This is a genomic window from Janthinobacterium sp. SUN128 (genome assembly GCF_030587275.1).
GTDB lineage: Bacteria > Pseudomonadota > Gammaproteobacteria > Burkholderiales > Burkholderiaceae_D > Janthinobacterium > Janthinobacterium lividum.
This window is the reverse complement of the sequence record NZ_JAPWHY010000001.1, coordinates 2,411,641-2,468,749: the sequence shown is the minus strand read 5'-3', so window position 1 is coordinate 2,468,749 and position 57,109 is coordinate 2,411,641. Positions and strand designations below refer to the sequence as shown.

General features: G+C 65.9%; 47 protein-coding genes (2 of these 47 running past the window's edge). 23 read left to right on the top strand and 24 right to left on the bottom strand.

All coding sequences use genetic code 11. The features are described from left to right. On the top strand, window positions 1-1,395 hold the 3' portion of the coding sequence (locus O3297_RS11115) for a CHASE3 domain-containing protein (protein WP_034783186.1). It extends 21 nt beyond the left edge of the window; 1,395 of the gene's 1,416 nt are visible here — the last part of the coding sequence; its start codon lies off the left edge, out of view; its stop codon occupies window positions 1,393-1,395. Window positions 1,396-1,461: 66 nt separating this feature from the next. On the opposite strand, the gene O3297_RS11110 is transcribed toward O3297_RS11115, so the two are convergent. Together O3297_RS11110 and O3297_RS11105 are read right to left on the bottom strand one after the other, a co-directional pair. Then, entirely contained in the window at window positions 1,462-2,271 is an 810-nt protein-coding gene (locus O3297_RS11110; protein WP_034783188.1) for a Crp/Fnr family transcriptional regulator, read from the bottom strand. 226 nt (window positions 2,272-2,497) lie between these two features. Beyond that, on the bottom strand, window positions 2,498-4,555 hold the full coding sequence (locus tag O3297_RS11105) for a methyl-accepting chemotaxis protein (RefSeq protein WP_305048699.1): 2,058 nt from the start codon (window positions 4,553-4,555) through the stop codon (window positions 2,498-2,500). Between the two features lie 174 nt (window positions 4,556-4,729). Between O3297_RS11105 and O3297_RS11100 the strand changes: the two genes are divergently transcribed. Next, the gene (locus O3297_RS11100) at window positions 4,730-6,406 is read left to right on the top strand and encodes a peptide chain release factor 3 (protein WP_070258162.1); all 1,677 of its coding nucleotides are present in this window, start codon (window positions 4,730-4,732) and stop codon (window positions 6,404-6,406) included. Window positions 6,407-6,524: 118 nt separating this feature from the next. Here O3297_RS11100 and O3297_RS11095 read toward each other — a convergent pair whose 3' ends face one another. After that, window positions 6,525-8,417, bottom strand: coding sequence for a bifunctional diguanylate cyclase/phosphodiesterase (locus O3297_RS11095; protein ID WP_305048698.1), 1,893 nt, complete (start codon window positions 8,415-8,417; stop codon window positions 6,525-6,527). Window positions 8,418-9,157: 740 nt separating this feature from the next. Here O3297_RS11095 and rnk point away from each other — a divergent pair. Beyond that, a complete protein-coding gene (rnk, locus tag O3297_RS11090; protein ID WP_162835757.1) occupies window positions 9,158-9,565 on the top strand; it encodes a nucleoside diphosphate kinase regulator in 408 nt (135 codons plus the stop codon). Between the two features lie 64 nt (window positions 9,566-9,629). On the opposite strand, the gene O3297_RS11085 is transcribed toward rnk, so the two are convergent. The 3 genes from O3297_RS11085 to O3297_RS11070 all read right to left on the bottom strand — a co-directional run bounded on the left by O3297_RS11085 (window position 9,630) and on the right by O3297_RS11070 (window position 11,919). Next, window positions 9,630-10,658, bottom strand: coding sequence for a transporter (locus tag O3297_RS11085; protein WP_170846295.1), 1,029 nt, complete (start codon window positions 10,656-10,658; stop codon window positions 9,630-9,632). A 126-nt stretch (window positions 10,659-10,784) separates the two neighbouring features. Beyond that, complete coding sequence (locus O3297_RS28765) at window positions 10,785-11,483, bottom strand: YXWGXW repeat-containing protein (RefSeq protein ID WP_346267571.1); 699 nt, start codon at window positions 11,481-11,483, stop codon at window positions 10,785-10,787. A 199-nt stretch (window positions 11,484-11,682) separates the two neighbouring features. Then, the gene (locus O3297_RS11070; RefSeq protein ID WP_305048697.1) at window positions 11,683-11,919 is read right to left on the bottom strand and encodes a hypothetical protein; all 237 of its coding nucleotides are present in this window, start codon (window positions 11,917-11,919) and stop codon (window positions 11,683-11,685) included. A 322-nt stretch (window positions 11,920-12,241) separates the two neighbouring features. On the opposite strand from O3297_RS11070, the gene O3297_RS11065 reads away from it, so the two are divergent. The 5 genes from O3297_RS11065 (at window position 12,242) to O3297_RS11045 (ending at window position 19,056) form a co-directional block, all read left to right on the top strand. Beyond that, window positions 12,242-14,563, top strand: a complete 2,322-nt coding sequence (locus O3297_RS11065; RefSeq protein WP_305048696.1) for a hypothetical protein — start codon at window positions 12,242-12,244, stop codon at window positions 14,561-14,563. Between the two features lie 19 nt (window positions 14,564-14,582). Next, window positions 14,583-16,901, top strand: a complete 2,319-nt coding sequence (locus O3297_RS11060; RefSeq protein WP_305048695.1) for a bifunctional serine/threonine-protein kinase/formylglycine-generating enzyme family protein — start codon at window positions 14,583-14,585, stop codon at window positions 16,899-16,901. A 47-nt stretch (window positions 16,902-16,948) separates the two neighbouring features. After that, window positions 16,949-17,695 (top strand): SIMPL domain-containing protein, encoded by a 747-nt coding sequence (locus tag O3297_RS11055; protein ID WP_092605711.1) that lies wholly within the window; start codon window positions 16,949-16,951, stop codon window positions 17,693-17,695. A gap of 78 nt (window positions 17,696-17,773) precedes the next feature. After that, entirely contained in the window at window positions 17,774-18,172 is a 399-nt protein-coding gene (locus O3297_RS11050) for an OsmC family protein (RefSeq protein ID WP_092605709.1), read from the top strand. Further along, window positions 18,169-19,056, top strand: a complete 888-nt coding sequence (locus O3297_RS11045) for a pirin family protein (RefSeq protein WP_305048694.1) — start codon at window positions 18,169-18,171, stop codon at window positions 19,054-19,056. Before O3297_RS11050 ends, O3297_RS11045 begins: the two co-directional genes overlap by 4 nt. A gap of 7 nt (window positions 19,057-19,063) precedes the next feature. Here O3297_RS11045 and O3297_RS11040 read toward each other — a convergent pair whose 3' ends face one another. From O3297_RS11040 to O3297_RS11015, 6 genes are all read right to left on the bottom strand, one after another. Further along, the gene (locus O3297_RS11040; protein WP_370385395.1) at window positions 19,064-21,286 is read right to left on the bottom strand and encodes a TonB-dependent siderophore receptor; all 2,223 of its coding nucleotides are present in this window, start codon (window positions 21,284-21,286) and stop codon (window positions 19,064-19,066) included. 374 nt (window positions 21,287-21,660) lie between these two features. Next, window positions 21,661-22,623, bottom strand: a complete 963-nt coding sequence (locus O3297_RS11035) for a FecR domain-containing protein (RefSeq protein ID WP_305048692.1) — start codon at window positions 22,621-22,623, stop codon at window positions 21,661-21,663. Continuing rightward, window positions 22,623-23,141 carry a sigma-70 family RNA polymerase sigma factor gene (locus tag O3297_RS11030; RefSeq protein ID WP_305048691.1) on the bottom strand — a complete coding sequence of 173 codons (519 nt, stop codon included), beginning with the start codon at window positions 23,139-23,141 and terminating at the stop codon, window positions 22,623-22,625. Before O3297_RS11030 ends, O3297_RS11035 begins: the two co-directional genes overlap by 1 nt. Window positions 23,142-23,246: 105 nt before the next feature. Beyond that, a complete protein-coding gene (locus O3297_RS11025; RefSeq protein ID WP_305048690.1) occupies window positions 23,247-23,849 on the bottom strand; it encodes a metal-dependent hydrolase in 603 nt (200 codons plus the stop codon). A gap of 523 nt (window positions 23,850-24,372) precedes the next feature. Further along, window positions 24,373-25,752, bottom strand: a complete 1,380-nt coding sequence (locus tag O3297_RS11020) for an FHA domain-containing protein (RefSeq protein ID WP_370385394.1) — start codon at window positions 25,750-25,752, stop codon at window positions 24,373-24,375. Between the two features lie 338 nt (window positions 25,753-26,090). Next, window positions 26,091-26,303 (bottom strand): hypothetical protein, encoded by a 213-nt coding sequence (locus O3297_RS11015; RefSeq protein WP_305048688.1) that lies wholly within the window; start codon window positions 26,301-26,303, stop codon window positions 26,091-26,093. A gap of 96 nt (window positions 26,304-26,399) precedes the next feature. Here O3297_RS11015 and O3297_RS11010 point away from each other — a divergent pair, with 96 nt between their 5' ends. After that, window positions 26,400-26,819: a DUF2177 family protein gene (locus O3297_RS11010; RefSeq protein WP_034783974.1), complete on the top strand. Its 420-nt coding sequence runs from the start codon at window positions 26,400-26,402 to the stop codon at window positions 26,817-26,819. Here the strand turns inward: O3297_RS11010 and O3297_RS11005 are convergent. From O3297_RS11005 to O3297_RS10985, 5 genes are all read right to left on the bottom strand, one after another. After that, a complete protein-coding gene (locus O3297_RS11005; protein WP_305048687.1) occupies window positions 26,800-27,750 on the bottom strand; it encodes a PP2C family serine/threonine-protein phosphatase in 951 nt (316 codons plus the stop codon). The two genes, O3297_RS11010 and O3297_RS11005, sit on opposite strands and share 20 nt — an antisense overlap. A 232-nt stretch (window positions 27,751-27,982) precedes the next feature. Beyond that, window positions 27,983-29,332: a hypothetical protein gene (locus O3297_RS11000; protein ID WP_305048686.1), complete on the bottom strand. Its 1,350-nt coding sequence runs from the start codon at window positions 29,330-29,332 to the stop codon at window positions 27,983-27,985. 99 nt (window positions 29,333-29,431) lie between these two features. Continuing rightward, window positions 29,432-29,620 carry a hypothetical protein gene (locus tag O3297_RS10995; RefSeq protein ID WP_305048685.1) on the bottom strand — a complete coding sequence of 63 codons (189 nt, stop codon included), beginning with the start codon at window positions 29,618-29,620 and terminating at the stop codon, window positions 29,432-29,434. A 21-nt stretch (window positions 29,621-29,641) separates the two neighbouring features. Then, window positions 29,642-30,088, bottom strand: a complete 447-nt coding sequence (locus O3297_RS10990) for a glycine zipper domain-containing protein (protein WP_034751896.1) — start codon at window positions 30,086-30,088, stop codon at window positions 29,642-29,644. 121 nt (window positions 30,089-30,209) lie between these two features. Beyond that, window positions 30,210-30,752, bottom strand: coding sequence for a GNAT family N-acetyltransferase (locus O3297_RS10985; RefSeq protein WP_070258128.1), 543 nt, complete (start codon window positions 30,750-30,752; stop codon window positions 30,210-30,212). Window positions 30,753-30,926: 174 nt separating this feature from the next. On the opposite strand from O3297_RS10985, the gene O3297_RS10980 reads away from it, so the two are divergent. The 5 genes from O3297_RS10980 to O3297_RS10960 all read left to right on the top strand — a co-directional run bounded on the left by O3297_RS10980 (window position 30,927) and on the right by O3297_RS10960 (window position 37,582). After that, window positions 30,927-32,375 (top strand): M20/M25/M40 family metallo-hydrolase, encoded by a 1,449-nt coding sequence (locus O3297_RS10980; RefSeq protein ID WP_305048684.1) that lies wholly within the window; start codon window positions 30,927-30,929, stop codon window positions 32,373-32,375. Window positions 32,376-32,630: 255 nt separating this feature from the next. Continuing rightward, complete coding sequence (locus O3297_RS10975) at window positions 32,631-34,196, top strand: ABC transporter substrate-binding protein (RefSeq protein WP_305048683.1); 1,566 nt, start codon at window positions 32,631-32,633, stop codon at window positions 34,194-34,196. Between the two features lie 64 nt (window positions 34,197-34,260). After that, the gene (locus O3297_RS10970) at window positions 34,261-35,199 is read left to right on the top strand and encodes an ABC transporter permease (RefSeq protein ID WP_305048682.1); all 939 of its coding nucleotides are present in this window, start codon (window positions 34,261-34,263) and stop codon (window positions 35,197-35,199) included. Next, entirely contained in the window at window positions 35,196-35,981 is a 786-nt protein-coding gene (locus tag O3297_RS10965; RefSeq protein WP_305048681.1) for an ABC transporter permease, read from the top strand. Before O3297_RS10970 ends, O3297_RS10965 begins: the two co-directional genes overlap by 4 nt. Beyond that, window positions 35,975-37,582, top strand: coding sequence for an ABC transporter ATP-binding protein (locus tag O3297_RS10960; protein ID WP_305048680.1), 1,608 nt, complete (start codon window positions 35,975-35,977; stop codon window positions 37,580-37,582). Before O3297_RS10965 ends, O3297_RS10960 begins: the two co-directional genes overlap by 7 nt. Here the strand turns inward: O3297_RS10960 and O3297_RS10955 are convergent. The 4 genes from O3297_RS10955 to gshB all read right to left on the bottom strand — a co-directional run bounded on the left by O3297_RS10955 (window position 37,579) and on the right by gshB (window position 43,699). Continuing rightward, the gene (locus O3297_RS10955) at window positions 37,579-38,343 is read right to left on the bottom strand and encodes an SAM-dependent methyltransferase (protein ID WP_070280360.1); all 765 of its coding nucleotides are present in this window, start codon (window positions 38,341-38,343) and stop codon (window positions 37,579-37,581) included. The two genes, O3297_RS10960 and O3297_RS10955, sit on opposite strands and share 4 nt — an antisense overlap. Window positions 38,344-38,388: 45 nt before the next feature. Beyond that, window positions 38,389-40,434 carry a TonB-dependent receptor domain-containing protein gene (locus O3297_RS10950; protein WP_305048679.1) on the bottom strand — a complete coding sequence of 682 codons (2,046 nt, stop codon included), beginning with the start codon at window positions 40,432-40,434 and terminating at the stop codon, window positions 38,389-38,391. 245 nt (window positions 40,435-40,679) lie between these two features. Then, window positions 40,680-42,734 carry a phenylacetic acid degradation bifunctional protein PaaZ gene (gene paaZ, locus O3297_RS10945; RefSeq protein ID WP_034783922.1) on the bottom strand — a complete coding sequence of 685 codons (2,055 nt, stop codon included), beginning with the start codon at window positions 42,732-42,734 and terminating at the stop codon, window positions 40,680-40,682. Continuing rightward, entirely contained in the window at window positions 42,731-43,699 is a 969-nt protein-coding gene (gene gshB / locus O3297_RS10940; RefSeq protein ID WP_070280423.1) for a glutathione synthase, read from the bottom strand. Before gshB ends, paaZ begins: the two co-directional genes overlap by 4 nt. Window positions 43,700-43,972: 273 nt before the next feature. On the opposite strand from gshB, the gene O3297_RS10935 reads away from it, so the two are divergent. The 8 genes from O3297_RS10935 (at window position 43,973) to O3297_RS10900 (ending at window position 50,127) form a co-directional block, all read left to right on the top strand. Next, window positions 43,973-44,389 (top strand): thioesterase family protein, encoded by a 417-nt coding sequence (locus O3297_RS10935; RefSeq protein ID WP_034783925.1) that lies wholly within the window; start codon window positions 43,973-43,975, stop codon window positions 44,387-44,389. A 1-nt stretch (window position 44,390) separates the two neighbouring features. Further along, window positions 44,391-44,948 carry a hypothetical protein gene (locus tag O3297_RS10930; RefSeq protein WP_099388187.1) on the top strand — a complete coding sequence of 186 codons (558 nt, stop codon included), beginning with the start codon at window positions 44,391-44,393 and terminating at the stop codon, window positions 44,946-44,948. Next, window positions 44,945-45,640, top strand: a complete 696-nt coding sequence (locus O3297_RS10925) for a peptidoglycan DD-metalloendopeptidase family protein (RefSeq protein WP_034783928.1) — start codon at window positions 44,945-44,947, stop codon at window positions 45,638-45,640. The genes O3297_RS10930 and O3297_RS10925 overlap by 4 nt, the downstream gene beginning before the upstream one ends. Then, on the top strand, window positions 45,633-46,355 hold the full coding sequence (locus O3297_RS10920; protein ID WP_034783929.1) for a glutamine amidotransferase: 723 nt from the start codon (window positions 45,633-45,635) through the stop codon (window positions 46,353-46,355). The genes O3297_RS10925 and O3297_RS10920 overlap by 8 nt, the downstream gene beginning before the upstream one ends. After that, the gene (locus O3297_RS10915; protein ID WP_244517386.1) at window positions 46,352-47,572 is read left to right on the top strand and encodes a MalY/PatB family protein; all 1,221 of its coding nucleotides are present in this window, start codon (window positions 46,352-46,354) and stop codon (window positions 47,570-47,572) included. Before O3297_RS10920 ends, O3297_RS10915 begins: the two co-directional genes overlap by 4 nt. A gap of 36 nt (window positions 47,573-47,608) precedes the next feature. Further along, window positions 47,609-48,217 (top strand): flavoprotein, encoded by a 609-nt coding sequence (locus O3297_RS10910; protein ID WP_070257682.1) that lies wholly within the window; start codon window positions 47,609-47,611, stop codon window positions 48,215-48,217. Window positions 48,218-48,240: 23 nt separating this feature from the next. After that, the gene (locus O3297_RS10905) at window positions 48,241-48,933 is read left to right on the top strand and encodes a glutathione S-transferase family protein (RefSeq protein WP_034783932.1); all 693 of its coding nucleotides are present in this window, start codon (window positions 48,241-48,243) and stop codon (window positions 48,931-48,933) included. A 66-nt stretch (window positions 48,934-48,999) separates the two neighbouring features. Further along, window positions 49,000-50,127 carry an acyl-CoA dehydrogenase family protein gene (locus O3297_RS10900; RefSeq protein WP_092605673.1) on the top strand — a complete coding sequence of 376 codons (1,128 nt, stop codon included), beginning with the start codon at window positions 49,000-49,002 and terminating at the stop codon, window positions 50,125-50,127. A 43-nt stretch (window positions 50,128-50,170) separates the two neighbouring features. Here the strand turns inward: O3297_RS10900 and O3297_RS10895 are convergent, their stop codons facing one another. The 3 genes from O3297_RS10895 to O3297_RS10885 form a co-directional block, all read right to left on the bottom strand. Next, window positions 50,171-51,058 carry a LysR family transcriptional regulator gene (locus tag O3297_RS10895; protein ID WP_034783934.1) on the bottom strand — a complete coding sequence of 296 codons (888 nt, stop codon included), beginning with the start codon at window positions 51,056-51,058 and terminating at the stop codon, window positions 50,171-50,173. Between the two features lie 232 nt (window positions 51,059-51,290). Then, complete coding sequence (locus O3297_RS10890) at window positions 51,291-52,694, bottom strand: SLC13 family permease (RefSeq protein ID WP_305048678.1); 1,404 nt, start codon at window positions 52,692-52,694, stop codon at window positions 51,291-51,293. A 67-nt stretch (window positions 52,695-52,761) separates the two neighbouring features. Beyond that, complete coding sequence (locus O3297_RS10885; protein ID WP_305049651.1) at window positions 52,762-56,286, bottom strand: indolepyruvate ferredoxin oxidoreductase family protein; 3,525 nt, start codon at window positions 56,284-56,286, stop codon at window positions 52,762-52,764. A gap of 428 nt (window positions 56,287-56,714) precedes the next feature. Between O3297_RS10885 and gshA the strand changes: the two genes are divergently transcribed. Beyond that, window positions 56,715-57,109: the beginning of a glutamate--cysteine ligase gene (gene gshA / locus O3297_RS10880; RefSeq protein WP_305048677.1), read on the top strand. Its footprint extends 1,237 nt past the window's final position; the window shows 395 of its 1,632 coding nt (coding positions 1-395); it begins with the start codon at window positions 56,715-56,717; its stop codon lies beyond the right edge, outside the window.

Genomic DNA, 57,109 nt, shown 5'->3' with positions numbered 1-57,109 from the left:
GCCCCGAATCACCGCCTGCCCCTGTACAAGACGATCCTGTGCGTGACGTGCGCCTTGTTGCTTGTACTTAATGGTTTCAGTCTCTTTCATAACCTGCAGTCGCTGAAGGGCACGAATGCCTTGCTCAGCCAGAGCGCCCGCGTGGCGGACCGCCTGCAGTATTTGAACGTGCTGGTGCTCGATGCGGAAAGCAGCTTGCGCGGCTATTTCATTTCCGGCTCCGAAACCTATCTGGGGCCGTCGAAGACGGCTACCACTGAAATTGAAAACGAATTCAACGAGCTGCAGACTTTGCTCGCGGGCAGTCCCACCCAGCTGAAAAACCTGGGCCAGCTGAAAAGCTTGATCCGCCGCAAGATGTCGATGCTGCAAGAGTCGATCGAGGTCTACAGGCAGGGCGGGCTGGCCGAGATCGTCAACATTTCCCGCGTGACCGATGACCGCGCCACCATGGACGAGATCCGCCTGCAGGTGGTGATCATGACGCGGGAGCAGAATGAAGCGCTGTCGTCCGGCAGCGCCGCCTTTTACCATGAGTACCAGAAAGCCGTGCTGCTCGGCATCGGCATCAATGCCCTGGCCATCCTCGTGCTGATCATGTTTTACCAGCTGGTGCGGCGCAGCTTCCAGAACCGCGCGGCCGTCGAGTATGCATTGCAAAATGCCAATGACAATCTCGAATCGACGGTCAGCAAGCGCACGGAGCAGCTATCCGTGCTGTCGCGCCATTTGATCAGCGTCAACGAAGTGGAAAAAGCGCGCCTGGCGCGCGAATTGCATGATGAGCTGGGTGCCAACTTGACCTCGATCAGCATGGACCTGGGTGCCGTTACGCAGCAACTGGCACACACGCAGCCGGAACTGGCCGCGCAATTACGGCGCGCCAAGGCAACCTTGCTGGAAACGGTGGAACTGAAGCGCCGCATCGTCGAGGATTTGCGCCCGAGCCTGCTGGACAACCTGGGCCTGTGCGCCGCCATCGAAAGCTATTGCGAGGATTTTACGCGCATGAGTTCCGTGCGCTGCGAAACGGACGTGGCCATCAATATCGACAACCGCGAAGCCACCCTGACGATTGCCCTGTTCCGCATCGTGCAAGAATCGCTGACGAACATCCTGAAATATGCGCGCGCCGGCATGGTCAGCGTGACATTGAAACGCAACGAGCATGGCCTGGTGCTGCGCGTGATCGACGATGGCATCGGCATCACGGAAGATGCCTTGCAAAAACCCATGTCGCACGGCTTGCTGGGCATGCGCGAGCGGGCTTTGTTGCTGGGCGGCACTCTCACCGTGCGCCAGGGGCCGGAAGGCAAGGGGACATGTGTGGAAGCCGTGATTCCCCTGCCGCTGACGCCGGAGCCGGAAGATATCGATGCGGATGCTGAAGCCTAGTTGAGGTTGCGGCAAAAAAAATGGCCGGGCATGCAAGCCCGGCCATTTTTTTATCTGTCTGCCTGATCAGCAGCGCGATACGTCGCGCAGCAAGCGGTCATATTCTGTCTTGGCCACTTTGTAGCACTCGCCCGCATAGCATTCCAGGCCGGCGCGGTCCAGCACCGTGATATTGCCGCGGCGATAGTGGATCAAGCCTTCTTCCTGCAGTTTGCCGGCGGCGGCCGTGATGCTTTCGCGGCGCACGCCCAGCATGATGGAGATCAGCTCTTGCGTGACTTTCAATTCATTCGATGGCGAACGGTCCAGGCGGTCCAGCAGCCAGCGGCACAGCTTTTGCTCGATCGAGCTGTGGCGGCCGCCGACGGCGTTCTGCGCCATTTGCGCAAACAGGGCGTTGGTGTAGCGCATCAGCAACTGGGGCAGGGCGCCACCTTGATTGAAGGCATCGCGCAAGCTTTGCGTTTTCAGGCGGTAGCCGTAGCCGGCGCTTTGCACGACAGCCGTGCACATGGCGCGCTCGCCTGCCAGCAGCGAGGCGCCGGCCACGCCTTCATGGCCGACAACGGCGATTTCCGTCGTGGCGCCGTCTTCCATTACATACAGCAAGGAAATGATGGCGGTGGTAGGGAAGTAGCTGTATTCCAGGTTGTTACCGTAGGCATACAGTTCCTTGCCGAAAGGCAGTTCGACCAGTTCCAGGTCTTCGAACAGCGATTCGAGCGCGGCGCGCGGCAGGGCGGCCAGCAATTCATTCTGTTGGGCACTGCTGAGGCTAACCCGCGACGCAAGCTTGATTTCCCGACCGGCCGCCGGCATGGCGCGCGGCAGCAACTGGTTCTTCTGGACCGGGGCGATAAGTTGAGTATGGCTCATAGTATTCCTCACAGGCTTTTTACATCGGAGTGCGACTGCCGCGTTGCTGGTCAAAAAAAACTGCCGTACTCATGTGGTAACGGCGTTTTTGTCGACCGCGCGGTGCAGATCGCGATGTAGCTACTTTAAAAGCTTATGTAAGTGGCGAACATAAGATTAGCAGTCGCCACTTTGTAGTCTCCATTGAGGCGAAATTGTAGTCCTTGTCCTACGTGCACACTTTTGACTAGCTAGCCTTGCGCCGTTCCGCGCGATTTTGTGATATGACGCGCGGCTTGTTGGCGCTCCACAGGCCGGCCGGACGCACGCTGGGCAGGCCGTCGCGCACGGTTGCGGCGGGTGTCTGGCGCACGTTTGGCGCCTCGTGTTCCCCCAGGCGGAAGCGGCTGACGGCCTGCGTCAGCGCTTCGCCTTCCTGGTGCAGGCGCTGCGAACCGGCGCGTGCCTCGTCGACCAGGCCCGCGTTCTGGCGCGTCATGTCGTCGATTTGCGCCAGCGCGCCGTTGATGCGGGCGATCTCGCCATTCTGCTCGGCGCCGGCGCTGCTGATGCGCCCGATGACGACAGACACCTGCTGCACGGCATCGACGACCTGGCGCATGGTGCTGCCGGCCGCATTGACCAGGTCGCCGCCCGCATCCACGGTGGCGACGGAATCGCCGATTAGGCGCTTGATCTGCTGCGCCGCCTCGCTGGAGCGCTGCGCCAGGCTGCGCACCTCGGACGCGACGACGGCAAAGCCGCGTCCCTGCTCGCCCGCGCGGGCCGCTTCCACTGCCGCGTTCAGGGCCAGGATATTCGTCTGGAAGGCGATGCCGTTGATGACGCCGATGATGTCGACGATCTTGTGCGAGCTGGCCTTGATCGAGGCCATGGTCTCGACCACGGCGCTGACGGTCTCGCCGCCGCGCAGGGCCACTTCGGCGGCCGAAGCCACCAGGGTGCGCCCCTGTCCTACGTGGGCTTCGTTGCGGCCCACGGTGGCCGTCAGCTCGCGCATCGAGTCCACGGTGGCGCCCAGCGCATCCGCTTGCGTGGCCGTATGGCCGGACAGGGCCGCGTTGCCCTGCGCGATATCGGCGCCGGCTGCGGCGATGACGGCCGCGCCGCCGCGGATTTCCTGCACCAGGGTGGCCAGGCCGTGCGTCATGGCGCCGAAGTCGCGCACCAGGTCGCCGATCTCATCGTGCGCCTGCGAGGTAATGCGCCGCGACAGGTCGCCCGCCGCCGCGGCGCCGACGGCCACGCGCAATTGCGTCACGTCGCGCGCGAAGGCGGCATAGAAGCCCGCGCACAGGTAGGCGGCGGCCAGCAGCACCAGCAGCATGGCCGCCAGGATCAGGCCCCGGCGCGCCTCGTCGCGGGCGATGCGCTGCGCCCGCAAGCCGTCCAGGGCGGTGGCCGAGGAGCCGGACAGCGCCTGCAGGGCATCGATCGCCTGCATGCCGGCCGCGTGGAATTGCGCGCCCGAGGTCTGGTCGTAGGAATTCGTCACTTCATTCTTCGTGCGTTCGAGGAAGGCCAGCGCGGCCGGCACGGCTTTCAGGGCTGGCTGCAGGCTGGCGCGCAGTTCCGGCTTGGCGGCGATGATTTCGTCGAAGCGGGCCGGCAGGCGTTCCAGTTCGTGGCGCGCGATCAGGGCGTTGGCGTTGACGAGCTGATCTTCATTCGCCTCGAACAGGCCCGTGTCGATATAGGCGGCGCCGCGCCCGGCGATGTCCGACAGGCTTTCAGCCAGGTCGGGCAGGGTGGCGGTGAAAACTGCGCTCAGGTGGTTGGCGCCCGCGTCCGGATCCAGGCTCAGGTGCGAACGGTCGGCTACCAGCTGGCCCAGTTTGGCCGCCTGGCGCAGCAGCGCCGTGTGCGCCGCGTAGCTGTCGCGCGCCGCAAGGCCTGCCTGGCGGCCCAGCAGGGCTTGCCACTGCTTCGTCAGTTCGGCCGCCTGGGGCAGGCCTGCGCCCGCCGGCAAGCGCGCCAGGGCGGCCAGCGTGGACGTGATGCGCGCATTCAGGGCCGTGTTGTCCATCCCCGCCTTGCCGCTCAGGCGCAAATGTTCGAGGCCGCGCCGCTGCTGCAGCAGCCGCGTGCCTTCCTGCAGCTGGCGCACATAGGCCACGCCCCGCTGCGCATCCTGCGCCTGGGTCAGCGATTTGCCCAGCTCCGAGATCAGCAGGGTGGTCGCCAGCGCCAGCGGCAGCAGGAAGACCAGGCAGACAAGCATGAATTTGGGCAGCAGGCGCAGGCGCTGCATGAGTCGGATGGCGGGGGTGAGGAGCATTTTCATCGGGTTTCCAGGAAAGAGTGGCAACATTTCTGCAGTGCAATGTTGCCTGCGGATTGTGACCCCTTGATGAAGTGGGCGATTTTGCCGTTCGCCAGAGTGAAGCAGTTCACACGGAAGGCCGATCCTTCTGTAAAATCGAGGGTTTTTTGCGAGGGCCATATTATGGTCACCAATATGGCCAACGAGAACGACATCAACACTCCCGATTCCAGCGACAATGCGGACATCGCCGCAGCGCCAGCGAGCAGTAAGGCGCCGGCCGTGATCGCGCGCGAAGTGCAGCGCCGCCGCACCTTCGGCATCATTTCCCACCCGGATGCGGGTAAAACCACGCTGACGGAAAAACTGCTGCTGTTCTCGGGCGCGATCCAGATGGCCGGTACCGTCAAGGCCCGCAAATCGGGCCGCCACGCGACGTCGGACTGGATGGAGATCGAGAAGCAGCGCGGCATTTCCGTCGCTTCCTCGGTGATGCAGTTCGAATTCCGCGACCACGTCGTCAACCTGCTCGACACCCCGGGCCACCAGGACTTCTCGGAAGATACCTACCGCGTGCTGACGGCCGTCGACTCGGCGCTGATGGTGATCGATGCGGCCAAGGGCGTGGAAGCGCAGACGATCAAGCTGCTGGCAGTCTGCCGCATGCGCAATACGCCGATCGTCACCTTCATGAACAAGATGGACCGCGAGACGCGCGATCCGCTGGACCTGCTCGACGAACTCGAGTCGGTGCTGAAGATCCAGTGCGCGCCCGTCACCTGGCCTATCGGCATGGGCAAGAACTTCCGCGGCGTGTACCACCTGCTGAACGACGAGATCATGCTGTTCAAGGCCGGTGAAGAAAAGGCCGATGGCGCCTTTGAAATCATCAAGGGCATCGACAACCCGCGCCTGCAGGAGATGTTCCCGCTGGAGATGGATCAATTGCGCATGGAAGTGGAACTGGTGCACGGCGCGTCGAATCCGTTCAACCTGGAGGAATTCCTCTCCGGCGTACAGACCCCCGTGTTCTTCGGTTCGGCTATCAACAACTTCGGCGTGCGCGAGATTCTCTCCGCGCTGGTCGACTGGGCGCCGGCGCCGCGCGAGCGCGACGCGACCGTGCGTTCGGTGGCTCCGTCCGAGCAGCCGTTTACCGGTTTCGTCTTCAAGATCCAGGCGAACATGGACCCTGCCCACCGCGACCGCATCGCCTTTTTGCGCGTGTGCTCGGGACGTTTCGAGCGCGGCATGAAGGTCAAGCATTTGCGCCTGGGGCGCGAGATCAAGGTGTCGAACGTGGTGACCTTCATGGCCTCCTCGCGCGAACAGGTGGAAGAAGCGTACGCGGGCGACATCATCGGCTTGCCGAACCACGGCAACATGCAGATCGGCGACAGTTTTTCCGAAGGCGAGATGCTGACCTTTACGGGCATCCCGTACTTCGCGCCAGACTTCTTCCGCTCCGTGCGCATCCGTAATCCGCTGAAGATCAAGCAGTTGCACAAGGGCTTGCAGCAGCTGGGCGAAGAGGGCGCGGTGCAGGTCTTCAAGCCGGTGCAGGGCGGCGAACTGGTACTGGGCGCCGTCGGCGTGCTGCAGTTCGAAGTGGTGGCCAGCCGTTTGCTCAACGAGTATGGCGTCGACGCCGTGTTTGAAGGCACCAGCATCAGCAGCGCGCGCTGGGTCAGCTGCGACGACAAGCGCATCCTGCAGGATTTCGAAAACGCGCTGGGCCACAACGTGGCCTACGATGCGGCCGGCAACATGGCCTACCTGGCCACGTCGGGCGTGAACCTGCGCCTGACGGAAGAGCGCTGGCCGAAATTGACATTCCACGCCACGCGCGAGCATTCGGCCAAGCTGGCCTGATGTAGCGCTGGTGGTGTCGGATTACGCGCTTTGCGCTAATCCGACCTACCGGTTCCTGGCGTAGGTCGGATTAGCGCGGCCACGCCGTGCGTAATCCGACACCCTTGTTGGCAGCAATTCAAGCCGGTAGGATCGTGCGCGTACTCCAGTCGCGCCGTTCCAGCAACAATGCCGTCAACTGCGCCGCCGTCATCGGACGCGCGAAGAAAAAGCCCTGCACGTTGTCGCAGCCGGCTTTTCTCAAAAACTCCACCTGCCGCAAGGTTTCCACCCCTTCCGCCACCACTTTCAGGTGCAGGCTGTGCGCCATGGCGATGATGGCCGTGACGATGGCTTCTCCCTCGCCGGGCAGGTCGTGCACGAAGCTGCGGTCGATTTTCAGCTGGTCGATGGGCAGGCGCTTCAGGTACGACATCGACGAATAGCCGGTGCCAAAATCGTCGATCGACAGGTGGATGCCCGTTTCCTGCAGGCGTCGCATCAGTTCCACGTTGGCGTGGACATTGTCCATCAGGACGCCTTCCGTGATTTCCAGTTCCAGCAAGCCATGCGGCAGCTGCGTTTCATCCAGGATGGCGCGGATATCGTCCATCAGGCCCGGGTCGCGCGCCTGGCAGGCCGACAGGTTGACGGCCACGTGCTCGAGCGAATCGAGCAGGCCTGCCTTGCACCACAGGGCCGCCTGGCGGCAGGCGCTTTGCAGCACCCAGCGTCCCAGGTCGACGATGATGCCGCTTTCCTCGGCCACGGGGATGAATTCGGCGGGGCTCAGCTGGCCCATGTCGCGGCAGTTCCAGCGTATCAGCGCTTCCACGCCGACGATGCGCCCGCTGCGCAAGTCGATCTGCGGCTGGTAGTGCAGATACAGTTCCTCGTTCTGCAGAGCCTTGCGCAGGTTCGCTTCCATGCGCAGGCGGCGCTGGGCGCGCAATTCCATTTCGGCCTTGAACACGGCGTAGCGGTTCTTGCCCTGGTGCTTGGCGTGGTACATGGCGGTATCGGCATTGCGCGTCAGGGTGGCCACGTCCTGCGCGTCGAACGGATACAGGCTCACGCCGATGCTGGCGCTGACATACAGCTGGTGGCCTTCGAGGTCGAACGGCGCGGCCAGCACGGCCAGGATCTTGCGCGCCACGCTGGCCATTTCCGAGGCGTCGTCGGCCGGTTCGACGATGACGACGAATTCATCGCCGCCGATGCGGCAGATGATGTCGGTGCCGCGCAGGATGGCCACCAGGCGCTCGGACACGAGCTTGAGCAGCTGGTCGCCGCAGTGGTGGCCCAGCGTATCGTTGACGATCTTGAAGTTGTCCAGGTCCAGCAGCAGCAGGCCCACGCTGCTGTCCTGGCGGTCGGCGCGCGCCAGCGCGTAGGCCAGGGCATCGTTGAATTCATGGCGGTTCGGCAGTTGCGTGACCGGGTCGACATGGGCCAGGTAGTGCAAATGGCTTTCCGCATGCTGGGCGGCCGTGCGCGTGCGGCGCACCATCAGGAACGTCAGGCCGAACGCGCACAGGCAGACGAGCAGGGTGAAGGTGGCAAATTGCGCCAGGCTGGCGTACAGCGGCGCCAGGCTGGCGCGCAGGTACAGCGCGCCGCCGCCGGGCAAGGTTTTCAGGATGGCGGCGCTGCCGTCCAGATAATCGATGTGCAGGCCGTTGCGCGGCGCCGCGGGCGCGGCATCGCTGGCGCTGCGCGCGTAGCTGGCAAACGGCGCGCCATAGGGGCTGTAGAGCAGTGCTTGCCGGACATGCGGGGCGGCGGCGAGGGAGGCGAGGAGTTGTTGCGCTGCAAGTCGATTGTCCTGGCGCAGGGCCTGGGTGGCGGCAGGCGCCAGCATGTCGGCCTGGATGCGCAGCGTGCGCTGGAAGGATGTTTGGAGGGAAAACAACTGGAAGAGGATCAGCAGCAGGCTGGCCATCGCCAGCATGGCCGCCGCGGCCAGCAAGTTCAAGCGGGCAATCCGGTCGCCGCGCAATTGCGCCGACGGCAGCATCAATGGCGCCATCATGACGCGCCCTCCTGCCGGCCTCGCTTGCCGCCGCCCCGTGTGATCCCGCCTCGCCCTGCCATACTTTACGTTCCAGTCTGATGAAAACCGAAGTGAGCCGGAACTCTCAACGTGTTGTTAAGGCCGACATATTGTCATTTTGCAGCGTGAAAGTACAGGGCGCGCGGCAATTTAGTGTCCATACCGCAGGCCGGTGGCAGCAGGCTAAGTAGGTCGTAATAAATTATTGTGATTTCTGACTTCCATAACCGGCGCTCTGCGGCGTTACCCGCTGCTAGCAGTGCCTGCACTGCGTCGCAACGGGCGCCTTGCAGCGCATCCGGTTCTGTTCGTCATAACTTCACAATAATTTCCCACGACCTACTTAGGCGACAAGTCAGGCGGAAAAGGCAGGGCGTGTCTTTCTAATAATAATTCCAGATGAATTTTAATCCTTTTTTTGCCCGCCGGTTTTTTTCTTTAAAAACATGCTGATGGTAAACAAAATACCATCAAGAATAACTTCAATACCTGCGACCATCCCGGCATGGATTAATTTCTTGTCCGTATGGACGATTGCAAGTCATTGATTTTAATAAATTTTAATGAAGAATGCGCGAACGCTATGGCCTTGCTCCGCGACTTCGTCCATAATCCGCTGATGATGGACGTTCTGATGCTGTTTGTTTTGTCTGCCGCGGCCAAGCAAGCTGCCGCCAGTAAAACCGGACGTCGCCCTAATGATCAATAGTGAGGATATCTTGGAAAAAAAACCAAAAATTATTTTGTCGTCACAAGACCTGGAACGACTGGAAGCGTTGTTGTATGCCTTGGGTAATAATCTGTCACCGGACAAGGCTGCCTTGCTCGATGAGCTGGGCCGCGCCGAGGTGCTCGAGCCGCAAGAGATTCCACCGACCGTCGTGACGATGAACTCCACCGTGCGCTTCACGGTGGAAAACAAGGAGGAATTCTGCCTGACGCTCGTGTATCCGAAGGATGTGGAAGGCCAGGCCGACCGCATTTCCGTGCTGGCGCCCGTCGGCAGCGCGCTGCTGGGTTTGTCCGTGGGCGACAGCATCGCCTGGCCCATGCCGGGCGGCGTGGTGAAGGTCAAGATCGAGGAAATCGTCTATCAGCCTGAACGGGCTGGCGAATACCACCGTTAAGCGCAGCAAGCAGTAAGGCGGACGGCGCCTGCCGTTCGCCTGCCAGGCCGTGCCGGGACGGGAATTAACTGTTTCGCTGCACGCGCACCACCAGCCATCCCGCCACGACCGTAAACGTGACGATGATGGCAACGATGATCCAGAAGCCCTGCGGGTGCTGGGCCAGCGGAATTCCCCCCACGTTCATGCCCAGCATGCCGGCGATGATATTGATCGGCAAGGCCAGCACGGTGACAATGGTCAGCACGAACAGGCTGCGGCTGTTTTCCTCGTTGACGCTGGCGGCGATCTCTTCCTGCAGCAGCTTGATGCGTTCCTGTAGCGAGGACATATCGCTGAGCACCACGGAAAATTCCTCCGTCGACTGGCGCAGTTCCAGGCTGTCCAGCTCCGACACCCACGCAGGTGGGCGTTGCAGCAGGCGGAACAGGGCGGCCGGTTCCGGCGCCAGCAGGCGCTGCAGCCGCACCAGCACGCGCCGCATGGCGCCCAGGTCTTCGCGTTTCGGCACCAGGCGCCCGGCCAGCAAGTGATCCTCGATATCGTCGACCCGCGCCACGGCGTCGCGCACGATGTTGACCAGCACGTCCGCCTGGTCGCGCAGCAAATGAATCAGCAGCTCGACCGACGAGCGGATCGGCTCGTGGTTCTTGATGACGGCCTGGCGCAGGCGCTCGATCGACTGCAGCGGCGCGCGGCGCGCCGTGATGACGAGGTTTTGCGCCACGCTAGCCCACATGGTGGAAATATCGGATGCCTCGAACGAGAAATTGTGCACCACATCGTTGACCACGGCGATCAGGGTGTTTTCCGCCTGTTCGATGCGCGTCGAGCGCGACCCCTGGTGCAGGGTTTCATAGAATTCGTCGGCCAGCTGCGTATGCGTCATCAGCCATTTTTCGCTGGCCGCATGCGACAAATTGAAATGTAGCCAGACGAATTCCTGCGCCGGACGCGCCGCGCCATCGGCCAGCCAGGCCAGTGCCGCCGTCGAGTCGAGCGCCAGCGGTGGCCCGTCGCGGCCAAACAGGAAGCCCCAGACCAGGCCCGAGGTGTCCGAGCCGTAGGTAAAACCGGCAGTTTCCATCGCCATCGTGAATCTTTCTCGCGCAGTGTGATTGATCGTCGCGCGATTCTAATACACGGATATGTCGGGAAAATGACAAGGCCACCGCGAACGGTGGCCTTGGTGCTACTTGGTGCTGACTACAGCCGAGTATCAGCTGCGGTTCGGGTTATCCGGACGCCGGTCGTCGCGATTCGGCACGCCATCATGGTCGCGGTCATGGCGGTTGCCATTGTCGCGGTCATAGCGGTTGGGGATGCCGTCGCGGTCGCGGTCACCGTTTGGGCCCCGTGGCGACCAGCGGCCTTGCTCCATCTGCCAGCGGCCATCGCGCTGGTTCCAGGCGGGCGGCGCATACACGTAGCCGGGGCGTTCGGCGATCCATACGCCTGGCGTCCAGGCGTAGCGCTGGCCGCGCCATTCCCAGTGGCCCGGCGCCCAGGTGTAGCCGTGGCGCGCGCGCGGGATGGCTTCGCGGCGCGGCGGCGGCGGGGCGATGCGGATGTCGTCATAGCGCACGGGCTGCACTTGCGCGGCGACCCAGCCGCCCCGGTCCAGGCGCCAGCGGTTGTTCTCTTGTACCCAGGCGGCGCGGCGGTACTGGTTGCCGCTGCGTTCGCGCAGCCATTCACCGTTGTTCCAGACATGGCGCTGGCCATCCCAGTTCCAGTAGCCGGGCGCCCAGACATAGCCGGCGCGCGGCGCGGGTGCGCTTTCAAACCGTGGCGGAGGCGGGGCGTTGCCGACGACAATGCTGACGCCGAGCTGATTCTGTGCCATGGCCTGCACGGGCAAGAAAGCCGCGGTGCTGATGGCAAGCATGGCTGCTGCGTAGAGTGTGATGGGTTTCATGGTGTACTCCATTTCGGTGATTGCGTGAAATGGACTATAGGCGCTTGCTGGCGGTTTTTCGCCTTTGATTCAACTTATTACAATTGACACAATGCTGTGTGTCCGTGTATCCGTGGCGGATACATTTGCGATGCAAATGGCGGCCTGGCGCGGCGGTCATCAAGCGGGCGCCAGGCGGCGTGGTGTCAGCATCGGTGGCTCACAGGGTGCTGGCGGTGGCGTTGCCCAGCAAGGCTTGCCGTTCCTCGATCAGCGAGATTTTCTTTTCCGATTCCGTCATGCGCTTGGCGCTGACCGTCACGACGGGGATGGCGCTCGCTTGCGCCACATCGGCAGCCTTGGCGGCCGATGGCTGCATGAAGCTGGCATAGCTGGCACCGCAGGCGATGGCGACGGCGACGGTGAAGATGGCTTCCATGTTTTTCAAGGCTTTCATGATGTTTCCTTTCGGGTGGCGGGTGGGTATGCATGCACTGTAGCCAGGCGCGGGCCGCTGCGCCATGCGGATGCGACCAGCCGTGGTTTTGGCGGGATGGCCTGCAAAAAAACGGCGCTGAAATGCCTGCGCGTGGGGCTGGCAAGCCGACCGCTTGAATTGAGGCCTAAATTGCCCTGTATCCGGGCATATGAATGTAATTGCCGCGTGGCATTATTTGACGCTGCACACTGCCGCGCGCGGCAAGTGCAGGGCCAGCTGTCCTGCTAGAATCGGCATGGCGGCCCCGTCGCGTGGATAAAAATATCATCAGGAGTCACATATGTTCCAATTGTTTGGTTTTGGCGGCGCCCGCTGCCCGCGCTGCGAGCACAAGAACGGCGCTGCCGCCGGCTATTGCGCGCAATGCGGCTTGTCGCTGGGAGCACCCGACAGCGACGCGGTGCTGCATGCCAATCAATGGCATCTTGCTGATGGGCAACTGGCACTGTTCTTTGGCGTGCGCGAACTGTCTTCGCTGTTCGGCAGCGCCGCGCGCCGCCTGCAGGTGCCGGCCGAGTCGCGCGCCTGGATCGTGCAATCGGACGCTTTCACCTTGATACCTGCCGGCGACTACGACAGCGCCGCCTTCTTTGCGCGCCTGCCCGCGCTGCTGCCGGCGCGTCCGGCCGAAGTGCTGATCGCGCGCGCCGACGCCGTCAGCCTGGAATTCGACTTGCCCGGCATGGCCAGCACGGAGCGGCTGAACGTCGCCGCATCCCTGCGCGTGGATATCGCCCTGGGCCAGCCCGATGCGTTCGCGCGCCAGTTCATGCGCGCACCGGGCGCCGTCACGCGCGCCCACCTGCACGCCCTGTTGCTGCCATCCGTGCGCCAGATTGCGCTGGAATTCATCGGCAGCCGCGCGCTGCGCGAGATGGAGGCGAATGCCGACCTGCGGCCGGAATTGAATGAACGCCTGCAATCGGCGCTGACGCAGCGCCTGGCGTCCAGCGGCCTGGCCGTGGCGCGCGTGGAAACCCTGGCGCTACGCCACGACAAGCGCGAAGGTGACGCCGGCGCCAGCATCGGCACCCTGTGGCTGGGCGGCTTGCCGGCGCAGGAACTGGAGCAGCACAGCCTGGAACGCATGAAGCAGCTCGACCAGCTGTATGACGAGGAAGAGTGGCAGCGTATCCGCCGCGAGGAACTGGCGGCGCGCCATGCGCACCGCCGCGCCGAGCTGCAGCAGGATGCGACGGTGGAAAAGGCGGAACTGAACCACCAGGAAGCGGAGCGCCTGCAGGCGCTGCGCGGACGCCAGATCGACTTGTATGGCCGCATCCTGGAAGCGAAATCGCGGCGCCAGGCGCTCGACCATGGCGCCGCGCTGGCGCTGGGCGAACTGGAACAGGAACTGGCGCAAAAGGGCGCGCAGCGCGCCGATGAAGCGGCCAACTGGGAACACGTGCGGGCGCTGGCCGCCATCAAGATGCGCAGCGAGCTGGAACTGTCGCAGCTGCATGGGCGCGAACAGATCCAGCTGGCGCAGCAGCGTTTCACGCATCAAGTCCACTTGCAGTCGATCGCGCAGCAAGTGGAAAGCGCGCTGCTGATCGATGACGAGACGGGCCGCCGCACCCAGCTGGCGCGCCTGCGCCAGGCGGAAGCGGATGCGGCCCAGCGCGAGGCGCAGCTGGAGGCGGAGCAGCACCAGGCCGCCTGGCAGGGCCTGATGCTGGCGAACGCGGCGCGCAAGCGCGAGGCCGAGCGGGTGCAGGAGTGGGAAGACCAGATGCAGCTGGCGCGCCAGCGCGAACTGCTGCGCGCCGAGGCGCACAAGGATGAAGCGGCCCAGGTGCAGGCGGCGGAAATCGCGGAAAAGGTGGCGGCGCTGCGGCGCGGCGGCGCGCGCGAAGACGCCATCGCGCAGCAGGAAAAGCTGCTGCGCACCATCGAGGCCGATGGCGTGCACGCGCGCCAGCTGCAGCAGCAAACGCAGCTGGCACAGCTCGACGCGCTGGCCATCGAGGAACAGCGCCAGCAGCTGCGCCAGCTGGAACAGGAAGCGCAATGGCAGCGCGATCTGCTGGCCATGGCGCAGCAGCGCGAAAGCGATTACGCGCGCTGGAAGGGCGAGTACGAAGCCCTGCTGGCGCAGCAGGCGCATGCGGCCGAACTGGCGCGCATCGACATCGACCGCATCGAGAAAATCGGCTCCCTGAGCGACACGGGCAAGGTGGCCATGGCCGCCGGGCAGAACGCGGCCGCGCTGGCGCAAGTGCTGAAAACGCAGCTGCAGGCGGGCATGAGCGCCGAGCAGATCCACGCGCTGGCGGCGCTGGCGGCGGCCGAGAATAGCGTCGCGCCGCTGGACGCGCTGCGCATGGCGCAGGACAGCGTGGCGCAGGAGCGCAGCTATCTGGAAGGCCAGGCGGAACGCGAACGGCGCCAGCAGCTGGACCTGATCAACCTGCAAAATGCGGCGCATGCGCATGGCCTGTCGGCGCAGGCGCAGCTGGGCGTGGCCGTGGCGCAGGCGCTGCAGCCAGGCGCGGCTTCTGTTGCCGGCGCGCCGGCCCGCTGCAAGAACGGCCATGCGCAGCGCGCGGGCCATCCGGAAGATAAATTCTGCGCCGCCTGCGGCGTTGCCTTGCAGCCTTGATGGAAGCGTTTCACCCCAGATGATGCAAAAAGCACGAGACAAACTGCGGGAACTGCGCGCCCTCCACGATGACGGGCTGCTCAGCGAGCAAGAATTTGAAAGCCGCAAGAACGCCATCCTCGACGCCGAGTACGCGCCGCCCGGCGCCGCACCTGCGCCCGCGCCGTTGCCCGTGCGCCAGGGCACGGAACTGGGCTTCATGACGGGCCAGGAAATCGGCCCGCAAAACCGCCGCTACCGGCTCGAACGGCTGATCGGCACGGGCGGCATGGGACAGGTGTGGCAAGCCACCGACCTGGCCACGCACGCGGAGCTGGGCAGCAGCGAAATGGTGGCGCTGAAGATCTTGCCGCCGCAGCTGACGCAGAGCGCCACGCATGCAAAACTGCTGATCGAGGAAGCCACCCAGGCACGCAAGCTCGCGCATGAAAACATCGTGCGCGTCTACGAGTGGGCGCAGGATCCGGCCACGGCCAGCTATTTCATCATCATGGAATGCCTCGATGGCGAAGACCTCGAGCACTATCTGGCGCGCGAGGGCGCGCTGCCGCTGTCGACCGTGCAGGAACTGCTGCAGCCGGTGGCCGACGCCCTGTCGTATGCGTGGGAAAAGCACAAGCTGGTGCACCGCGACATCAAGCCTGGCAATGTCTTCCTGACGGCGAAGGGCGACGTCAAGCTGCTCGACTACGGCATCGCGTCTCGCGTGCGCAATGCGGACAGCAGCCTGGCGCTGGAGATGCCGAATGCGGGCACGCACGGCTACCGGGCGCCCGAGGCCGGCGCCAACCAGCGCCAGCCCAGCCCGCGCCTGGACGTGTATGCGGTGGCCGTGATGATTTACCAGATGCTGGAAGGGCGCATGCCGTTCGACGACATGCGCAGCGCCAGCCACTTGCCGTCGGCGCCGCAAGCGCTCAACGCGCAACAGTGGCAAGTCTTGCAGAACGGTTTTTCCTTGACGGCGGAATTGCGGCCGCAATCCGTGCAAGCCTTGCTGGAAGGGCTGGAGCGGGCCGCCGGGCCGTCGCCCGAAGAACTGGCGGAACAGGCGCGCCAGCAGCAGGCGCGCCTGGCAGAGCAACAGCAGCAGGCGGCGCTGGCCGCGGAACAGGCCCGCGAGGAAGAAATCAAGCGGGCCCGGATACGCCAGGAAGAACTGGATCAGCGCCGCAAGGCGGAAATCCAGGCGGCCGCGCTGGAAAAGCAGCGCCAGGACAAACTGCGCCGCGAGCAGGAGGCGCAGCGCCATTTCGAAGCGGAAGAGGCGCGCAAGCTGCGCAAGGAAGCGCTGCGCGGCCAGCTGCGCGCGCGCCGCGAAGCCGACGCGGCCACCGCCTTGCAGGAACACCAGGAATTGCAGCGCAAGGCCATCGTCGCCAAGGCGGAGGCGGCCTACCGCGCCGAGCAGGAGCGCGCGCGCCGCGAAGAGGCCAGCCGCGCAGCGCAGCAGCAGGCGCCGGCCGCCGCCGCCGTGAGCGAGCCGGCGCCGGCGCCCGCACACGCGGAACCGGTGGCCAATGCCGAAGGCATCTTGCGCGATGATTTCCTCGATGGCGCGGGACAGGGGCCGGAACTGGTGCTCATTCCCAGCGGCCGCTTCCAGATGGGGGCGCACGAGACGGAGCACAAGGCGGCCTTGCAGGCCGGTTCGCAGCAGACCTGGCTGGACCGCGAAACGCCGCAGCACTGGGTCGGCATCGAGCGCCCGTTCGCGCTGGCGCGCCACCCCGTCAGCGTTGGCGAATGGCGCGCCTTCGTCAAGGCGACCGATTGGGCGGGCGGTTCGGAAACGGACTGGGACAATCCCGGCTTCGTGCAGAACGAGCAGCACCCGGTGGTCGGCGTCAGCTGGAATGACGCGCAGCTGTACCTGGCGTGGATGAGCGAACGCACGGGCCGCCAGTACCGCTTGCCCAGCGAAGCGGAATGGGAATACGCGTGCCGCGCCGGCACGCGCACGGCCTTCAACGTGGGCGACACGATCAGTACCGAGCAAGCCAACTACGACGGCCTGTATGTATACAACGGCGGCCCGCGCGGCGTGTACCGCGGCGGCACGACGCCGCTGGGCACATTCGCGCCGAATTCCTGGGGCCTGTTCGACATGCATGGCAATGTGTGGGAATGGGTGCAGGACGTGGTGCACGATAATTACGAAGGCGCGCCCGTCGACGGCAGCGCGTGGGAAGAGGGCAGCGACAGCAGCCGGCGCATCCTGCGCGGCGGCTCGTGGCTGTACCACCCGCGCTATCTGCGCTCGGCCTTGCGCAACGGCTTTTCCACCGTGCTGTCGAACGACATCGTGGGCTTTCGGGTGGCGCGCACGCTCGATTAGGGTGAGGACAATGAGGTTGTCATATCGGCCATCTTGGCGGATACTTCATGCACCTTAACCGTGCCGGAGTGTCCGTGTTCAAACGCCGCCTGCTGTCCATCGTGTTTGCCTGCCTGCCTCTCGCCGCCCTGGCCGGCGATTTGCCCTCCTATCCCTTCATCCACGCGACGGGCACGGCGTACAGTTTCGTCACGCCGGACCTGGGCGAGATCGATTTCGACGTCAGTGTCTTCGACCCGGCGCCGGACGTGGCCACCGCGCAGGTAGCGGCGCGCATCGCGGAAATCAAGGCGCTGCTGGTGGAGCAGGGTTTGCCCGAGGCGGCGGCCGGCATCGAGGTGCGCGACGTGCGCAAGGAGATCCGCAAGGGCGCCGAGCAGGACCCGGCCAACCCGCAGTACCAGATCAAGGCGAGCGTGCATATCAACGTGGCGGATTTGTCGAAATGGCCCGCCGTCATGCGCCCGCTGCTGGCCATGCCCAACCTCGATGCGTTTGCCGTCACCTTTGGCGCCACGGAGCGCATCCGCCTGGAAGAGGAACTGATGGGCGAAGCCGTCAAGGATGCGCAGCGCAAGGCCGATGCCATGGCGCGCGGCTTCGGCAAGCGCGCGGGCGCCGTGGCCGGCATCTCGTCGGACCAGCTGAAAAATCTGGGCAATGCGGTAGGCCTGGTGCCTTCGGACCGCTACAACCGCGCGAATAGCCGCCAGCGCCAGAACCCCGAAGACATGCTGATGGTCACCAGCCTCAAAATGGCGCAGACGGTCGACGCCGTGTTCCGTATCAAATGACCAGGTAGCAGGGCAGCAGGCTGCGCAAAGCGGGCAAACGGTGTAAATTGTGGCTTTCCAAACGCACCAAGGAACGCCATGACCATCAAAGCCATCCGCGATCAGTCGCAACCCATGCGCCACATCGTGCACGTGCGCGATCACATCATTTCCGCCGACGCCTCGGTGGCCGAAGGGGGCGGCGATTCTGGCCCCTCGCCGCACGACCTGTACGACGCGGCCCTGTCGGCCTGCAAGGCGCTCACCGTCGTCTGGTACGCCAAGCACAAGGGCATCCCCCTGGAACACGTGGAAGTGTCGACCGAGCGCGATGCCAGCGAAGAGCGCAAGGGCGTGTATCGCCTGGCCGCCACCCTGCACCTGACGGGCGAGCTGACGGATGCGCAGCGCGAGGAATTGCTGGCCGCGGCAGGCAAATGCCCGCTGCATAAATTGATGACGGCCGTGACGACCGAAGTGACGACGGTGCTGGCATGAGCGCGGCCATCCTGAAAAGCCACGAAAAAGACCTCGGTGGCGGCTTCGTCGTGCGGCGCCTGCTGCCCTCCGCAGTAAAACAGGCCGTCGGTCCCTTCATCTTCTTCGACCATTTCGGCCCCATCGACGTGGCGCCCGACGCCAACCACGACGTGCGCCCCCATCCGCATATAGGCCTGGCCACCGTCACCTATCTGTTCGAGGGCGCGATCGACCACCGCGACAGCATCGGTTCCTGCCAGCGCATCGAACCGGGCGCCATCAACTGGATGACGGCCGGGCGCGGCATCGTGCATTCGGAGCGCACGCCGCCCGACCTGGCCGGCCAGCCGCACCGCACGCACGGCTTGCAGCTGTGGGCCGCGTTGCCGAAGGCGCATGAAGAGGACGAACCGAGTTTCACGCACACGCCGCAAGCCGACATTCCCGTCGTGCCGCTCGATGGCGCCGTGGTGAAAGTGTTGATCGGCACGGCCTTTGGCGAGACCTCGCCCGTGCGCACCTACATGCAGACGCTGTACCTGGATGTGGCGCTGCAGGCGGGGCGCGAGTTGCGGCTGGAAGGCTTGCCGGCGGAAGCGGCGATTTATCCGATCAGCGGGGAAGTGCTCGTCGATGGCGTGGCGCTGGTGCCGCACACCATGGCCTTGCTGGAAGCGGGAGCCGCGCCCGTGGTGACGGCAGGCGGCGGCCCGGTGCAGTTCGTCGTCATCGGCGGCGAGCCGCTGGACGGCCACCGCTTCCTGTTCTGGAACTTCGTCTCGTCGAGCAAGGAGCGCCTGTCGCAGGCGGCCGACGACTGGAGCGCCCAGCGCATGGGACAAGTGCCGGGCGAGACGGAATTCATCCCGTTGCCGAAGGCGCCATTGCGCCCGGCAAGCTAGGCATCGTTCAGAAGCGCGCGCGCAAGGTCAGTTGCGCCTTGCGCGGTTCGCCATAGAAATTGCCCCACGCAGGCGCGCCCACTGTCTGGTAGTAGCGCTTGTCGAGCAGATTCGTCACGGACAGCGACGCCGTCCAGTTGCGGTCGATCTGGTAGGCGGCGCGCGCGCTCCACAAGGCATACGCGCCTTGCGCCACCGTGATGTTCTGCGTGACGCGCGAGCTCTCCGTCTGGAAGTTCACGCCGCCGCCCACGCTCCACTTCTGCAGGGCGCCGGGCAGGCGGTAGTCGCTCCACGCGCGCAGCATGTGGCGCGGCGAGTAGGTGCTGGCGAACATCACGCCCGCATTCGACGTGTGGTCCAGGTACTTGAAGTTGTTCAGCGTATAGCCGGCGAACAGCTGCCAGCCCGGCGCCACTTCGCCGCTGATTTCCGCATCGAGGCCTTCGCTGCGCACCTTGCCGGCCGAGAAATAGCACTCCGTGCCGCTGGAGCAGGTGTTGACCAGGTCGAGCTCCGCGCGGTTGCGCTGTTCGATGCGGAACAGCGCCAGCGAGGTGTTCACCTTGCCATCGAACAGCTCACCTTTCACGCCCACTTCCAGGTTGCGGCCTTTCAGCGGGTCGAGCAGGACGCCTTCGGCCGTGCGCTGGTTTTGCGGCTGGAAGATGTCGGAGACGCTGGCATAGCCGGACCAGCGCGGGTCGAATGCGTAAATGACGCCGCCATACGGCGTGACGACGCCATTTTCGCGGTACGGATCGATATACACCTCGCCCGTGTCGCGGTACACGCTGCTCCATTTGTAGTTCGACACGCGCGCGCCGGCCACCACCGTGAGCGGATCGCTGACGCTGAAGCGGGCCACGCCGTAGGCACCCGTCTGCGTCATTTTTGTTACGCTGGGATCGCCCCGGTAGCTGTTTTCACGGAACCAGGCATCGCTCGGTTCGGCCACGCCGTGATTGGGCCGCAGCGGATTGTTCGCTTGCTGCAGCAGGGCCAGGCTGAAATCGCTGTCGCTTTCCAGCCGGTTCGTGTTGATGCCGGCGCTGAAACCATGACGGCGGCCGAAGGCGTTGAATTTGCCATCGAGCGACAGGTCGATGCCCTTGTTGGTGCTGCCGTAGTCGAACACGCCGCCATACATCATCATGCCGGCCAGTGTGGCGGGATTGAGCGCGCCCTGGCTGAACATGTATTTCACGTCATGCCGCTCGCGCGTGTAGTTGGCGCTGGCCTTGAGCGACCAGTCGGCGTCGAAGCGGTGCTCGAATTCGGCGAAGACGGCCGTCTGCCTGCTATTCCAGCGGTTCCAGTCGGCGCCGAGGAAGGTTGCGCGGGGCAGTTTCGGATCGCTGCCATCGCGGTAGCGGGGCATGCCGGAAAAGAACGGCGTCGAGTGCAGTTTTTCGTAGCTGGCGCCCGTCGTCAGCTTGCTGCCCGGCGCCAGGTCGAATTCCAGCACGCCATACAGCACGTCGGTGCGGCTGTCGGCCACGTCATAGAAATAATCGCGCTGGTCGTGCGCGGCCACGGCGCGGCCGCGGATGCTGCCCGATTCGTTCAAGGGGCCGGTGACGTCGACTTCGCCGCGCACGTCGTTCCAGCGGCCTGCGCTGAGCGCCAGCTGCACCTGCTTTTCCGCCAGCGGGCGCTTGCGCACCATGTTGATGGCGGCGCCCGGCGAGCCCGTGCCCTGTAGCAGTCCCGTGGCGCCGCGCACGATTTCCACGCGATCCAGCATGGCCGTATTGCTGGTAAAGCTGTTTGCCTGCGGGTAGTACATGGCGCGGTTCACGCCGTCGAACTGGTACGTTTCGACCATGAAGCCGCGCGAATACACATAGCGCCCGCCCATGGGACTGTCGTACATGGTGATGCCGGTGGTATTGGCCAGCACGGCGTCGATGGTGTTGAGGTTCTGGTCATCCATCTTCTGGCGCGTGACGACGCTGACGGATTGCGGGATCTCGCGCAGGGTCTGCACGCCCTTGCCGACGGTGACGGCGCGCGCCGCATACGAGTTGCTGTGCTCACTGACAGGGTCGCGCTCCATGCTGGCGCTGACCGTCACGGGCGCCATGGTCTTTTCCACGCCGGCGGCCGAGGCGGAGGAGGGAGGGGCCTGGCGCAGCACGTAGGCGCCGTTCGGCAGCTGCACGGCTTCCAGGCCGCTGCCGGCCAGCACCTGGGCAAAGCCTTGGCTGACGTTGAAGCTGCCGCGCACGCCGGGCGAGCGCAGGCCCCGCGTCTGCGCGGGATCGGTCGACAGGCTGACGCCGGCGGCGACGGCAAAGTCGTTGAGGGCGGCGGCCAGCGGCCCGGCTGGCACGGCATAGGCTTGCGGCGCGGCGGTGGCGGCGACCTGGCCTTGCGCCAGCGCGGGCGCGGCGACAAAGGCGGCGGGGGCGGCGCAAGCCATGGCGATGACGGCCATGCGGATGGCGCGCGCGGCGGGATGGAGGACGGGGGTGGTCAATTGCATGTTCGGTCTTTCTGCTCGGAGGGATAGGAAAATGGCGTATGAATCGGCTTCTTACTTGTCAAGCCGAAGCAGCACATCGAAACACCAACCCCTGGCGCAAAAAAAACTGAAAATAATTATGCAGGCCGGGCCGACACCGTGGCCCAGTAGCGCGTGAAGTACGTCACTTGCAGCCCGTGCGAGGCGCACAGGCTTTCCAGCACGGCGTCGATGTCGTCGAGGCGGTAAGTGCCTGTGACGGGGCGCCGCGCCACACCGGCGTCGCACGCCAGGCGTCCGCGCCGGTAGCGCGCCAGTTCCGTGACCAGTTGTTGCAGCGGCCAGTCGGCGGCCACCAGCATGCCGCGCAGCCAGCTGTCCTGGTGCGCCGGCATGGCCTGCACGTCATCCGCGCCGGTGTCGCCAAAGCGCAGCTGCTGTCCCGCTTCCAGTCGGCGCACGGCATCCGGGCGCGCCGCGCAACGTACTTCCACGGCGTGCTCGAAGACGCTGACGGTGCTGCCATCGCCGTCGCAGCGTATGCCAAAGCGCGTGCCCAGCGCGCGGATCACGCCGTGCGGGGTGTCGACCAGGAAGGGGCGCGGGTCGGGCGCCGTCGTGATCATGATTTCGCCATGGTGCAGGCGGATGCGGCGCTGGGTGGCGCTGTAAGCGACATCCAGGGCGCTATCCGTATTCACCTCCATGCGTCCGCCATCGGCCAAGGTCACGTGGCGGCGTTGGCCCGGCGCCGTGCGCAAGGACGCCGTCAGGGCTTGCCATGGGCCGGACTGCAAGCCCGCCTGGCCCAGCGCGATGCCGCCGCCGGCCGCCACCAGCAGGACGAGTATCCTTGCGGCCGCGCGCCGGCGCTGCTGCGCCGCCTGCAGGGCGGGCATCGCCAGCGCTGCCGGTATCGTGCCCAGCTGGCCGTGCATGCGCTGCAGCAGATCCCATGCCCGTTCATGTTCGGCGCTGGCGTTTCGCCATGCCTGCAGGGCGGCCGGGTCGGCGCTGCCGCACTGGAGTTCCACATGCCAGTGGGCGGCGGCTGCCAGTATGCTGCGGGCGATGGGAATGGAAGGGGATGGGCCGAACATCAGCCGGCCGCCAGCATCAGGCATTCCGTGTAGGCGCGCACCAGGTGCTTTTTCACGGTGGGCAGGGAGACGCCGAGGCGCCGGCTGATGTCCACATAGCTCAGTTCTGCGATCTGCGCCAGCAGGAAGATGGCCCGCGTGCGCTGGCCCAGGCTGTCGAGCAGGCGGTCGATGGCGAGCAGGGTTTCGATGATGATGGCATGCGTTTCGGCGCTGATCGTCGTTGCTTCGGCTTGCTGCGCCAGCGCTTCCAGGTAGGCCTGCTCCAGCGCCTGGCGCCGGTAGCGGTCGATCAGCAAGCCGCGCGCAATGGTCGCCAGGTAGCCGCGCGGTTCGCGCAGGGGCGCCAGCGCTGTCACCTCGCGCTTGCCCAGCAGGCGCACGAACGTATCCTGCGCCAGGTCGGCCGCCTCGGCGCGGTTACCCAGCTTGCCGCGCAGCCAGCCATACAGCCAGCCGTGGTGCTCGCTGTACAGGGTGCTCAGGTGGCTGGTAGGGACGGGACTGACGGTGCTCACTGCGTTCTCCAGGCAAGGGAAGAGCTGGGCTGACGGAACGCGCGGTGCCGGCTGGCTGGGCTGTTTGAGAATGATACTCATTATCACATTGCCACGCCGCCGGCGTCAATTGGCGTCGCCGCCCAGGCGCCAGCGCAGCTGCCATTGTTGCAGATATGCCCAAGCCTGCTGCAGGGCGCTGGCGGACCAGTGCAGCAGGCTGTCGAACGCCAGCAGGGTGCGCCGCAGGTGGATGCCGTCAAAAAACACATGGTCGGCCACGACGGTGGCGGCCAGCCAGGCGGCGATGATGACGATGATGTCGTGGCGGCCGCTTTTCCACCAGCGCAGCGAGTGGCGGCGGAAAATCCACGGCACGCCCAGCGGATTGGGCCAGTCGGCCAGCAAATGCATGATGCCGCCGGCGGCAAAGCCGAACAGGGGCGGCGCCCACAGGTGGTGCGGCAATTGCAGGTACGTGTAGACGAGCAGGGCGATCCAGGCCAGGCCCCAGTGCGTCCAGGTGCGGTGCGTGATCCACAGCCGGTGCGTGCGCGCCCACCAGGCCACTTCCAGCCAGTCCGGCGCCGTGCCGCCCAGGGCACCCATGACAAAGGCGAGCATGCTCAGCACTTGATACGGGCCACCGGCGCCAGCGTGCGCGACCAGGGCTGCGGCGATCACGCCAGCAGCCCAACCGGTCGCATGATGCGCTTTATTGGAAGCCATAGGAAATGTAAAACGCCATGCGGGCGCTGTGTGAAGTACGGGGGATATTAACTGGATGAATATACAGTATGCAAGGGCGTGGAGGGGGGCTATTTGCAGAATATCTGCCGATAATTTGTTAAATTATGTGTCGGCATGGCTTGGCCAGCGGACTCGGCAAGTCATGCCGGGCGGTCAAGTGTATTGCGTGGCTGATAATGCAATTGGCGCAGGGCGCGCTATGCTGAAGGCAGTCCTGTGTTTTGAAGAGGTGTCGCCATGAAAATCCCGCGCGAATTGCAGATTCCCGCCATCGTGTTTACGCTGGAAGCGGTGTTTATACTCGGTCTGTCGATGATTTTCCTCGTGCTAGTACCCCGCTAGTGCCTTGCGGATAACTGCAGATTTACAACACTGAACAAAACCGTAGCGAGCGGAAGGGAGAGGTGGTCGAGAAGCGCAACCGTACTCGGTACGGGGGCGCCGAGCCGGTGAGCATCGCAGGCCGCCTATACCGACGCGCAGTAGGTTTGGTTCAGTGTCCCTATGCAGTTTGCATGGCGCTGTCGCACAGGGCAGCACCTTCGGTGCGGATGATCCAGCATTCCGGATACGGCTCGCTGGCGAAGCGGTTGTGTCGCGCGAAGCCGCTGAGCTTGTCGAGCGCGGTAGCGGGGGCCAGCGCCGTTTCCTTGCCGCTGGCCGTGTCCAGGTGCCAGAAGCCGCCATTGCGGTGGAAGAGCACGGGCAGGCAGCTAGCTTGCGGCGTGGCAAGATGGCTTGCCGGCGTGGGCTGGGTGTCGGGCAGCAAGAGGTAAAAACACTCGGCGCGGGCGCCGTGGTCGATACGGTGCAGTATCACGCCGTGCGCGAGCAGGGCCGTGACGCTGAGCACGACGATGCCCTTGATGCTGGCAGTCAATTCGATGCGCATGCCCAGGCGCAGGGGCACGGGCTTGTGCTTGCCGGGCCACACGCCGTCGAGCAGCACGCCGTAGCGCGAGACATCCTCGATTTCAAAGCCTTGCTGGCTGCGCCGGATGATGGCGTGGCGGCCCGACAGGCGGCGCGTCAAGCCATTGTTGTCCTGGCCGTCGGGGCTGAAATGGCTGAGCAGCACATCGGCTTCCGGGTCCACCAGTTCGAAGCGGCCCAGCATGCATTCTTCCAGCGCGAACAGGCGGATCTGGCGCTGCTCGCCCGCTTCCGGCGCTGCATTGACGAGGCAGGCGGCCTGGCTCGGGTGCGGATGGCAGTGGCTGGCGGCGGGCAGGTCGACTTCGATCAACTCCTCGTCCCAGGCGATGGTGGTAAAACCCATGTCGATCTTGCCTTGCGGCGCGGATAAATCCACGTGGGCGATGCCGGCATTGCGCGCCGTCACGTCGAGGTTGCAGCCGTCGCCCCCCGTCACGCGGGCGATCGATGCGTCATCGGCCATCACGCGCACGTTCTTGTGCGTGCTGAGGAAGATCTGGTGGATTTCCGTCAGGGTGGCGTCGCGGCGCGGCACGAGGATGACGAAGGTGCACACCCATTTCTGCGCCACGGCGCCATCGACGTGGCTGTGGACTTCCACTTCGATCTGGTATTGCCCGTGTTCCTTGTTGCGCGAGGAAAACTCGACAAACACGGGACGCCAGTCACCGCGCGTGGTGCGCACGAAATCATGCTGCACGTGCCCGCGGGGGATCAGGTCCGAGCGCAGGCGCAAGGTCAGCTGCGGCGCGCAGGCGGTGCTCATGCCGCGCAATTCCATTTTCAGGGTTTGCCGTCCGCCTGCCGCGCGCGGATCGAAGCCGCTGATGTGCAGGTGGGCTTGCACCGGCTGGTAGGCCTGCGGGCCCGATGGCGGCGCAACCGGCGTTGGCGTGAACGCCGGAGGCGCGGCGGAAGCCGGCACGGGGCTCGTCAGCGTTTGCATAGCAGCATCGCGAATAGCAGCATCACGGGCAGGGGCGTGCGAAAGCGCCGTTGCCGATGGCTCGGAACGGGCGCTGCGCAGTGCGGTCAACAGGTCGTAGCTGCTGGGGGCAGTCGTCGTTTGCGGGTGGTTGCCCGCGCAGACTGTTTCCCCAGGCAAGACCCAGAACGTACAGTGCGGGTGCTCCGGGTTGCTGCATTTTTTCATGACATTCTGACTCGAATCGAGCGGGGACATTTTGCCCTCTGTTATACATGAGAGCTTACGCGCTTTTGCGCCTGCTTGGCAACTTTCACGGCGCCGGAATGCGCTCTTTTTGCCCAAATTCATGTCCCTGGTCACATCTTGCCATGCAAGCCATGGAAACTATTGCTCAAAAACACATTTAATGTCTTTGTTGGCATGTTATTTTGATATGCCTTATCATTGCGTTGTTTGTTGGCGGTCACTTCCAGATACTCGCCGGCAGCGCCAGCGAGAGGATGCAGGCAGAGTTCATGCGTTCGAGTAAGGCGGGCAGTTCGCGCACCGGAGCCATGGTGTATTTTCATGCGGGCTATTTGATCCCATGGTATCCATGGCGGCGTTTTGCATTATGCTGGCGTAACCGTTATCCCCCACACGCTGCCTGACGCCGAAAGATGACCATGCCTGTCCAACGTCCGCTCCAGCTTGCCATTGCCTATGGCGCCACCTTGTGCGTATTTTTGGCCATCGATGCCCTGTGGCTGGCCGTGCTGATGAAACCGATGTACGCCGCGGCGCTGGGGCCGTTGCTGGCGGACACGCCCCGCTGGGCGCCGGCCACGCTGTTTTACCTGCTGTACGTGGCGGGACTGCTGGTCTTTGCCATTTTGCCCGGCTTGCGCTTGCGCCGCGGGCGCACTGCGGCAGCGCTGGGCGCGTTGCTCGGGCTGCTTGCCTACGGCACCTATGATTTGAGCAACTACGCGACATTGCGCGACTGGCCGCTGGCCTTGACGGCGATCGACATGGCCTGGGGCGCCGTGCTGTCGGCCGTGTCGGCGACGGCAGGCTACCTGGCCGCTAGCCGTCTGGGGCGCTGAACTCCGCATCGAAGCGCAGCGCCAGCATGGTAATGTTGTCGCTATGCAAGCCTGTTGGCGGGTGGGAGAGGAAGTCGTCGAACAGGGCGCTGACGGCCTGTGCCGCAGTCTTGCCGGCACACAAGGCGGGCCAGCGGGCCATGAGGGCCAGCGGATCGTCGCAGGCCCAGAAACCGTCGCTGGCCAGCAGATAGTGGGCGCCGGGGCGCACGCGCAGCACGCGGCGGTCGCCCAGGTGCGCGAGGAAGGGCGGCAGGGTGGCCGCATCGAGGCCGCGCAAGGGCTTGTCGAGCTGCAAGCTGTCGCTGATGGCATTGCCTAAAATGAATGCCTGCGAGATTTGCGGATGATGCTCGCCGTGCACGGCGGCACGCCAGCGCGTCTCGTCGAGCGCGCCGCGCATGGCGTACACGGTGGCCGGCACGTGGTCCACGGTGAGGATGCTGGCTGCCCCGTCGGCGATTTCATACAGGCGCGAATCGCCCACGTGATACAGCAGCGGCGCTTCGCCGGGCGGCACTTCCAGCAAAGTCAGGGTGGTGCCGGGCGGACGCGCCTGGGCTGGTGCGGCCATGGCGAAACTGTGCTGCAGCCGCGTGTGCAACTCGTCGAGCCTGGCGGCCAGGCTGGGCGTGTCGAGGCAGGCGGGCATGGCCAGCAAGCCTTGCACGGCCGCTTCCGCCGCTTCTCGCCCCTGGCCGTGACCGCCCATGCCGTCGAGCACGGCGGCGCGTACATGGCCGCGCGGCCAGCCCGGCACCTGGCAGTGGAATGGCGCTTGCTGCGACAGGCAGACGGCGTGGCCGCTGGCATCGATCAGCAGGAAGTTGTCCTGGTTCTCGCGGCGCGGCAGGGGACCGGCGCCCACGCTGGTGCCGGCGGCGGCATCGAGCCAGGGGCCGAAGTCAAGTCCGTCTTTAATTAAATGCATCGGTTGGTGCGGTCCAGGCGGCCAGAAATGTTGATCATAGGACACAGCTTAGCCGAAATTGCGCAGGGACGATACCTTGCTTATCTGTTAAATACGCAAGCGGCGCTACAACAGTGCCAGCCCGATTTTTGGCCCAGGCATGTCTGTCAGCCTGCCGGACCAAAACCGTCAGTTGCATGACTGCTACGTGTCTTTTTTGCCAGCAGCGGTGCCGGTGGTCTTCTTTTTCCGCTTAGCTGCCACGATGGAAGTTGTTCCGAATCGCCAGCAGCAGGAGGGCGCCTATGCTCAGTGAACCAATGGACTGCAGCAGAGACATGAAAATCAGGGGGCCGCTGTATACCCGCACCGCTGATGTACTGCTTAAAACCGAGGTGGGACTGGTGGCGTTCTGTATGGCCAGCATGGCGGCGGTACAAACCCGTGGCCGCTGTACGGAGGTGGTCTTGCCGCCTTGTATGACTTTGCACGATGTGCTGGCATTCGCGCAATCGGCAGTGGTCGAGCAATCGAGAGGCAAGAGTAACAGGAATAACAGAAAAAAAAGAGCATTCCAGCCCAGCAGCGCAAGGATTGCCCGCTTTATCGAGGTGCCATAGCCTGAGACAACATCATATAAATAGGAGAGGAGAAAATCTATTTTCAAAAAATTGAGGTAAGGCTTGCTACCGGCGGAGAACGCCCTTCGCCGCATGCGCAGTTCCAGACCAAAAAATATCGCTTCTTCACGCACGGCGCCAGCATTCTTCATGAGAAGCCGCAGGGCACGGTAGCGCTGATAGATGTCGATGTCAGCCTGGTTGGGATAATGGTGTTGGAATGCGGAAAGTAGACCAATGTGGGGGCCGAATTCACTGCCATGAAACGTGGTATCGCTGGGAAATATCGCGCCATGCGTGCTCGGTGGCTGGACAAATTTACACTGCAAGAACGCTGCGCGCTTGCTGGCGTTCAACCGGTCAAAAGAGGCATCTCTGATAGTGCAATAGCGGAGCTCGATTTGTGTGTCAATCACCGTATCGATCAGGCTCAAGGTATTAAATGACTTTGCAGATGCATACAGCTTGTCAACTTTGCAGCGCGTAAGCTTGAATGACATATCCAGTTGTGCGTGCCCGATACAGGTATCGCTGGCGTCAAAGTAACACCGTGTAGTGTCCAAGTAGTCGATATGCCCGCCTTCGAAACTAATATCCATGATGTTGTACGGATACATGTCGAATCCAGCAGTGAACGTATCAAAGCGCGAGGCATTGAATTTCAGTTCCATGCCGTAGTTCCGCACTAGGTGCAAGGGCGGCTCCGTGAGCTTGAACCAGCCATGTACGTCCAGATTGCCGAAATTAATGCAAGAGAAATTCTCGTTTGCATTAAAACCATCAGGATAGGCCTGGATGCCTTCAAAATAGAGGGAAAAGTAGGCGTGGATGAAGCGTTCCAGCTCATATGCTTCAACTCTCCTGCGGAGCTGGCTCACGCGTTTTCCTTTGACGCGCACTTTCCTGCGGTAGCTCGCAAGGCTGGCAAAAAAATCCTCTCTAAGTGCGACAAGTTGTGCGTGGATAGAGGGGAGATCGCGCACGGCTGTGCTCCAGATGGCGGTTGCGGGCATCTTCGAGATTAGGCGCACTGGGATGCTGCCGCAATAGCCGCGCGCAGTGCCGTTTGCGTTTGGTCAGCGTTACTGCGAATGCCAGTATTGTCTTTGGCAAAAAACAGGCAAACGACCTGGCAGGGCGGCGGACGCGCGGCGCGGCAGATATTTGCCAAATAAGAATGGGGCGGACACGGCCGAGGCCGATTTCCCTACCGTGACGGCCAAAATGGCGTCAAAAAAACCTGCGGCAGCAGGCTGGCGCAGGTTTTTCATGGTGCAGGTGCAGGGCGGTGCTTAGCGGCGATGGCCCCAGCCGTGGCCGTGGCCGTGACCACGGTCATAATAGTCGCGGCGGCCATGGTCGCGGTAGTAGCCGCGGCCCGGTTGCACGTAGACGACAGCCGGCGGGCCGTAGTAGCGCGGTGGCGGCGCGTAATACACCGGCTGCGGGGCAGGGGCGTAGTACACCGGCTGCGGCGCAGGCGCGTAATAGGTTTCGCGGTAACCGCCGCGATAGCCGCCACGGTCATAATAACGGTCATTCGTGCTGATGCTGTTGCCGACGGCGGCGCCAAGCACGCCACCGACGATCGCGCCATTGCGCCCGCCGGTGCTGTTGCCAATGGCCGCTCCGACAACGGCGCCTGCAACGGTATTGAAGTCGCGGTCACCGGCGACTGCGGCCGAAGACACAGCCACTGCCGCTACCATTACCGCACCCAGGAGTTTCTTGTTCAACATGGCATTTCCTTCCATTCCGGCGAGATCACAATGATCTGCATGGAGTGGACTATATCCGCTGCCGCAAGCTTGTTCCACGTCTAATACAACTTATTACAATCAGGGCGGCGTGGTAACAGTTTCAGCCTGACACGATAGGCGCAAACGCTTGCCATTCCGGACGCAGCAGGCTATACATTTTCACGTCGCGCATGACGCCATTGATGAAAAAGGCCTGGCGCTTCACGCCTTCCTCGGTAAAGCCGCACCTTTGCGCGATCCGTTCGGAAGCCGTATTTTGTGGGTCCATCAGCAATTCCAGACGGTGGTAGGGATAGGCATTGAACAGGTAGTCGACAACCAGGCGCGTCGCTTCGCCGCCATAGCCGCGTCCGCCCCACTTGGGGTCGAACAGGCGGTAGCCGATTTCGCGGCAAGCCGGGGTGCGGCCCTTGAAGTGCGTGATAGAGCCGATGATGTGCTGGTGATGGTCTTCAATCAGGAACAGTTCACTATCCTCCGTGACCAGGCCCGTCTGCATGAATTCGCGCCGGATCGCTTCGGGCGACTTGAATTGCATGGAAAAGAACTCGCTGCGCGCGGGCAGGTCGTTGATCAGCGCGATATAGGTATTGAGGTCGGCGGCGGTCAAATGCCGGACGATACAGAGTCTTCCCTTGAGCATGGCGGTATCCGGTAGCGATCACGATCTGCATGGTAATCGACTCTGGGGGAAAGAGGCAATCGATCCCGTAAAAGTTGCTGCAATGACAGAATAAATGCGCTATCGTAGAAAAATTCGCGCCTTGCCCATGGCCACGGCGTACCCGCTTCGACCTTGTTGACTGGAACTGAACACATGCATAGTATCCTGACTGGCGCGCCACTGCGCCGTTCCGCCGTATCCCTTGCCCTTGGCTGCATCGTCAGCGCCGGCGCCTTTGCCGCCGCGCCAGGCAACACGCCGCAAGCGCTGGCGCAGGTGCGCGACACCGCGCTGCAAAGCGACTGGGCCTACGCCCGCCTGGCCGACATGACGGATCTGATCGGCCCGCGCCTGTCCGGCTCCGCCGGCGCCGCCGCCGCCGTGCAGCAGGTGGCCGACACCATGCGCCAGCTGGGCGCCAAGGTCACCTTGCAGCCCGTGAAAGTGCCGCACTGGGTGCGCGGCGTGGAAACGGCGGAAATCGTCGACTATGCTGGCCGTCCGCAGGGCGTGTCGCAGCGCGTGGTGCTCACCGCCCTGGGCGGCTCCGGCGCCACTGCGGCCGCCGGCCTGACGGCGCCCGTGATCATCGTCAAGAGCCTGGAAGAACTCAAGGCGCGCGCGGCGGAAGTGAAGGGCGCCATCGTGCTGATCGACACGCCGTTCGACCAGGAGATGGCCGAGCGGGGGCTGGCCGGCGTCACCTACGGCCAGGGTTCGCGCTCGCGCTTCCTCGGACCGAAGGCGGCGGCCGACCTGGGCGCGGCGGCCGCGCTGGTGCGCTCGGTGGGCGGCGCCGATTTCCGCATCCCGCATGCGGGCGCCACGGGCCTGGACGACAATAAACGCATTCCCGCCGCCGCCGTCACCGTGGAAGACGCCCTGCTGATCGGCCGCCTGGCCGCGCGCGGCCCGATGAAAATGCACCTGACCCTGACGCCGCAAAACCTGCCGGAAGCCGATAGCTACAACGTCATCGCCGACTGGCCGGGCACGGACAAGGCCGACGAAGTGGTGGTGGTCTCGGGCCACCTCGACTCCTGGGACCTGGCGACGGGCGCGCACGACGACGGCGCCGGCGTGGTGGCGGCCATGGGCGTGGTGGAAACCCTGAAAAAGCTCGACTACCGTCCGCGCCGCACCATCCGCGTGATCGCCTGGATGAACGAGGAAAACGGCGGCCGCGGCGGCCAGGCCTACTTCGAGGCCCACAAGCAGGCGCTCGGCAAGCAATATGCGGCCATCGAGATGGATAGCGGCGCCGGCCGCCCGTTTGGCATCAAGGCCAGCGTGGGACCGAAGGTGGAAAAACTGTTCACGCCTTTGCTGGCTGCCCTGCAGCCGATGGGTGCACACGCGTTCACGCGCCGCGATGCGCTGGGCACGGGCGATTTGCACCGCCTGGAAACGGGAGGCGTGCCCAGCTTCGAGCCGCTGGTCGACAGCCACAGTTATTTCCACTACCACCATACGCCGGCCGACACACTGGACAAGGTCGACCCGAATAACCTGAAACGCAACGTGGCGCTGATGTCGTCGCTGGCCTGGTTCCTGGCCAATATCGACGGCGAGATCGGCCGCGCGCCGGAGCAGGGCGAGTAAGCGGCATGGCGCCGGGACAGCGCCAGCTGTGGCGCCTTGACAGGGCCGGCGCCTGGGCAAGGGGAGTGTGCACCCCGGCCCCTCAGTTTTTCAGATAGCAGCCCTCCGGAAAGACAATTTGCCTGGCCAGCGCGGCAACCATAAGATATGCAGCTGTAAATAATTCTCATTTAGTTGGGAATCCATTCTACGCAGCACACTTGCCCGGCCCATGGCGGCCGGGGTTTGCCTCTCTTCTGATCGTCAGGAACGCTGGTGCCCCGTCTTCGCTTGCTTTTTCCCCTACTCCTTGCCGGCTGGCTGGCGTGTGCCGGCGCCAGCGCCAGTACGCAGCAGCCGTCGCCGGCGCCGCGCATCGAGCGCTGTACCATCGCCGATGAACAGGGCGACTTCGGCTTGCCGACGCCCTACACCCATGCCAGCGGCGGCATGGGCTATACGCTGACGAGCCTGATTTTCGACACCCTCGTGTGGCGCGATGCCAGCGGCAAGCTGGTGCCGGGGCTGGCCAGCGCGTGGCGGGAGAGCGCCGACCACCGCACCGTCGATTTCACCTTGCGCCCCGATGCGCGTTGGCATGACGGCAAGAGCGTCACGGCGGCGGACGTGGTGTTTACCTTTGCGTATTTGCGCCAGCACCCGCATCCCCTGTTCGACCTGGGGGCCATCGACGGCGTGGACGACCTGGGCAAGGGGCGGGTGCGCGTGCGCCTGAAGCGCGTATATGCGCCGTTCGTGGCGCAGCTGGCCGGTTCGGTGCCCATCCTGCCGCAGCATGTGTACGCGCGCCTGGACGACCCCCAGCACGTGAAACAGGCCGACATCGTCGGCAGCGGCCCCTATCGCCTGGGGGCGTATGACAAGGCGGCGGGCCGCTATCTTTTCACCGCGAACGAAGCGTACTACCTGGGCCCGCCCAGGGTGCGCAGCCTGCTGTTCCTGCGCATGCAGCCTTCGCTTGCCGTGGGCGCGCTCAAGCGGGGCCAGGTGGACATGATCCGCAGCCTGCCGGCGCCCCTGGCTGCCGAAGTGACGCGCTTTGCCACCGTGGTCAGCGCGCCTTCCGGCCATCCGGTGCGGCTGCGCTTCAATCATGCGCGCCCGCCGTTTGCCGACAAGCGCCTGCGCCAGGCCATCGCGCGCGGCATCGACCGGCAGGAACTGCTGCGCGTGGTCGAGAACGGGCAGGGCGAGGTGTCCGCCGGACGCTTCGTGCGGGGCAGTATCTGGCAGAGCGGGGCGCCGTTCGATGCGTATGCCTACGATCCGGCGGCAGCGCGCCGCATGCTGGCGGAGCTGGGCTACCGCGCCGCGCCGGACGGTCGCCTGCGCGACAGCGGCGGCAAGCCGTGGGTGCTTGAACTGGCGGCGACGCGCAGCCTGGCGCGGCCCGCCAGCCAGCTGGCTGGCCAGCTGGAAAAGCTGGGCATGGAAGTCAATGTGCGCATCATGGACGGCGGTATCCTGGGCGCGCGCATGGTCGCTGCCGATTTCGACCTGGCGCTCGTCAGCCAGGGCAGCAATGGGGACCCGGAAAGCATGCTGCGGCAAACGGCGGGCAACGGCGCCTTCAGCGATGCCTTCCGCCGCGCCGATCTGCTCGAGCTGCTGCAGCAGCAGGTCGGCACCGTCGATGTCGCCAAACGGCGCGCGCTGCTCGACCGCGCCCAGGCCATCTATGCCGAGGAGCTGCCGGCGTTTTTCCTGTATTCGCCGCAGTGGATCACGGCGGCCAATGCGCGCCTGCGGCCGTGGTTCACGCCGGGCGGCATCGCCGTCGGCATCTCGCTGCCGCTGAACAAACTGATGTTCGTGCAGTAGACGGGAGCCGACGCTGAGCGCTTCTACGTTCCCGGGCCGGCGCGCCGCGGGCTATGCGCTGGCATTGCTGGCGCTCGTCAGCCTCGACTTCGCGCTGCCGCTGCTCATGCCTGGCGACCCCGTCACGGCCATCCTGGGGCAGGATGCGCTGATCGAACTCGATGCGGCCGAACGCGGCGCCCTGCTGGCGCGCCATGGCCTGGGCGGCGGGCAGCCGCTGTGGCAGCTGTACCTCGGGCACCTGGCGCAGCTGCTGCGGCTCGATTTCGGCTATTCCATCCGCCACGGCATGCCGGTGAAGGATTTATTGGCGCAGCACCTGCCTTGGACCATGCTGCTGGTGGCGTGCGCGCTGGTGCTGGCCCTGCTGCTGGGCGTGGTGCTGGGCATCGAGGCCGCGTTCGCGCAGGGCAGGGCGCCGGACCGCGTGCTGACGGCCATCACCCTGGCACTCGACAGCATCCCGCCTTTCGCCCTGGCGATGGGCCTGGTCATGCTGTTCGCCTATGGTTTGCAATGGTTTCCCAGCAATGGCGCCATGGCGCCGTTTTCCATCCAGACGGGTGCGGCCGCATGGCTGGAGCGCGCACAGCACCTGGTGCTGCCCGTGTGCGCCATGGCGCTGCCAGCGGCCGCCGGCGTATTCCTCAGCGCGCGCGCCACGGCCGTCAGCGTACGGCAGCGCACCTTCATGGACCTGGCCCGCGCGCAGGGCGTGGGGCCGTTCGCCTTGCGCTACCGCCACCTGGCGCCCAACGTGCTTGCCGTCGTGCTGTCGCGCCTGGGCGGCGTGGCCGCGCGCCTGGTGTCGGGCGCCGTGTACGCGGAAACCGTCTTTGCCTATCCCGGCATCAACCTGGTGCTGACGGACGCCATCATCAAGCACGACTACCCGCTGGTGCGTGGCGCCCTGCTGGCGACGGGGCTGCTGCTGTTCGCCCTGAACTTGCTGGCCGATGCACTGGCCGCCCGCCTGGCGCGGCGCGCGCAGCGCGCGCCATGAACGCGTCCGTGCGCGCGGGGACCGGGCTGCTGCTGGTGCTGGCCCTGATGCTGGCCGGCGCCAGCTGGCTGCAGCCGGCGTCCGGCGGCGCCATGGATGCCGTGCTGGCGCCGCCCGGCGCCCTGCACTGGCTGGGCACCGATGACCTGGGCCGCGACGTGCTGCGCCGCCTGGCCGTCGCCGCGCTGCCGACCCTGGGCATCGGCGTGGCCGTGAGCGCCGCCAGCATCGTGCTGGCCGTGCTGCTGGCGCTGTGCGGGCTGGCCTGGCCGGCGGCCGATACGCTGGTGCTGCGGCTGGCCGACCTGTTCAGCGCCTTGCCATCGACTCTGGTCTTCATCGTCATCGCCTCGGCCATGCAGCCGGGCGTGGCGGCCCTGGTGGCGATGCTGGCGGCATTCGGCTGGGATGTCGAATTTCGCGCGCTGCGCCTGCGCCTGCGCCAGGTGTGGCGCCAGGAGAGCCTGGACGCGGCACGCCTGGCGGCGGCGTCGGGCATCTACCTGCTGCGCCGCCATGTGTGGCCGGCCATGGCGGGATTGCTGGCCGTGCAAGCCGTGGCCCTGGCGCGCCGCGCCGTGTTTCACTACGCGGGCCTGGCCTTCCTCGGGCTGGCCGATCCGCGTACCCCGACCTGGGGCGGCATGCTCAATGAAACCATGCCCTATCTTGCCCACCCGGACGCGCGCGCCTGGATCCTGGCGGCCTGGCTGTGCCTGGCCATGCTGCTGATCGCGCTGGCGCTGCTGGGCCAAGGCCTCGACGAGCGCGCGCGATGCTAGCGGCGGCCGCTTTCTGCATCGAGGCGGATGGCCGCCAGCTGCTGCGCCAGCTGCATTTTCAGGCGCGTCCCGGCATGCCGCTGGTGATCATCGGCGAATCGGGCGCCGGCAAGAGCACGCTGGCGCGGGCCTTGCTCGGCATGGCGCCGGGGCGCGGCAGCGGCAGCTTGCGCGCCGGCGGCATGCAACTGGTGGATGCGGACGAAGCGGCGCTGCGGCGCTGGCGCGGCCGCCAGGCCGGCCTGGTGCCGCAGGATGTGCACGACGCCCTCAATCCCCAGCACACCTTGCTGGCGCAGGTGGCGGCGCCTTTGCGGCGGCATCTGGGCATGCGGCGCGGACCAGCCGAACTGGCGGCCGGTGCCCTGCTGGTTTCGCTGGGCCTGGCCGAAAACCTGCACCGGCGCTATCCGGCCCAATGCAGCGGCGGCCAGCTGCAGCGCGTCCTGCTGGCGGCGGCGCTGGCGCCTGACCCGGCACTGCTGGTGCTGGACGAGCCGACGTCCGCGCTCGATCCCGCCACCAGCGCGCTGGTGCTCCGGCGCCTGCGCGCCGAAGCGGCGCAGCGCCAGCTGGTGGTGGTGACGCACGACCTGGAGCTGGCGCGCGCGCTCGATGGCGACGTGCTGGTGCTGTACGGCGGCAGCGCCGTGGAAACGGGGCCGGCCGCAGCGGTGCTGGCGGCGCCGCGCCATCCCTACACGCGCGGCCTGCTGCGCGCCTGGCCGCGCGAGAACGGCAAGGACTTGCAGGGCATCGCCGGCACCCATGAAGAGGGCGCGCGCGGCTGCGCCTTCGCCAGCCGCTGCAGCCAGCGCATCGCCCGCTGCGGCGAGGAAGCGCCGGCGCTCGATGCCACGGGCGTGGCCTGCCTGCGCGGCGGCATCGTCACCGTGCTGTCCGCGCGCGGCGTGCACAAGCGCCTGGGCGGGCAAGCCGTACTGGCGGGCGTCGACCTGGACGTGCAGTCGGGCGAAACGGTGGTCATCGTGGGCGCGTCCGGCGCGGGCAAGTCGACTTTGGCGCGCATCCTCGTCGGCCTGCAGCAGGCCGATACGGGCACAGTGACCACGCCGGAGCGCGAAGAGGGGGGCGCGGCGGCGGGCATCGCCTACGTGCCGCAGCATGCGGGCGCCTCGGTGGCCAGCCACTTCAGCGTGTTCGAGGCGGTGGCCGAGCCGCTCGCCATCGCGGATCGCGTCAGCGTGGACGCGATCCGCGTGGCGGCGCTGCGGGCGCTGGCCGACGTGCGCCTGCCGGCCACAGAGTCCTTCCTGAAGCGCCAGGCGCGCAGCTTGAGCGGCGGGGAATTGCAGCGCCTGGCCATCGCGCGGGCGCTGATCGCCGATCCGGCCGTGCTGGTGGCCGATGAACCGACCGCCGCGCTGGATGCCTCGGTGCAGGCGAAGGTGCTGCGGCTGCTGCTCGACGTGCAGGAGGCGCGCGGCCTGGCCCTGCTGCTCATCACGCACAATCTGCCTGTCGCCCGCCACGTGGCGGACCGCATCGTGCGGCTGGAAGATGGCCGCTGCGCGGCGTTGCCCGGGCCGCAGGACGGCACGGAGGGCGCCGCGCCGGCGGCCTGGATGCGCCTGGCCTAGCCGAGGAAATCGCCTACATACACCAGGTGCTCGAACGGCGGCTTTTCGTTCTCCGTACGGGCCAGCACCGTGCCCAGCGTGGCGCGCAGCACGGCCTGTTTCGCGTCGGCGCCCGCGTGGGCGACGATGGCGAGCGGCGTGCTGCCGGGCAGGTGGCGCGCCAGGCGTTCGACCAGCGAGGGCAGGTCGGCGCGCATGGTAAAGAAGACCAGGGTGGAACCCGTGGCGGCCAGCTTGTCCAGGGTGTCGCTGCCCGTGTAGTCGTCGCGCGTGTCGGCCGAGGCGGCGAGGATCACGGAACGGCTATGCTTGCCGCCGGTGACATCGCGGGCCAGCGCCGCATTGGCCGCATTGAAGCAGGAGATGCCAGGGATGACGACCGGGTTCAGTTCGCTGAACTCGCTCAGGTAGCCCGATTGCGGCCCGAAGATCATGGCGTCGCCATAGTCGAGTACCGCGACGGTCTTGCCGGCCGCCGCCGCCGCATGGATGATGTCGCGCGTCTGTTTTTCCATGGCGTCGACTTCCTCTTCCGGCGTGTCGCGCCGCGCCAGGGGGCTGAACAGGCCGTGGCCCGCCTTGTGCAGTTCCTTGCCGTCAAGCAGGTCGGCAAACGCCTCCAGCAGGCGCGGGATGCCGAACACGATATCGACGCCGCGCAGGGTTTTCTGCGCCTTCACGGTGATGCTGTCAGGGTCGCCGATGCCGGCGCTGACGAGGTACAGGCCGCAGCGCGCGCCCGCTTGGGTGGTATAGGTCATGGTTCTCTTCTCTTTACGGATGGGTGATTGGGATGGTGGAATCGCTTAAAAGTGGTAACTGGCGCTCACGCGCACGTCGCGTCCCGGCTCCGGCAGGATATTGCCGACGCCGCCGTCGAGCGAACTGTGGCTCGTGTAGCGCTTGTCGCCCAGGTTGCGCACGGCCAGCGCCAGGCTCAGCGCGTGCAGCGCGGCCGGCTGCCATTGCAGCTGGACGTCGTGCAGCACGTAGCCGGCCCGCTGTACTGCCGCTTTCGGCACGTCGTCCAGGCGCCGCACGGCGTTCAGGGTATAGCCGGCCGTGAGGCCGGGCAGCATCTGCCAGTGGCTGTCCCACGTGAGCCGGTCGCCCAGCGCCGTGCCCACGCGGCGCGCCGGGTTCAAAGGCTTGCCGCCCACCGTGGTATCGGCCAGCACCACGCCGACGGACGAGCCGTAGCCGCCCCGCTGCCAGCGCGCCTTCCATTCCCAGCCCTTCGAGCGCAGGGTCTCGGGCATGTTGCGGATATACGCGGGATACACGACGCCCTGGCCGGCCCATTCGATCAGGTTGGCAATGCGGGTGTCGAAGTAGCCGAGGCGTACGGTCAGGCTGTCGCCGTCCAGCAGCGCATTGGCGCCCTCGTACTTCAGGCCCGCTTCGCGCGTGGTCGAGGTTTCCGGCTTGAAGGGCTTGCCGTTGTTGAAATTGCTCTTTTTGTCCAGGCTGGTGAGGAAACCGATGGGGATGATGCCGCTGGCGCGCACGGCTTCGCCATAGCTGGCAAAGGCGCCCACGCCGCGGCCCAGCTCCAGCTCGGCGCCCGCGTTCGGCGATGTCTTGCCGCCCTTGAAGGTACGCGGTCCGAAGGCGGTATCGTAGCGGTCGTGGCGCAAGCCCAGCGACAGCTGCAGGGCTTGCCAGCGCATGCGCTCCTGCACGAACAGGCCCAGATTGCGCGCCTGCGTGGATTTGCGGCCCGGCCCCAGGACGGCGGCGCCCAGCACGCCGTTGGTGATGCCTTCCTCGTCCATGAAGTCGGCGCCGGCCGTCAGGCGGTGCTGCGTGCCGGCCAAGGCCAGGTTTGCCGTATTGCGCACGCTGCCGCCCCGTTCCGTCGTCCTCGCGCTGCGCGCCTGGCTGACGTCCTCCAGCTCGTTCTCGTTCAGGTACAGATTGAATTTCCAGTCCAGCAGCGCATTGCCGGCCGGCTGGTAGCGGTGTTCCAGTGTATAGGTATGGCGTTCGCTGCGCTGGTAGGTGGGCACGGCATTCGCGGGCGCATAGCCGTTGTCGCTGCCGACCCGGCTGAACAGATAGAACCCCGCATTGCGGTTGCGCGCCGCGCCCAGGCGCAGGCTATGCCCGGCCAGGTCCAGCAAGCTCAATTTGAGCAGGTAGTCGCGGTCATGCCCGGCCGAATTGGGCACGTCGCCACCGCCGCCGATGCGGTAGTTGTCGCGGTTGACGGCGCTGACATGGGCCAGCAAGCCCAGCTTATTGTCCAGCGTCTCGCCCAGCATGCCGTACACGCTGACGGCGCCGCGCCGCGCTTCGTCGGCGCTGGCGTACGCCGCGCGCACGCTGGCGCCGGCGCGTTTGCCAGGCGCCAGCAATTCCTGCGCATCGACGGTGTCAAAGCGGATGCTGCCGCCCAGCGCGCCCGGTCCCGCGTCGGCGCTGGGGCCGGGCTGGATATCGACCTGTTTCAGCAAGTCGGGATCGATGCCGCCCAGGTCGCCCCGGTGCTGGTGCAGGCTGCGGCCCTGGCGCGCGCCGTCGATGCTGATGTTCAGGTTGGCGCCGTCGACGCCGCGCAGGTAGATGCGCTGCGCATTGCTGGCGCCGCCGCCCACGCTGACGGCGGGTTCGCTGGCGAAGACGTCGGCCATGTCCATGGCTTGCTGGCGCTGCAGGGTCTCGCGGGAAATGCGCGTGATGCCCGGCAGGGGCGCGTCCGGCGCGGACTGCTCGATCAGCTTGACTTCGGGCAGGGTCGCCAGCGGCGCGGCCTGTTCGGCGCGCGTGTCGGACATTTGCTGGGCGAAAGAGAAGGGGGCGATGGGCAGCGCGCTGGCGCCAAGCAGGAAAAGGGGAACGGCATGTCGCATGGGAAGGTCGTCTTTGTCAGAAGGGAAGCTACGGGAAGGGAGGGCGCAGGTGCTGGCCTGCGCAGCGTCAGTCGAATCTGCTACAGCAGCGCTGTCCCGGGACTGGAAGCGGCGCGCCGCACCGCTTCCGGTCCCTGAAATACCCGGTTGGCTTCATCTCGTCAGCCGCCATTCTGAAAGACGGGGGCAACGTTGGCTATTTGTATTTCTTGAGCGGCGCCATCAGGAAAACTGAGGGCTGCCGATTACAGTCCTGCGCGCTTGGCGACCAGGGTCAGGATGTCGTAGCTGGCCACCAGTTCATCGTTCTGGTTGGTGACCTGCACGTCCCACGACACCACGCCCTGGCCGACGCCCTTGTCGTCGCGCCGCTGGCGGTCGACCTTGCGCTTGCACGTCAGGCGCGCGCGGATGGTGTCGCCGATGCCGACCGGCGCGACGAAGCGCAGGTCGTCGAGCCCGTAGTTGGCCAGCACGGGACCCGGCGCCGGGGAGACGAACAGGCCGGCTGCCGCCGCCAGCACGAAATAGCCGTGCGCGATGCGCCGGCCGAACTGCGAATCGCGCGCGGCGATCTCGTCGAAATGCATGTAGAAATAATCGCCCGAGATGCCGCCGAAGGCCACGATATCCGCTTCGCAGACGGTGCGCCGGTGCGTCAGCAGCGATTCGCCCACTTCCAGCTCGTCGAAATGCTTGCGGAACGGATGCTGCACGCTTTCGCGCACGGCGGCGCCGCGCACGTATTCGCCCGTCACGGCCGTCAGCATGGTGGGCGAGCCTTGCAGCGCCGAGCGTTGCAGGTATTGCGAGATGGCGCGCAGGCCGCCCAGCTGCTCGCCGCAGCCGGCGCGGCCCGGGCCGCCGTACTTCAGGTGCGCCGACGCCAGCACGTCCGTCCCCGCCGCCGCCACTTCGCGTTCCAGCACCAGCACGCGCCCGTGCGAGGCGGCCAGGCGCGGCACTGCATACGCGGCCAGCTTCGGATCGCGCGTGGCCAGGGTGCTGGCCAGGCTGCCCCTGCCGCGTGCGGCCAGCGCCAGCGCTTCCTCCACGTCAGCATACGGCATCAGGGCGCAGACGGGGCCGAAGGCCTCAATTTCATGCACGGCGTCGCTGCGCGCGCCGCCGCGGCACAGCAGCAGTGTGGGCGCGGCAAAGGCGCCATCGCGCACGCCTGCGCCGGAAGGCGCGTAGCCGTCCGCCTGGCCGCAGACGATGTCGCTTTCCTCGGCCAGGGCGCGCACGCGGGCGCCCAGTTCGCTGCGCTGCTCCTGCGATGCCAGCGGTCCCATTTGTACGCCTGCCTGGGCCGGGTCGCCGATCACCACCGCCGCCAGGCGTTCGCGCAGGCGCGCCGTCAGCGCTTCGATCTGCCCGTGCGGCACCATCACGCGGCGGATGGCGGCGCCGTCCTGGCCCGCCTTGACCGTCATCGAACGCACGATGGCGTCGACCAGCAGCTCGAATTCCGGCTCGCCGCTGCGCACGTCAGGTCCCAGGATGGCGCAATTGAGCGACGCCGCGCCCAGGCTGACCTGGACCGAACGCGCCAGCAGGTTGGGATGGTTGCGCAAGGTCGTGGCGGTGGCGTCCGAACCGGTGAAGCTGACGGCATCGTTGTCCTGCAGGCGGGCCAGCAAGGCATCGGCAGGGCCGATGGCCAGCTGCAGCGCGCCTTTCGGCAGCACGCCGGACGCGTCGATCAGGCGCACCAGCGCTTCGGCCAGGTAGCTGGTGCAGGTGGCGGGCTTGACGATGCAGGGCATGGCGGCCAGGAAGCTGGCGGCGAATTTTTCCAGCAGCGACCAGACGGGCAGGTTGAACGGGTTGATGTGCAGGGCCACGCCGCCGCGCGGCACCATGATGTGCGTGCCGGCCGCGCCGCCGCGCCGGCACAGCGACATGGCGGGCGCTTCGTGCAGCACATTGCCCGAAGGCAGGCCGCTGGCGGCGATGCCGGCGTAGGAATTGAGCACGCCGATGCCGGCGCAGATATCCTGCTTGCTGTCGGCGCGCGTGGCGCCGCTTAGGTAGGCGATCGTGTACAGCTCCTCGCGATGCTGCTGGATGTGCGATGCCAGCGCCCGCAGGCAGGCCGCCCGCTGCTGGAAGTCGAGGGCCATCAGCGCCGGCACGCCGGTGCGGCGCGCATAGTCGAGCGCCTGCTGCGCGTCGACCGACTCGGCATGCGTGTGATAGATCAGCGAATTGTCGATGGCGCTGTGCAGCGACAGGCCCGCTTCGCTGCCCATCCAGCGTCCGCCTATCCAGCTTTGCAGTGTGCTTACCTTGCTCATGATTGTTCCTCGTTCGTGTGCGTGAGCGATGCCGCCGTTTCCAGCGCATCGATGAACATGCCTGCCACGTCGAAACCCGTCTGCTGCATGATTTCGCGGAAGCAGGTGGGACTGGTGACATTGACTTCGGTGAGATGCGCGCCGATCACGTCCAGCCCGACCAGCAGCAGGCCGCGCGCCGCCAGCACCGGCGCCAGGGTATCGGCGATCTCGCGGTCGCGCGCCGTCAGCACGCGCGCTTCGCCGCGCCCGCCGGCAGCCAGGTTGCCGCGCACCTCGCCCGCCTGCGGTATGCGCGCCAGCGCATGCGGCACCGGCTTGCCGCCGATGAGCAAGATGCGCTTGTCGCCCTCGCTGATGGCGGGAATGTAGCGTTGCGCCATGATGGTGACGGCGCCGTCGCGCGTCAGCATTTCGACGGTGGCGCCCAGGTTCATGCCGTCCTCGCGCACGCGGAAGATGCCGGCGCCGCCCATGCCGTCGAGCGGCTTGAAGATCACGTCGCCGTGCTCGGCGTGGAAGGCGCGCAGGCGCGACGGCTCGCGGCTGACCAGGGTCGGCGCGCAGAACGGCGCAAATTCCAGGATCGCCAGTTTTTCGTTGTGGTTGCGCACGGCCGATGGCCGGTTGAAGACGCGCGCTCCCTGGCGCTGCGCCATTTCCAGCAGGTAGGTGCTGTACAGGTATTCCATGTCGAAAGGCGGATCCTTGCGTACCAGGACGGCGTCGAACTGCGCCAGCGGCAGCGTCGCCGCCGCCTCCCGGTGGAACCACGTGCCGGCGTCGTCGACCAGCTGCACGCGCGCGGCATGGGCGCTGACCACGCCGCCCTCGCAGTGCAGATGCTGCTGTTCGAACACGTGCAGCGCGTGGCCGCGCGCGGCCGCTTCCTGCATCATCGCGTAGGTCGAATCTTTCTTGATGTTCAACAGCTCGAGGCGGTCAGCCAGGATCGCGATTTTCATCGATGCGCCTTTCATTCAATAGGGTGGGGTAGAAGAAACCGGTGGGCCGCGCCAGTGCGCGCGGCAGCCGTGGCGCCATGCGCCGGGTCCTTGTTGCTGGAATATTTCTGCAGCGATGGTAGCGCAACGGGCGCCATTCGGCTCCTCAGATATTTGGACGTCCGCCCTCAGATATTGCGTCTTGTGAGGTACCCGCTATCGGTCTTAGCATCATTGGCGAAATGTCACTACCCAAGCCGGCCCGACCGGATATAACCGCCACATGAGGACACAATGATGCGCCGCTCTTTCAAGACCAATCTCGACATCCGTTACCGCGACACCGACTCGATGGGCCACGTCAGCAGCCCCGTGTACTACGAGTACATGCAGACGGCCTATCTCGAATACATGCACCGCATCCTGGAAATTCCGAAGAGCGAAAAGCTGCCGCACATCATGGTGAAAACCGCGTGCGAATACATCGCCCAGGCCAAGTACGGCGACAAGGTGCTGGTGCTCAGCCATGTCTCCAAGTTCGGCGGCAAGAGCTTTGAAATGGAGCACATCATGCACATCGGCGACGAGCAGGGCGTGGTGATGGCCAAGGCCATTTCCGTGCACGTCATGTACGACTACGAAAAGCAGGCCACGCAGCCCGTGCCCGAGTCGTTCAAACAGACCGTGCTGGCCTACCAGGGCAGCCTCTAAGATGGCGCGCCTGGCATTCCTGCAAGCGCTTGGCGCGCTGGGCCTGCTCGCGGGCGCCGCGGCGCCGCTGGCCGCCAGCGCCGGCGAACCGGTGCGGCGCGTGCTGACGCCGATCGACTGGCCCGCGGCCAGCTTGGCGCGTGCCGGCGCGGCTCAGGCCGACGCGGTGCTGCGGCCGCTGCGCGCCACGGCGCCCGCCGGGCTGGCGCAGGTCAACATCCCGGTACTGCTGCTGCCGGCCGAAGGCGACTGGGGCGCGCCGCGTTTCCATGGCCAGGGCACGGCCTATGCGGCCCTGTATGCGCCGGCAGGAGCGAAGCTGGGGCTGTTCGGCAGCGCCACGCACCTCGTCGCACCAGGTGACCTGAAGCTTGAACATGCGGGCGGCGCCTTCGAATCGATAGGCGACGGCGCCGACTACAGCTTTACGCGCTTTGGCGCCGCCTACACGCTGCGCATGAGCTGCGACGAGCCGCTCAAGGACAAGCGCTGCACCGATCCGCAATATCTGACCGACACGGCGCGTGCGCTGCTGCTCGTGGCGGGAGAAAAACCATGATGAAGACTTTGCTACTGGCTGGCGTGCTCGGTGCGCTGGCATTGCCGGCACTGGCCGGCAATGATGACCGTTTCCTGCCCCCCGGGGCACTGTTGCCCGGCAGTGGCAGCGGGGTGGCCAGCGCCGCCGTGCTGTACCCGGACATGCGCTTTCCCATCGAGAAGGGCGCGGCCTACGCCAGTTCGCATTTCTACGGCGTGGGCGGCCAGCGCGGCAAGGCAGGCGATTCCTGCGACGACGCCAACTATGCCTATCCGTGGCGCGACAATTTTTGCGAGCTGCGCAAGGACAACCTGCCGTTCTGCCTGTCCGGCGGACATCAGGGACAAGACTTGCGCCCGGCCACCTGCCGCGCCAATTTTCACTGGGCCGTAGCGGCCGACGATGGGGTCATCGTGCAGATCGCGCGTTTCAGCGTCACCCTGCAGACGGCCGCCGGCACCTTGTACCGCTATGTGCACCTCAATACCAGCGACCTGGCCGTGCGCGAATTGCAGCCGGTGGCGCGCGGCGCGCGCATCGGCAGGATTTCGAACAACTGGATCGACAAGCTGCCGATCCACCTGCATTTCGACGTCAAGGACACCATCAAGGTGGGCCAGCAGACCCTGGTGACCTTCGTGCCGCCGTATGCCAGCCTGGTCGAGTCCTACATCCAGCGCAACAAGATACAAGGAGAGCAGCATGAGTGAAACGATGCAAGGCCGGCGCGGGCGCAAGCGGCCGATCCTGGCGATATTGCGCCAGGAGGCGTCGACGCCGGGCCGCGCCGGCAAGCTGCTGCGCGACAAGGGCTTTGAACTCGATATCCGCCGTCCCGTATGCGGCGACCCGCTGCCCGACACCCTCGATGGCCACGCGGGCGTGATCTCGTTCGGCGGCCCGATGAGCGCGAACGACAGCGACGCGCACATCCGCCGCGAGATCGAGTGGCTGTCCGTGCCGCTGGCGGAAAACCGGCCGTATCTGGGCATCTGCCTGGGCGCGCAGATGCTGGCCAAGAATCTCGGCTGCAAGGTGACGGCGGCCGAGGGCGACGTCACGGAGATCGGCTGGTATCCGCTGAAGCCGACGGCCGAAGGCCAGCGCATCATGCCCAAGTGGCCGGACATGGTGTACCACTTCCACATGGAGGGTTTCGAGCTGCCCAAGGGCGCCATCCTGCTGGCCGAGGGCGACGCCTACCGCAACCAGGCCTTCCGCTACGGCGAGAAAGCCTGGGGCATCCAGTACCATCCCGAGCTGACCCTGGCCATGCAGCGCCGCTGGGCGGTGAAGGGCGCGCACCGCTTCCACCTGCCGAACGCGCAGCAGGGCGAACAGCACCTGCAGGGGCGCGTGCTGCACGACAAGGCGCTGCGGGCATGGTTCAACGGCTTCCTGAACCGCGTGTTTACCGAAGCATGAGCCGCCAGCTCGCTACCCTGCAGGACGGCCTGGCGCTGACCCTGGACCAGCTGCTGGCGCGCCAGAGTTTCAAGTGGCGCCAGTACCAGCCCGGCGTGCTTGCCGCCTGCGTGGCCGACATGGACCTGGGCACCGCGCCCGCCGTACAGGCGGCGCTGGCGCAGGTGCTGCAGCGCGTCGATTTCACTTATCCCCTGCGTGACGGACGCAAGGCCGACCGCGCCGTGGCATACGCGTTCGCCGCGCGCATGCGCCGCCTGTATGGCTGGCAGGCCGAGGCCGACCAGGTGCTGGTCCTGCCCGACCTGGTGCAGGCGACGTTTGCCGCGGTGATGGCGTTTTCCGACCCGGGCGACGGCGTGATCGTGCAGGTGCCGCACTATGCGCCGTTCCGCGAAGCGGTCGAGGGCACGGGCCGGCGCCTGGTCGCGCTGGAAATGCGCACGGGTGCCGACGGCTTCCAGCTCGACCTGGAGAGCCTGGAACAAGCCGTCGATGCCCGCACGCGCGTGCTGATCCTGTGCAATCCGCACAATCCGACGGGGCGCGTGCTGAGCCGCGCGGAGCTGGACGGCGTGCTGGCCTTTGCCGAGCGCCATGCATTGATCGTGGTGTCCGACGAAATCCATGCCGACCTGGTCTACCCGGGCGCGCGCCATCTGCCATTCGCCTCCTTGTCGCAGGCGGCCGCCGCGCGCACCGTCACCCTGAACTCGGCCACGAAGAGCTTCAATATCGCCGGACTGCGCTGCGCCGTCGCCCATTTCGGCACGCCGCAGCTGCAGCAGCGCTTCCATGCGCGCCTGCCGGCGCGCCTGACGGGCGCCGTCAACAACCTGGGCATCGACGCCACCGTGGCGGCGTGGAACGACGGGCAGCCCTGGCTCGACGCCGTGCTGGCGCACCTGCTGGCCATGCGCGACTACGCGGCGCAGATCCTGCGCCGCGAGTTGCCGTCCGTCCGCTTCCACGTGCCGCAGGGGACGTATCTGCTGTGGCTCGATTGCGGCGCGCTGGAGCTGGACCAGCCGGCGGCGGATTTCTTCCTCCAGCATGCGCGCGTGGCGCTCAGCCCGGGCGAAGTCTTCGACGCGCGCGCCGCGCACTGCGCGCGCCTCAATTTCGCCACCTCGCAGCCGCTGCTGGCCGAGATCCTCGACCGCATGGTCATGGCGGTGCGCGCGCACCAGCGCCGCCGTCCGCCTGCACCCCATTAACCCGGCACAGCCGTGCCACCACCTGGACACAACACCATGGAAACGCCCATCAACAAACACAAGCCGCGCATCCTCATCGGCGTCACGGGTTCGCTCGATTCGACCCTGCTGCCGAACTACCTGCGCATCATCAAGGACCACCTCGATTGCGAGCTGAGCGTGCTGATGACGCCGAATGCCACCAACTTCCTCAAGCCGGAATCGATCGCGCTGTACGTCGACCGCGTCATCAGCGGCGAGCGGCCGCAGGATTGGCCGACCGACAAGCCGGGCCGTCTGGCCGCCGAGCACGACCTGCTGCTGGTGCTGCCCGCCACCGCGAATACGCTGGCGGCCGTGGCAAACGGCTTTTCCGGCAACCGCCTGACCACCGTGATCCTGGCCGCCACCTTTCCCGTGCTGCTGTTCCCCGTGATGGGCGGGCCGATGCTGGCCAAGCCGGCCGTGCAGCGCAACCTGGCGCAGCTGCGCGAGGACGGCTACATCATCATCGACCCCGTCTGGCGCGACCATTTCGATCCGCTGCTCGAGCGCATGCACGGCCACCACTCGCTGCCGAGTCCCGAGCAGGTGCTGGCGCTGCTGCGCGAACGCTTCCCCGCCAGCGGCGTGCAGCGCCTGGCGCTGACCGGCGCCGCGGCCTGACCTTCACAACCAGAGAGAACCGCATGTCCATCATCCTGTACAGCCTGTGCGCCGCCGACCGGCGCCGTCATTATTCGCCCCATGTGTGGAAGATCATCATGGCACTCAAGCACAAGGAGCTGCAGGCCGAGGTACGGCCCGTCTCCTTCGCGGAAATCGCCGGCATCGAGGACGGCAGCTATAAAAGCGTGCCGGTGCTGAACGACAACGGCCACATCGAGGGCGACAGCTTTGAAATCGCCGTGCATCTGGAGCGCGCCTATCCGGACCGGCCCAGCCTGTTCGGCGGCCCGGGCGGCCAGGCCATGGCCCGTTTCGTCGAAAGCTTCAGCCAGACGGTCATCCATCCGCCCGTCTCGGCCATCGCCGCCATGGACATGCATGCGCTGATGTCGCCGGCGGACCAGGCGTATTTCCGCGCGGCGCGCGAGAAACGCTTCGGCAAGACCCTGGAAGAGGCCTCGGCCACCCGCCACATCGAGCTGGCGGCCCTGCCGGAAAAATTCGCGCCGCTGCGCAGCGTGCTGGCCAAGCAGCCCTGGCTGGGCGGCGCGCAGCCCCTGTTTGCCGACTACATCCTGTTCGGCGTGCTGCAATGGGCGCGCATCACCGTGCCGTATCCCTTGCTGCCGGCCGACGATCCCGTCAGTACCTGGTTCGAGCGCTGCCTCGACCTGCACGGCGCCATCGGGCGCTCCGTCGTCCTGTCGGACTGACGGCCGGCGTACCTGCCAGGGCCGCCTGCGCGGCCCTTTTTCTTTCATTGACCAACAAGGCTAACCATGATGTTTACACCGCAACAGGGCGAGATACGCCAGCGCTACGCCGGCATCGGCAGCGACATTGCCGCCGGCGCCGCCGCGCGCGCCGAAGGTTTCGATTTTGACGGCTGGCAGCGCCTGCGCGATGCCGGTCTGTGGCGCATGATCGTGCCCGGCAGCGATCACGCGACGGGCGACTGGTGGAGTTTTACCGCCGCCCTCGACGGCCTGTCGTCCACCATCGGCGCGCCGGAGCTGCTGCTCTCGGTCATCGCCCAGGCCGGCATGGTGCGGGGCCTGGAGCGGCACGGCACGGAAGGGCAGCGCGACCGCTATTTCGGCGCCATCCTGCGCGGCGACGTCAGCGCCACCGGTATCGCCGAGCCGGGCACGGGCACGGACGTGCGCAGCATCCAGAGCACCTTGCGCGCCACGGCCGACGGCTACGTGCTCAATGGCGGCAAGTACAATATCGCCCACGCGCCCATCATGGATTTCGCCCTGATCGTCTGCCGCCTGGCGGACAAGGACGAGCACAATATCGCGCTGGCGCTGGTCGACCGCGACACGCCCGGCCTGCGCGCCGGCCTGGTGGACGACAAGCTGGGCAACCGCAACCTGCCCACCGGCGCCCTGCATTTCGAGGATGTGGCCGTGCGCCCGTCGCAGCTGCTGGGCGCGCCCGGTCGCGGCCTGGCCACGCTGATCGACACCATTTCGCTGGGGCGCCTGTATTACGGCTTGGCGGCGGCCAACCTGATCGCGCCCTATCTGGACGAGGCGATGCGCTACGCGGCCAGCCGCAGCAGCTTCAATAGCAGCATCGACAACCACCAGTACGTGCAGCGGCGCCTGGTCGATATCCGCATCGGCATGGAACGTTCGCGATGGCTGGCGTTTGGCGCGCTGTCGCAATTGCTGGCAGGCCAGCGGGAAGGGTTGATGAGCTGTTCCATCGCCAAGCTGGTGGGATCCGAAGACCTGATCAACAGCGCTACCAGCCTGGTCAAGCTGTACGGCAGTCTTGGCTATCACAACGGCCGCGTGGCCGAGCTGATGAAAAACGCCCTGGCTTTCGCCAGCGTGGGCGGCACCGAAGAAATGCACCGCAAAAATATCTTCAATCAGATGCAGCGCCTGGCTCGCTAGGTTTCCCGGGCTGGCTGTGGCACTCGCACGGCATATTGGCGGTTCAGGCCGCCAATATGCCCGATTCGCTCAGCGCATCATTGATCGCCTCGAACATCGGCTCTCTGGCGCGCGAGGCCAGGTGCGCGAACAGATTGCGCACGGACGACTGTGCCACGCACAGGATGTCGATTTCACCGAGACGCTGCGCTTCCAGCGCCGTGTCGCCATGCAGCAGGCCGACGCCGAGGCGCTCGGCCAGCATCGAGCGGGTGACGCTTTCGCGGTCGATGCTGATGATGCGGCGCGGACGGAAATTGCGCGTCTTGAACAGGTGCTCGGCGGCCCCGCCGCAGCACAGGCTCGATGGCGCGAAGATCCACGGCAGCTCGGCCAGCGCGTTCCAGTCGAGCGGCTGGGTGGTGTCGAGCATGCCGGCAGGCGCCGCCACGTAGACGGGGAAGCACGCCACTTCGATCGTCATCAGGTCATCGTCGGGCGAGCGCGCCTCGTTGTAGAAACCCGCGTCGAGCGTACCGCTGCGGATGCCGTTCAGGGTGCCGGTGGAACTGCCGTGCTCCAGCGAGACCTCGACTTCCGGATGGTGCTCGGAAAAGCGCCGCACCAGCCGGCCAATGGCTTCGTTGTTGGACTGGCCGCCGACGCCGATGCGCAGCTTGCCGGCCAGGCGGCCCTTGATGTGGTTGGCTTCGTCGAGCAGTTCGCGGTGGATGTTGAGCGTGCGTTCGGCCTTGGCCAGGATGCGCTGGCCGCTGCTGGTCAGGCTCATGCCGCGCGCCGTGCGTTCAAACAGGGTCAGGCCGAGATAATCCTCCATCGCCTTGACATGGGCACTGACTGCGGGCTGGCTCAGGAAGAGCCGTTCGGATGCGCGCGTAATGCTGCCCTCGCGCGCCACCGTGGCGAAGGTTTTCAGGTGATGGATTTCCATGAGGGGCGGGTCCATTAAGTTAAAAGATGGGTGAAATTTCAGATATTCTTATTTGTTTTTCAACTATGCATTATATGTGATTTCATTAAGAAAACCGCATTAACAATGCCTGCAAGATGGGTAATTATTTGTGACTTTTCCCTTCTCCCTGTCACTTGCGCGACGCGCGTCAGCCCTTGAAATGGCGTAAATTGTTACTTTTCGTGAGAAAGTTCCTGCCCGCGGGCCAGCGCTACAGCAGGCCGACCACGTGCCACCATACGAAGTCCAGCGGCGTGAGTATCAGCAGGCTGAGGATGAACAGGCTCAGGCACAGGCGGGTGACGGCCGCCACCGGCAGGCTGGCCGCCTGCATGGCGAAAATCAGGGGCGGCGCCTGGTAGGGCAGGCAGACATTGGAAAATGCCAGCACTTGCGTCATCAGCACCGTCATCAGCGGCAGGCCCGTGACGGCCGCCAGGTCCTGCGCCAGCGGCGTCATCGTCGCCGGCACGCCCGCCAGGTTGGTCACCAGCGACACCACCGTCGAGATCACCGTCAGCACGGCGGCGTTCCACAGCGGCGTGTCGGTGGCAAAGCGTGCATGCCGGCTCAGGCCGTGCACCACGGCTTCGCCCAGGCCGCTTTCCGAAATCACCGCGCCCAGGCCCATCACGCCGGCCACGAACAGCAGCGAGCCGTAGTTGATTTCCTGGTTCAGGCATTTTTTCGACGTCAGGTCGGCGGCCGGCCACAGGCAGACCAGGGCGGCGGCCAGGCCGACCCAGGCCGGCGACACATGATGCAGGCCGTCCGTCATCCACAGGGCCAGGCAGCCTCCCAGCACCACGGCCAGTCCCGTCTCCTGCGCCGACATGGGACCTTGCCGCTGCGCCGGCGCGGCCGCGCGCACGGGATCGGCGGCGGGAAACATCCACAGGATCAGCAGCACCAGCAGGACGGACTTGAGGATGCCCAGCACGGGAAAGTGCAGCAGCAGGTAGTCGACATACGCGATCTGCACGCCATATAGATTGTCCGCCATGCCGGACAGGATCATGTTCGGCGCGTTCGACGGCAGGATGGCGAAGGTCGGCAGGAAGCTGGAAAAGCTGGCCGCCATCAGCATGCCAGTGCGGCCATTATGGCCCGCGCCATAGCCGATATGCTCGGCCACGGCCATGGTGATGGGAATGAGCAGCACCACGCGGCCCATGCCTGAAGGCATGACGAAGGCCAGCGCCACGCTGAACAGCACGATGCCGGCGATGACGCCCGCGTAGCGCCGCCCCAGCATGCGCGACAGGATGGCCGCCGCGCGCTTGCCCAGGCCCGTGTGGCCGATCGCCGCCCCCATCACGGCGCCGCTGAACAGCAGCCAGAAGGTGGTCGACTGCAGGCCGGAGAACACGGTTTGCGCGGGCGCCATATTGCACAGCATCGCCACCAGGAAGAAGGCCAGGGCCGGCCAGTATTCGGGCACCAGGGCCGTGGCCCACATGCTGATGCAAAAGACCAGCAGCGCCACCACGCCGGCCATGGAGGGCGGCAGGTAGAGCGCGGCCGCCAGGCCGCTGGCGAGCGTCAGCGCGGCGATGGCGGCCAGCGCGCGCAGGCGCGCAACGGGCAGGGGAAGGGCGAGGGACAAGGACTTCAAGGCTGGGCTCCTGGGCGCGCCGGTGCGGCAAGGCGCCGCGCCGTGTGGTGGTCAATGGAAAACATGTTTACTGGTAGCGCCGGATGGCGATGGTGCGGAAAGGCTGCTGGGCGTGTGGCGCGGCGGGGACGGCGGGAGCGGCCGGCTGTTCCAGCCTGGCCAGCAGCGCCTGCGCGCGCAGTTCGGCGGCATCGATGCTGGCCAGCTTCACGTGGCCGTAGCCGCGGATGGCCTGCGGCAGTTCGGCCAGCGCCACGATGGTATCGAGGTTCCCGGCGCTCAGGCGCGGCAGCAGGGCGTCGAGGCGTGCCGTGTAGTCGGTGATCAGCTGGCGCTCGCGGCGCCGTTCGGCGCTGTAGCCAAACACGTCGAACCGCGTGCCGCGCAGCCCCCTGGCCCTGGCCAGCAGCGCCAGCAGCCTGCCCATCCAGGGGCCGAAGGCGCGCTTGCGCTTGCCCAGCAGCGGCGGCGCCATGTGGAAGGTGAGCGTCACGTCGCCCTCGAACTGCTGCTGCAGCTCGCGCTGGAACTGGCCGTCCGAGAACAGCCGCGCCACCTCGTATTCATCCTTGTAGGCCAGCAGCTTGCTGTAGCCGCGCGCCACGGCCAGGGTCAGCACGGGCGGCGCATCGGCGCCGAAGACGGCGCTTTCGCGCTCGCGCACGCGCGCGACAAACGCCTGGAAGCGTTCCGCCAGCGCCGCGTTCTGGTAGCGCGCCAGCATGGCGCTGCGCTGTTCCACCAGCGCGCCCAGGCTGGCGTCTTCCGCCACCGGACCCGCGGCCACGCCTTGCAGCAGGGGCGCGCCGCAGGCGGCCAGGCGGCCGGCGGCAAAGGCCGCCTTGTTGGCGTCGACGGCCACGCCATTCAATTCGATGGCCCGTTCCAGCGCCGCCAGGCCGACGGGGATCAGGCCGCGCTGCCACGCAAAGCCCATCAGCAGTATATTGGCCATGATGGTATCGCCCATCAGCTGGCGCGCCAGCATTTGGCCGTTGCATTCGGCGATGTGTTCCACGCCGACGGCGTGGCGCAGCTTGTCCATCAGGGCGCCCGCGTGCTGCGGCGCATCCGGATCGCGCACCATGGCGGCGGTGGGGAACTGGTGCGTGTTGGCGACCACGCGCGTGTGGCCGTGGCGCAGGGTCTGCAGCGCGTCGGCGCTGGCGCCGACCACCATGTCGCAAGCCAGCATGGCATCGGTCTGGCCGATGTCGATGCGCGCCTGGTGCAGATCCTGGCCGGCCAGGGCCAGGCGCACGAAGGACAGCACGGCGCCGCCCTTTTGCGCAAAGCCCATGAAGTCGAGCACCGAGGCTTGCTTGCCCTCCAGGTGCGCGGCCATGGAAACGAGCGCGCCCACCGTCACCACGCCCGTGCCGCCCACCCCCGTCACCAGCAGGTTGAACGGGCCGTGCCAGGCATGCGGCGCGGGCAGGGGCAGGGCGGCCGCGGCGCGGCGCAGGGCTTGCGGATCGATGGCGGCGTCGGCTGCCTTGCGCAAGGCGCCGCCGCGCACGGAGACGAAGCTGGGGCAAAAGCCGTTGGCGCAGGAATAATCCTTGTTGCAGGACGACTGGTCGATGGCGCGCTTGCGGCCGTAGCCCGTTTCCAGGGGCACGATGGACAGGCAGTTCGACTGGACACCGCAATCGCCGCATCCTTCGCACACGGCGCTGTTGATGACCATGCGGCGCGGCGGATCGGGCAATTCCTTTTTCTTGCGGCGCCGGCGCAGCTCGGCCGCGCAAGTCTGGTCGTAAATCAGCACGGTGACGCCCTTCACCTCGCGCAGGCGGCGCTGCACCTGGTCGAGCTCTTCGCGTCCGTGGAAGGTGGCGGGCGGCGGGAAGCGGCCGTGCAAGCCCGCGTATTTTTCCGGCGCGTCGCTGACCACGGCAATCGCCTTGGCGCCCTCGGCATGCACTTGCCAGGCGATGGCGTCGACCGTCAGGCTGCCGTCGATGGGCTGGCCGCCCGTCATGGCCACGGCGTCGTTGTATAAAATCTTGTAGGTGATATTGGCGCGCCCGGCGATGGCCTGGCGGATGGCCAGGAAGCCCGAGTGGAAATACGTGCCGTCGCCCAGGTTCTGGAACACGTGCGGGGTGGTGCTGAACATCGAGTGCGCCACCCAGTCGACGCCTTCGCCGCCCATCTGTATCAGCCCGGTGGTATCGCGCTCCATCCACGAGGCCATGAAATGGCAGCCGATGCCGGCTTGCGCGCGCGAACCCTGCGGCACCTTGGTCGAGCTGTTGTGCGGGCAGCCGGAACAAAAATAAGGCTGGCGCCGCACGCCGTCGGCCGCATTGGCCAGCAGCGCGGCGGGCGCGAAGCCGGGCAGCAGGGCGCGGCGGTCGAGCGCCGGCTTGTGCCGCGCCAGCCAGGCCGCCAGCACGCCGGCGATGCGCGACGGGCGCAGTTCGCCCTGCGCCGGCAGCAGCGGCGCGCCGCCGGCATCGAGCTTGCCCAGCACCAGCGGGCGGGCGCTGTCCGGCAGGTTGTAGAACAGGGTGCGGATCTGCTGCTCCACCAGCGGCCCCTTTTCCTCGATGACGAGGATTTCCCGCAAGCCCGCCTTGAACTGCGCCAGGCGTTCGGCTTCCAGCGGAAAACTCAGGCCCACCTTGTACAGGCGCACGCCGGCGCGTTCCAGCACATCGAGACTGAGGCCCAGGCGCCGCAGCACTTCGAGCACGTCGAGATGCGCCTTGCCGCAGGTGACGATGCCGATATCGGCTTGCGGGCTGGGACACAGCAGGCGGTCGATGCTGTTGGCGCGCGCGAACGCGTGCACGGCGGCCAGCTTGTGCGCGTGGCGCGTCTCGATGGGCAGGCCGGGCAGGTCGGGCCAGCGGTAATGCAGGCCGCTGGCAGGCATGCTGTAGTCGGCCGGCTGCTCGAAGCGCGTGCACAGGCCGTCCAGGTCGACCGTGGCGCCGCTTTCCACCGTTTCGGAAATGGCCTTGAAGCCCACCCACATGCCGGAAAAGCGCGACAGCGCCCAGCCGTACAGGCCAAATTCCAGGTATTCGGCGATGCTGGCCGGATTGACGATGGGCATGCTCCACGCCTGCATGGCGAAATCGCTCTGGTGCGGCATCGATGACGAGACGCAGCCGTGGTCGTCGCCGGCCACCACCAGCACGCCGCCGTGCGGCGAGGAGCCGTACACATTGCCATGCTTGAGCGCATCACCGGCCCGGTCGACGCCCGGCCCCTTGCCGTACCAGAGGGCGAACACGCCGTCGGCCGTGCGCTGGGGATCGGTCTCGACCTGCTGGCTGCCCAGCACGGCGGTGGCTGCCAGCTCTTCGTTAATGGCGGGCAGGAAACGGATCTGCTGCGCTTCCAGCACGCCGCGCGCGCGCCACAGCGCCTGGTCGTAGCCGCCCAGCGGCGAGCCCCGGTAGCCGCTGATGAAGCCGGCCGTGTTCAGGCCCCGCTCGCGGTCGAGCCAGCGCTGCATCAGCGGCAGGCGCACCAGTGCCTGGGTGCCGGTCAGGAAGACGCTGCCGCCGCGTGCCAGCAAGTTGTCCTCCAGCGCATAAGTGCTCAGGCGTACAACGCCCGGGTCGTCCGCGACCATCTTGTCCATCACTTCCACCTGTGTTCTCCCATCGCCTTGTCGGCTTCCTTGTTGGCTTGCATGCCGCATGCACGCATGCATGTGTCTTGAGCACGCTGCCGTGTCGGCGCGCCGGATACGGAAGAGGGGCGCGCCGGCGCTGCGATGCCGGCGCAACCAAACTTTTCCGTCTATTGATATTCGTTTATCAAGATAAGGGGCTGCGCGGGACGGCGCAATTCGCAAATGCTGAGTGCAGCACTCAATAACACTGATGCGAACGCCGGTGCCGGGCGCAGGCCTTGGAAATCCGGGTGCCTGGCCCCTGGCATCAGTGTTTCTGATCCCCTCACTCAGGATTTGCGAGTTGTGTGGTGCGGGGCTTGGGGCTTATCGTCGGCGTCGAGATGGAAAGCCGAACGATGTTTTTTTGTAAAGGCAGCACAGCTATGAGTTCATTATTGACGCGCCGCATGGCGCTGTTGGCAGGCGCGGACGGACATGCGCTGCTGGCCCAGGGATTGCGTGGCATCGAGCGCGAAGCGCTGCGCGTGGACGGCCGCGGCCACCTGGCCGCCACGGCGCATCCGCTGGCGCTGGGCGCGGCCCTGACCCATCCCACCATCACGACCGACTATGCGGAGGCGCTGATCGAGCTGATCACGCCGCCCGAGCAGGATACGGCCGCCATGCTGGACGGCTACGACGCCTTGCACCGTTTCGTTTTCAGCGGACTGGGCGACGAAATGCTGTGGAGCCACTCGATGCCGTGCCGCCTGCCCGCCGACCCCGACATCCCGATCGCCTGGTACGGCAACTCGCACATCGGCATGCTCAAGCATGT

What these genes read in the sequence shown, in the direction of transcription:
- O3297_RS11110 (WP_034783188.1), bottom strand. Translation starts at nt 2,271, where the DNA reads ATGAGCCATACTCAACTTATCGCCCCGGTCCAGAAGAACCAGTTGCTG.
- O3297_RS11035 (WP_305048692.1), bottom strand. Translation starts at nt 22,623, where the DNA reads ATGTTCGGCCCATCCCCTTCCATTCCCATCGCCCGCAGCATACTGGCA.
- O3297_RS10900 (WP_092605673.1), top strand. Translation starts at nt 49,000, where the DNA reads ATGATGTTTACACCGCAACAGGGCGAGATACGCCAGCGCTACGCCGGC.
- O3297_RS10925 (WP_034783928.1), top strand. Translation starts at nt 44,945, where the DNA reads ATGATGAAGACTTTGCTACTGGCTGGCGTGCTCGGTGCGCTGGCATTG.
- O3297_RS11050 (WP_092605709.1), top strand. Translation starts at nt 17,774, where the DNA reads ATGACCATCAAAGCCATCCGCGATCAGTCGCAACCCATGCGCCACATC.
- O3297_RS10985 (WP_070258128.1), bottom strand. Translation starts at nt 30,752, where the DNA reads ATGCTCAAGGGAAGACTCTGTATCGTCCGGCATTTGACCGCCGCCGAC.
- O3297_RS11005 (WP_305048687.1), bottom strand. Translation starts at nt 27,750, where the DNA reads ATGCATTTAATTAAAGACGGACTTGACTTCGGCCCCTGGCTCGATGCC.
- O3297_RS10895 (WP_034783934.1), bottom strand. Translation starts at nt 51,058, where the DNA reads ATGGAAATCCATCACCTGAAAACCTTCGCCACGGTGGCGCGCGAGGGC.
- paaZ (WP_034783922.1), bottom strand. Translation starts at nt 42,734, where the DNA reads ATGAGCAAGGTAAGCACACTGCAAAGCTGGATAGGCGGACGCTGGATG.
- O3297_RS11045 (WP_305048694.1), top strand. Translation starts at nt 18,169, where the DNA reads ATGAGCGCGGCCATCCTGAAAAGCCACGAAAAAGACCTCGGTGGCGGC.
- O3297_RS10995 (WP_305048685.1), bottom strand. Translation starts at nt 29,620, where the DNA reads ATGAAAAACCTGCGCCAGCCTGCTGCCGCAGGTTTTTTTGACGCCATT.
- O3297_RS10960 (WP_305048680.1), top strand. Translation starts at nt 35,975, where the DNA reads ATGCTAGCGGCGGCCGCTTTCTGCATCGAGGCGGATGGCCGCCAGCTG.
- O3297_RS11065 (WP_305048696.1), top strand. Translation starts at nt 12,242, where the DNA reads ATGTTCCAATTGTTTGGTTTTGGCGGCGCCCGCTGCCCGCGCTGCGAG.
- O3297_RS10910 (WP_070257682.1), top strand. Translation starts at nt 47,609, where the DNA reads ATGGAAACGCCCATCAACAAACACAAGCCGCGCATCCTCATCGGCGTC.
- O3297_RS11015 (WP_305048688.1), bottom strand. Translation starts at nt 26,303, where the DNA reads ATGAAAATACACCATGGCTCCGGTGCGCGAACTGCCCGCCTTACTCGA.
- O3297_RS11100 (WP_070258162.1), top strand. Translation starts at nt 4,730, where the DNA reads ATGGCCAACGAGAACGACATCAACACTCCCGATTCCAGCGACAATGCG.
- O3297_RS10955 (WP_070280360.1), bottom strand. Translation starts at nt 38,343, where the DNA reads ATGACCTATACCACCCAAGCGGGCGCGCGCTGCGGCCTGTACCTCGTC.
- O3297_RS11070 (WP_305048697.1), bottom strand. Translation starts at nt 11,919, where the DNA reads ATGAAAGCCTTGAAAAACATGGAAGCCATCTTCACCGTCGCCGTCGCC.
- O3297_RS11020 (WP_370385394.1), bottom strand. Translation starts at nt 25,752, where the DNA reads ATGCAAACGCTGACGAGCCCCGTGCCGGCTTCCGCCGCGCCTCCGGCG.
- O3297_RS11025 (WP_305048690.1), bottom strand. Translation starts at nt 23,849, where the DNA reads ATGGCTTCCAATAAAGCGCATCATGCGACCGGTTGGGCTGCTGGCGTG.
- O3297_RS10980 (WP_305048684.1), top strand. Translation starts at nt 30,927, where the DNA reads ATGCATAGTATCCTGACTGGCGCGCCACTGCGCCGTTCCGCCGTATCC.
- O3297_RS28765 (WP_346267571.1), bottom strand. Translation starts at nt 11,483, where the DNA reads ATGAAACCCATCACACTCTACGCAGCAGCCATGCTTGCCATCAGCACC.
- O3297_RS10950 (WP_305048679.1), bottom strand. Translation starts at nt 40,434, where the DNA reads ATGCGACATGCCGTTCCCCTTTTCCTGCTTGGCGCCAGCGCGCTGCCC.
- O3297_RS10990 (WP_034751896.1), bottom strand. Translation starts at nt 30,088, where the DNA reads ATGTTGAACAAGAAACTCCTGGGTGCGGTAATGGTAGCGGCAGTGGCT.
- O3297_RS10885 (WP_305049651.1), bottom strand. Translation starts at nt 56,286, where the DNA reads ATGGTCGCGGACGACCCGGGCGTTGTACGCCTGAGCACTTATGCGCTG.
- O3297_RS11010 (WP_034783974.1), top strand. Translation starts at nt 26,400, where the DNA reads ATGCCTGTCCAACGTCCGCTCCAGCTTGCCATTGCCTATGGCGCCACC.
- O3297_RS10905 (WP_034783932.1), top strand. Translation starts at nt 48,241, where the DNA reads ATGTCCATCATCCTGTACAGCCTGTGCGCCGCCGACCGGCGCCGTCAT.
- O3297_RS10935 (WP_034783925.1), top strand. Translation starts at nt 43,973, where the DNA reads ATGATGCGCCGCTCTTTCAAGACCAATCTCGACATCCGTTACCGCGAC.
- O3297_RS10965 (WP_305048681.1), top strand. Translation starts at nt 35,196, where the DNA reads ATGAACGCGTCCGTGCGCGCGGGGACCGGGCTGCTGCTGGTGCTGGCC.
- O3297_RS11105 (WP_305048699.1), bottom strand. Translation starts at nt 4,555, where the DNA reads ATGAAAATGCTCCTCACCCCCGCCATCCGACTCATGCAGCGCCTGCGC.
- O3297_RS11055 (WP_092605711.1), top strand. Translation starts at nt 16,949, where the DNA reads ATGCACCTTAACCGTGCCGGAGTGTCCGTGTTCAAACGCCGCCTGCTG.
- O3297_RS11085 (WP_170846295.1), bottom strand. Translation starts at nt 10,658, where the DNA reads ATGGCGATGGAAACTGCCGGTTTTACCTACGGCTCGGACACCTCGGGC.
- O3297_RS11060 (WP_305048695.1), top strand. Translation starts at nt 14,583, where the DNA reads ATGATGCAAAAAGCACGAGACAAACTGCGGGAACTGCGCGCCCTCCAC.
- O3297_RS10930 (WP_099388187.1), top strand. Translation starts at nt 44,391, where the DNA reads ATGGCGCGCCTGGCATTCCTGCAAGCGCTTGGCGCGCTGGGCCTGCTC.
- O3297_RS10920 (WP_034783929.1), top strand. Translation starts at nt 45,633, where the DNA reads ATGAGTGAAACGATGCAAGGCCGGCGCGGGCGCAAGCGGCCGATCCTG.
- O3297_RS11095 (WP_305048698.1), bottom strand. Translation starts at nt 8,417, where the DNA reads ATGATGGCGCCATTGATGCTGCCGTCGGCGCAATTGCGCGGCGACCGG.
- gshB (WP_070280423.1), bottom strand. Translation starts at nt 43,699, where the DNA reads ATGAAAATCGCGATCCTGGCTGACCGCCTCGAGCTGTTGAACATCAAG.
- O3297_RS10915 (WP_244517386.1), top strand. Translation starts at nt 46,352, where the DNA reads ATGAGCCGCCAGCTCGCTACCCTGCAGGACGGCCTGGCGCTGACCCTG.